Here is a 56,509-nt window from a genome sequence, read left to right as displayed (position 1 = left end):
TGCCCTGGACACCGTGCGGCAGGTCGCCGTCGAAATGCCAGGCCACGGTATCGCCGGGTTTGATGGTGATCTCGGCCGGGGAGAACGCGTCCTCCTCGACGAAAACGGTGACCGTCGCCTCCGGATCCTGCTGCGAATGTGTCCCCGGCGCATCGGTTCCGGACGTACCGGCATCGTCCGACCCGCAGCCGGACAGCAGGGCCGCGACGAGAGTGAATCCGGCGGCGGCGGCCGTTGCGGCGCGGCGAGGTCTGGGCATGGTGGCCAAGCGTAGTCTGCTGGCGTCGCCACCTGTCGACCGTGGAGGTGTGTTCGGTGACCGAGCTGTCCGGCTATTACACCGCCGACGAGGTGCGCGCGGCGGAGGCCGAGCTGTTCACCAGGGTTCCCGAGGGGGAACCGATGCGACGCGCGGCGTACGGGCTGGCCACGGTGGTGGCGGCCGAACTGCGCGCCCGCGGCGGCGGGGTCGCGGGCCGCGAGATCGGCCTGCTGGTGGGGTCCGGGGACAACGGCGGCGACGCACTGTGGGCGGGATCGATGTTGCGCCGCCGTGGTGTGGCGGTGACCGCGGTGCTGCTGAATCCGGCCCGGGCGCATGCGAAGGGGCTGGCCGCGCTGCGGAAGGCCGGGGGGCGGGTATGCGCCGATCCGGCCGCGGCAGTATCCGAATTGGCCGGCGCGGACCTGGTGGTGGACGGGATCGTGGGCATTTCCGGGCGTGGTTCGTTGCGCCCCGAAGCGGCGAGAATTGTTGCGGAACTGAATGTCCCGATAATCGCCGCGGACCTGCCGAGTGGGGTCGATCCGGATACCGGGGCGGTCGACGGGCCCGCGGTGCGGGCGGCGGTCACCGTCGCGTTCGGCGCCCGGAAGCCGGTGCACGCGCTGGCGGCCGCATGGTGTGGCCGAATCGAGTTGGTGCCCATCGGATTACGTCTGCCCGCTCCGCGCCTGGCCGCCCTGGATCCCGCCGCGGTGGGTGCGGGCTGGCCGGTTCCCGGGCCCGAAGACGATAAGTACACGCAAGGGGTCACCGGTGTTCATGCGGGTAGCGAGACCTACCCGGGCGCGGCCGTACTGTGCACCGGGGCCGCGGTGGCCGCGACATCCGGGATGGTCCGCTATGTCGGTTCCGCGGGGTCCGCTGTCCTCGCGCAGTATCCCGAAGTGGTCGCGGCACCCGATCTCGGCGCCGCCGGGCGGGTGCAGGCCTGGGTTTTCGGTCCCGGCTCCGGTACCGATCGCATCGCCCGCGACCGGCTTGCCGAGATCCTCGCCACGGAGCTTCCGGTGGTCGTCGATGCCGATGGGCTCACCCTGTTGGCGGAACAGCCCGACCTGGTCCGTGGCCGCCGAGCCGCCACCGTCCTCACTCCGCACGCCGGGGAATTCCACAGGTTGACCGGCCGCGATCCGGGTCCCGACCGGGCCGGGGCCGTCCGCGAACTCGCCGAAGACTGGCAGGTCACCGTTCTGCTGAAGGGGCGGGCGACCCTGATCGCCGAGCCGGGCGGTCCGCTACTGGTCAACGAGGCGGGCGGCTCCTGGGCGGCGACGGCAGGGGCCGGCGACATCCTGTCGGGCGTGATCGGTTCGCTGCTGGCCGCGGGCCGGGAACCCGGATGGGCCGCCGCGGCGGCGGCGCTGGTACATGCCGCGGCCGCCGATATCGCCGCGCACGCCGCGAGACCGGGTGCCGCCGGCGCCGCACCTATCTCGGCCGGTCCGTTGCTGCGTCACCTTCCCGCAGCCATCGCGACCCTTCGAGCCGGGCAGGCCTGAACCCTGGGCCGTGCCGGTGCGTACCCCGATTGTCCGGCTCGTTCGTGCCCACATGCGGGTAGGCATCGCACCGGACCGTTCGCGTAGATGGCAGTATCGGCAGATGTGAATGGGCAAGTGGAGACCGTCGTCGATCTGGACGCCATCGCGCACAACGTGGGCGTGCTGCGCGCACACGCCGGCGACGCCGCGGTGATGGTGGTGGTCAAGGCCGACGGCTACAACCACGGCGCGGTCGAGGTCGCGCGGGCGGCGCTCGGTGCGGGCGCGGCCGAGCTCGGGGTCACCACGATCGAGGAGGCGGTGGCGCTACGCACCGCGGGGATCGAGGCACCTATTCTGTGCTGGCTCAATGTGTGTGATGCGGATTACGCCGCCGCGATCGCCGCCGATATCGAGATCGGGATCTCCTCGCCGGAGCAGCTGGATGCGGTCGCCACCGCCGCGCGGCAATTGGGCCGCCGGGCCATTGTCACCCTCAAGGTCGATACCGGGCTCAACCGCAACGGTGTCGACCCGCACAACTATCCCGTGGTGCTCGCGGAATTGCGGAAACTGGTCGACGAGCAGGTCGTGCGGTTCCGGGCGATCTTCTCCCATCTCGCGCACGCCGACGAGCCCTATCACCCGGTGATCGATGTGCAGCGCGATCGTTTCCTGGAGGCCATCGCCACCGCGAAGGAATACGGCCTCGAACCGGAGCTGGTGCATCTGGCGAATTCCGCCGCGACCCTGACAAGGCCGGATCTGGCTTTCGATATGGTCCGCCCGGGGATCGCGGTATACGGCCTGACCCCGGTGCCGGATATCGGTGAATTCGATCTCCTGCCCGCGATGACCTTCCAGGCGGAGGTCGCCCTGGTCAAACGGGTCGCCAAGGGCGAGGGTGTTTCCTACGGCCATGAGTGGATCGCACCCGCCGACACCACGGTCGCGCTGATCCCGGCCGGATATGCCGACGGTGTCTTCCGTCCGCTCGGCGGGCGGATCGACGTATGGGTCGGCGGCCGGCGGCGGCCGAACCGGGGCCGGGTGTGCATGGATCAGCTGGTGGTCGACCTGGGCGACAACCAGGACGGAGTCGCGGAAGGTGATACCGCGATCCTGTTCGGCCCCGGCACCCGCGGTGAACCCCGCGCCCAGGACTGGGCGGACCTGCTCGGCACCATCCACTATGAAGTGGTGTGCGCGCCGCGCGGGCGGGTACACCGCCGCTATCGGGGAGGAGCTCGGTGAAACCACGCACGACACTGTTACGCGGCGGCCTGGCCACGGCCGGCGTCGTGGGCGCCATGGCCGGGGTGCACGCGCTGCGCCGCGCCGGTGCGAAAGTCCTGTGGCCGCCGGTGCGTGACGAATACCGGGACGAGAACTTCGCGCTGATCGATCTCGACCGCGCCGGTGAGGTAACCGCGGACGACGGGGTGAGCCTGGCCACTCGCGAATGGGGTACCGCCGACGCCGACGCGACCGTGATCTTCGTCCACGGTTTCTGTAACAGCATGGAGTCCTTCCACTTTCAACGCCGCCACCTGGCGCAACGCTGGGGTTCCCGGTTGCGGGTGGTGCTGTTCGATCTGCGCGGGCACGGCCGGTCGGGCACGCCGGAAACCGACAGCTGTACGGTCTCCCAGCTCGGCCGGGACCTGCTCACGGTGATCGACGCCCGGGCGCCGCGGGGACCGCTGATCCTGGTCGGGCATTCGCTCGGCGGGATGGCCGTGCTCGCCGCCGCCGCGCATGCGGGTGATCTGTTCGCCCAGCGGGTCCGTGCGGTGGCGCTGCTGTCCACCGCCGCCGCGGAGATCACCTCCGCCGGGATCGGCCAGTTGCTGCGCAACCCGGCGATCGACGGTTTCCGGCTGGCCGTGCACACCGCGCCGGCATTGGTGCAGGCCGGGCGGGTCACCGCACGTCAGATCATCACGCCGATACTGCATGTGAGTTCGTTCCACGGAACAGTGAGCGCGACGCTGTCGCGGTTCACCACCATGATGATCGACCGGACACCCGTCGAAACCGTGGTGAAGTTCCTGAAGGCCATCGAATTACACGACGAGGCCGCGGCTCTCCCGGTGCTGCGCGATATTCCGGTGCTGGTCCTCGGCGGTGGTCGTGATCTGGTGATCCCGTTCCGCAACTCCCGGGTCCTCGCCCGGGAATTGGCCGATTGCGAGCTCGTCCGCCTGCCGGAATGCGCGCATATGCCGCAGCTGCAATACCCGGAGGAAACGAACGCCGCCCTGGATCGGCTGCTGCTGCGCGCCGGTGTCGTCGATGCCGACGATGATCGTTACGAGGCCACCGGTGGCTGAGCGCGGCGAACGTGAACTGCCGGATGTCGCCGATACCGAGGCGCTCGGCCGCGAACTCGCCGCCGGGCTGCGAGCGGGGGATCTGGTGGTGCTCGACGGTCCGCTGGGCGCCGGTAAGACCGCGCTCACCCGCGGTATAGCCGCAGGTCTGGGGGTCGGAGGCCGGGTCAGTTCGCCGACCTTCGTGATCGCTCGCCGGCATCCCGCGGGCGAGCGCGTGGACGGTCCACCGGTACCGCTGGTACACGTCGACGCCTACCGGCTGGGCGGCAGCCTGGACGAACTCGACGCCCTCGACCTGGATACCGAACTAGACGACGCGGTCGTGGTGGTGGAATGGGGCAGCGGTGTGGTGGAGCGGCTGACGGGCCGGCATCTGCTGGTCCGGATGTCGCGGGAACCGGAATCCGAAGTGCGCACGGCATCTTGGGAGTGGGTGTCCACCGGCCCCGCCGAGTAGCCGTGCGCCACCACTGTGTGCGACCCGTCACCCGGTATCGTTGACCAGATCATGCTTGCACTTGCTGTCGACACCGCGACGCCTGCCGTCACGGCGGGACTGGTCGAACTGGAGCAGGCGGCCGGTGCGAACAGCCCGGACACCGCCGGCCCGCGGACCCTCGCCGTCCGGATACTCGTCGATGCCCGCGCCCACGCCGAGGCACTCACTCCGCAGATTCTGGAATGTATTTCCGAAGCGGGGGTGGCCCGGACGGATATCGCGGCGGTGGTCGCCGGAACAGGGCCGGGGCCGTTCACCGGTCTGCGCGTCGGGATGGCCACCGCGGCCGCGTTCGGTGACGCGCTGGGTATTCCGGTGCACGGCGTATGCAGTCTGGATGCCATAGCTTCCGACTGCGCCGGTGAACTCGGTCCCGATGACGAACTGCTGGTGGTCACCGATGCGCGCCGCCGCGAGGTGTATTCCGCGCGCTACCGCGATCGGGGGGCCCGCCGGATCGCCGGACCCGAGGTGACCAAACCCGCCGATCTGGATGTGACCGGCGCGACGTTCCTCGCCGGTTCCGCGGCCCATACCGCGCTGTTCGACCTGCCCGTACTGAATGTGCAGACACCGTCACCCGCCGGCCTGGTCGGGGTGGCGGCGTCCGCCTTGCTGTCGGATGCGGCACCCGAGCCGCTGGTTCCGCTGTACCTGCGGCGGCCGGACGCGGTCGAACGCAGTTACCGCACCCTCGACCGGATGGGAGCGTGACGATGGGTATCCGGATAGAACCCATGGAGCCGGGCGATATCGCGGGCTGTGTGGAATTGGAACAACTGCTGTTCCCCGAGGACGATCCGTGGCAGGCCGTATCCTTCCGTTCCGAACTCGCCGCCCGCTACAACCGCTACATCACCGCCCGCGACGAGGCCGGGAACATGGTGGGCTACGCGGGTATCGCGTTGCTCGGCGACGCCGAACATCCGGAAGCCGAAGTGCACACCATCGGTGTCGACCCGGTCTGCCATCGTGCCGGTATCGGAACCCTGCTGCTGGAGGCCCTGCTCGCCGAGGCCGGGCGCCGCGGCGGGCCGGTATTCCTGGAGGTGCGTACCGATAACGCGCCCGCGATCGCCATGTACGCCAAACACGGTTTCCACATCATCGGTTTGCGTAAGAACTACTACCACCCGAGCGGAGCGGACGCGTACACGATGCGGCGCCCCGCGCTGGAAGATGTTCCGGCGGGCGCTCTTCCGCGCACACCGGACGGGGTGCTGTCGTGATCGTCATGGGAATCGAGAGTTCCTGTGACGAGACCGGTGTCGGGATCGTCCGCCTTCGGCCGGACGGCAGCTGTGAACTGCTGGCCGACGAGGTCGCCTCCAGTGTGGCCGAGCACGCCCGATTCGGCGGAGTGGTCCCCGAGATCGCCTCACGCGCTCATCTCGAGGCGATCGTGCCGGCCATGCGCCGGGCCCTGTCCACTGCCGGGATCACCGCCCCCGACGCCCTTGCGGTGACCATCGGTCCCGGTCTGGCCGGTGCGCTGCTGGTGGGTGTGGCGGCCGCGAAAGCCTATGCGGCCGCCTGGGATATCCCGTTCTACGCACTGAACCATCTCGGTGGCCACGTCGCGGTGGACACCCTCGAACACGGTCCGATGCCGCCCTGTGTGGCCCTGCTGGTTTCCGGCGGACATACGCATCTACTGCAGGTGAAGGATCTGTCGGCGCCGCTGGTCGAGTTGGGCAGTACCGTCGACGACGCCGCGGGCGAAGCTTTCGACAAGGTGGCCCGCCTGCTGGGTCTCGGCTACCCGGGTGGCCCGGCGCTGGACGCGGCCGCGCTCACCGGCGACCCGTCGGCCATCGCCTTCCCACGAGGTATGACCGGCCCCCGCGACCCGCGCTACGACTTCTCTTTCTCCGGCCTGAAAACCGCGGTGGCACGGTATGTCGAGGGCCTCCACCGACAGGGCGTCGAACAGCTGCCGATCCCCGATATCGCGGCCTCCTTCCAAGAGGCGGTCGCCGACGTACTGACCATGAAAGCGATCCGGGCGGCCCAGGATGTCGGGGTGGACACCCTTGTGCTCGGCGGCGGCGCGACGGCGAACACCCGCATCCGTTCGCTGGCCGAGGAGCGTTGTGCCGCGGCGGGTTTGACGCTGCGCATTCCGAAACCGCGATTGTGCACCGATAACGGTGTGATGATCGCGGCGCTGGGCGCGCATGTGATCGGCGGCGGTGCCGCGCCGTCGCCGCTGTCGGTGGCGAGCGATCCGGGGCTGCCGGTTTCGGTCAGCCAGGTGGGCTGAGCGGAAGCGTTCCCTATCCCGATGAACCGGTACCCGGAAGCCGGGGCACGGGTGGCGGTGGCGTCACCTGGAGGGTGGTCTCGGTGCTCCGGGTGTCACTGTCGGACGGGGCGTCCGAGGTGGACGGCGTATTCGGCGCCGGTGGCTCCTCGGTGGGCGCCGGTGGTGCGAGAACGCCGGGGCCCAGTCCTTCTGGGAAGGGGATGCGCGGCAGATTGGGATCCGGGCGCAGTGTCGGCTGGGTCGGTTGCGGTGGGGCCGCGGCGGAGCCGGTGGTGGTCGTCGGTCCGGTGGACGTCGTGGGTTCACCGGATGTGCTCGTGGACGGTGCTTCGCCCGTGCTCGGGTCGGTGACGACCGGCGGTTCGTAGGTCGGTTCGTAGGTCGGCGTGTAGGGCTCCTCGACGGGCTGCTCCGGGACCTCCGCGGTCGTGGTCGGCACCACGGTGGTGGTCGTGGGGGCGACCGTGGTCGCGGGAGGCAGTTGCGCGCTGCTGGTCGTCCCGGCGGGGGAGACCTCGTCCTCGGAATCGGGGGTCCCGGTGTTCATCCCGTACCCGACGATCAGGCCGACCACCACGATCGCGCCGGCGATCGTACCGAACGCCTTGAGCAGGGTGTTGCCGGATTTATCGGGAGTGAGCGCGCCCGCCGGCGCGGCGGCGCGGGCCGTATCGGCCACCAGCGCGGCGCCTTTGGCGATCACGGCATCCGGGTCCGGCACCGTCAGCACCGGCAGGTCCAGTTCGTCGCGCAGCGTTTCCAGCACGGCCGGGATATTGGCCCCGCCGCCGATCACCACGACGGCTTCGGGGGTCCGGTCGGCCAGGCCGAAGGTCATCGTCGTGAACCGCGCCAGTTCCTCCAGCAGCCCGGCGGTGAGCGATTCGAAATCGGTACGGGTGAGTTTGAGTGGCCGGCCGGCGATATGGTCGATGGTGACGGCCTGGGTCACCGACAGGTGTTCCTTGGCGGTGCGCGCCCGGTTCACCAGCACGCTGCGGTTGGGCCGGGTGCCCCGGCGGGCGTAGTGCTGATCGACCAGGTGCCGGTAGAGGAGATCGTCGATCGTGCGCCCGCTGACCGTCGTGCTGCGCGCGGTGTGCAGGACCGCACCGTCGGCCGGGTCGGCCACCGTGACGGTGCAGCCGGAGGCACCCAGATCGATCACGGCGACCGTGCCGTAGCGGTCCAGCAGGCCGGTATCGCGCAGGAAGGTCAGCGCCGCGGTGGTTTCCTGGACCAGTTGCGGTTCCCGGTGTCTGCCGGTGGCCATCCGGATCGCCTGTGCCTGTTCCTTGCTGCGGTAGGCCACGGCGACACCGGTGGGCGGGCGGTCGGCGATGACATCCAGGCCGGAAGTCTGGGGGGCGGGAACGTGGGGGCCGAAAACCACTTCGGGCGGATGGCTCGCGGGGAGCTGGGTGGTCATCAGCTCGATCGAGGACGCGACGAGATCGCCGAGGTCGGAATGCGCGTCCGCCGAGACGACTCGGTAGTCGAATTTCCGCGCGCCGTTCGCCGCGGTGGTGACGAGCGCGGAGCACACCACTTCGTTCCCGGCGGAGATACCGAGCGACGTACGCATATTCTGTTCACCTCCTTTCGAGCGGAACCTCGTCGTTCGCGCCGGCTGGTCCGGACATGAGCCAAGGCTGTCCGCGAAACCACCGCCGTCTGCGGGGAGCGGTGGTTTCACGAACAACCATCAACATGGTGCCACGATCTGTTATCCGAACGTTACAGAGTCGGAGAATCATTGGGAAGCCCTGTTTCTTCGGGGCCGCCGGCCGTCTGCCGTCGCGGCCCGACGACCAGCGACCTCGGCTTTGTGGCGTCTTGGTGACAGCAAGATCGTTTTTTCGCCCGAAGTCGGAGCGTTGGCACCGCCCGCCCTTGAGCGCTGGCACTCTCATGTATAGAGTGCTAGCTGGCACCGATTGTTGCTCCGGTGCCAGCTTGACTACTGAGCAGGCGGTCCCGGCACCCGCGACGACGGGGCTTTGCGCAGGGTCAGCATCGTGACCGAATCGATGGTCCGGGACAACAGTTCCGGACGACCGTTATCCCCTGAAAGTGGAGGGCTCAACGTGGCGAGCGTGAACATCAAGCCGCTCGAGGACAAGATCCTCGTCCAGGCCAACGAGGCCGAGACGACGACCGCCTCCGGCCTGGTCATCCCCGATACGGCCAAGGAGAAGCCGCAGGAAGGCACCGTTGTCGCCGTCGGCCCCGGCCGGTGGGCCGACGAAGGTGAGAAGCGCATCCCGCTGGATGTCCAGGAGGGCGACACCGTCATCTACAGCAAGTACGGCGGTACCGAGATCAAGTACCAGGGTGAGGAATACCTGATCCTGTCCGCGCGCGACGTGCTGGCCGTCGTCGGCAAGTAACCGACTGCCGCGCATGCGTTCCGCCCCGGTGTCGCACGGTGACCCGGGGCGGAGTGCGTTGTGCCACACAACTCGAAGCGCACCAGATACAGGAGCGAACACTTATGGCAAAGCAGATCCAGTTCGACGAGCAGGCTCGCCGGGCGCTGGAGCGCGGTGTCGACAAACTCGCCGACGCGGTCAAGGTCACCCTCGGGCCGCGCGGCCGGCATGTGGTGCTGGCCAAATCGTTCGGCGGCCCGACCGTCACCAACGACGGCGTCACCATCGCGCGTGATATCGATCTCGACGACCCGTTCGAGAACCTCGGCGCTCAGCTGGTCAAGAGCGTCGCCACCAAGACCAACGATGTCGCCGGCGACGGCACCACCACCGCCACCGTGCTGGCCCAGGCGATGGTGCGCGGCGGTCTGAAGAACATCGCCGCGGGCGCCAACCCGATCGCCATCGGCTCCGGCCTGGGCAAGGCCGCCGAGGCGGTCTCCGAGGCCCTGCTGGCCGCGGCCACCCCGGTCAGTGGCGAACAGGCCATCGCCCAGGTCGCCACCGTCTCCTCGCGGGACGAGGTCATCGGCGAAATGGTCGGCAAGGCACTGACCACGGTCGGCAAGGACGGCGTGGTCACCGTCGAGGAGTCCTCGACCCTGCAGACCGAACTCGTCGTCACCGAGGGTGTGCAGTTCGACAAGGGCTACCTCTCGCCCTACTTCATCACCGACGCCGACAGCCAGGAAGCTGTGCTGGAGGACACGCTGATCCTGCTGCACCGCGAGAAGATCAGCTCGCTGCCGGATCTGCTGCCGCTGCTGGAGAAGATCGCCGAATCCGGTAAACCGGTGCTGATCATCGCCGAGGATGTCGACGGCGAGGCGCTGTCCACCCTGGTCGTGAACTCCATCCGCAAGACCATCAAGGCCGTGGCGGTCAAGGCTCCGTTCTTCGGCGATCGCCGCAAGGCGTTCCTCGACGATCTGGCCGTCGTGACCGCCGGTACCGTGGTCAACCCGGATCTCGGTATCAACCTGCGCGAGTCGGGCCTCGAGGTACTCGGTTCGGCCCGCCGTGTGGTGGTCACCAAGGACACCACCACGGTGATCGACGGTGCGGGCACCAAGGACGCCATCGACGCCCGCAGTACGCAGTTGCGCCGCGAGATCGAGGCCACCGACTCCGACTGGGACCGGGAGAAGCTCGAGGAGCGGCTGGCCAAACTGGCCGGCGGTGTCGCGGTCATCCGGGTCGGCGCTGCCACCGAAACCGCGCTCAAGGAGCGCAAGTACCGGGTCGAGGACGCGGTCAGCGCTGCCAAGGCGGCTGTCGAGGAGGGCATCGTCCCCGGCGGCGGTACGGCGCTGGTGCAGGCCGGCGTCAAGCTCGACGGACTGATCGCCGGACTGTCCGGTGACGAGGCCATCGGCGCCGAGGTGCTGCGGGGCGCGCTGCGGGCGCCGCTGTACTGGATCGCCGCCAACGCCGGTATCGACGGCGCCGTTGTGGTGACCAAGGTGGGCGAGGGCAAATCCGGATTCAACGCCGCGACCCTCTCCTACGGCGACCTGCTCGCCGAAGGTGTCGTGGACCCGGTCAAGGTGACCCGCTCGGCCGTGATCAACGCCGCCTCGGTGGCGCGGATGGTGCTCACCACCGAAAGCGCCGTGGTGGACAAGCCCGCCGAAGAGGAAGACGACCACGGGCACGCGCACGCGCACTGATAGAGCACCCCGGCCGCCGGTATTCGCCCGGCGGCCGGGAGTTCGGACAAAGAGAACGGGCCGTTCACATTCAACCCGGAATGTGAACGGCCCGTTCTCGTATCGGCCGTCGCTCGCTCGTCGGCGGTCCGGCCCCCATACTCTTCTTCAACCGCAGCAGCCCATCTCTGATACGGGATTTGACGGTCGGCAGGCCGATATCGAGCTGACGCGCCACCTCCGCGTAGGTCCGGCCGTCGTAGTAGGCCAGTGAGATCGCCTCCCGCTGGGTATCGGTCAGGGTGCGCAACCCGACCACCACGGCCTGGTGATCCAGCTTGCGCTCGACCTCCTCGATGACTTCGTCGTAGTCGTGCCCGAGTACCCGGGCACCGTAGGCGATTTCACGCTGGGTATGCGCCTGCTCGGCGCGCACCCGGTCGACCGCGCGGCGATGGGCCAGCGTCAGCAGCCAGGTGACTGCCGAACCGCGTGCCGGGTCGAAACTCGCCGCAGTACGCCAAGCCTGCAGGTAGACCTCCTGCGTGGTCTCCTCGGCGAACCCCGAATCCTGTAGGACGCGCAACACCAGACCGAAGACCCGGGTGCGGGTTCGATCGTAGAGCTCGGCAAAAGCCTCGGCGTCCGAATGGCCACAGCGCTGCAACAGCGCTGAGAGCTCGATACTCTCTTGTGTCATCGGTCATAACAATAACTCCCCGCTATGACCGAGACCGTATGCGGCCCCGGGGAAGAGGCGGTGTCGCGACCGCGAAGGGGCGATGTCCACACCACCGCGAGGGCCGTGCGTGGCCCGCGTGACCGGTGGTGGGTCAGACCGCCATCCGTCGGCGGTTACGGCGCGCGTGCATCTCACGTTCGGTTTCCGACATACCGCCCCAGATGCCGTAGGGCTCACTGACCTTCAGCGCATGTGAACGGCACTGCATCAGAACAGGGCAGGTACGGCAGATTTCCTTGGCGCGCATCTCGCGCGCGGCCCGGGCTCTGCCACGCTCGCCGTCCGGATGGAAGAACACCGCCGAGTCCACACCCCGGCAGGAACCGCGCATCTGCCAGTCCCAGATATCGGCGTTCGGCCCGGGAAGGTGGGTGGGCATGGGCATGGGTTGAACTCCTCGTAGACGCGAGCTCGTCGGCATTGTCGAGCGAGTGATGGGTCAACTTCTCGTTGGTGCCCGGCGTTCGTGTGAACGCCCGGACCGTCGGCATCCGCTGCGATTTCGCCCGGCGCCGTTCGTAGCGATGAGTTACGTTAGGGGTAACGGGGAAATTCCGTCAACAGTTTGGTTCGCTGATTTATCGGATATTTTGCGGCCTGAATTTAACCCATGTGGCTGTTTACTTCCGCTAATATCCCGGCGATACTGTGTGGTTGCCCTGGTGCTGGGGCCTCGGCGTCCTCGGTGGTGGAAGCTGTTTTCGCAGGTAGCGGCGAATAGCTGGGCAGTTGCAAACGGTCCGGACCGAAATGTGTGCGCTGTGCGGGTCCGGGGGTCCGGCGGTTTCCCCGATCTCGATACGATTACAGATGGCCGCTGGACGGCCTCCAGGTTAATTAAGCGAAACGCCGCCTAATTCGATGCGTATCTGCTCATGGATTGATCGGCCGAGATTAACCTGATCGAAACACGAGTGATTCTTATAATGCTGGAAGATTGCTGAACAGCTGATTTTCTCCGCCTGGGTGCGGCTTCCGCGCCGGGAGTCCGGCCGGGCGCCGGTACAGTGCACCGGTGTCCGCCCCGGTTCTCACGTCCGAAACTTCCTCCGCCCAGCTCGCCGGTTCAGCGTTCGGTGCGCTGGCCGGCCTATCCGCTGCCGAGTTGCCGGAGCCGCGGACCGGCCTCGAAATATGGTGGCAAGCCGTGGCCCTGGGGGGCGCGGGGCACTACGCGGCCGCCCGGGCGGCGTTGCGCCGGCTCCGCATATCCACAACTGATCCGGTTCTGCTATCGCTCGGCGCGTCCACCGAAGGTTCACTGTTGCGACAGCTCGGCCGGCATGCCCGCGCCGCCCACGACGACGGTCGCGCCGCCGTCCTGGTACTGCCCCGACTGTCCGCGCGGCACAGTGTCGCGCCGGACGAAGCACAGTCCCGCACAGCCGACCGGTCCGGCATCGGGACCTCGGCCGATGACGGGTCTCGGAGTTACGACGGCGCGCCCGACCTCCTCGACGCGGCGGCCGACGCCCTGATCGGCTTGGCGGCCGACGCGCTGGGCGCCGGTCGGCTCACGCTGGCCACCCGGCTGCTGGACCGCTGTGCGGCGCTGCTGGAGGCCGCGGGCGCCCGTCCGGAGACGGACGCGCGGATGCCCGGCCGGTCCGCCCCGGCCGGGCCGGACCGTTCCCGCGCTCTGATCCGGCTGTACTGGGTGCGCGCCGAGACGGCGCTCGCCGGCGGCCGAGGCGATGACGCCCTGGCCGACGCCGAAACCGCGCTCGCCATGGCCGAGCGCGGTCCCTCGATCCGCCATCAGGTGAAATCGCGGCTCCTCGTCGCGGCGTCCACAGGTGTGACAGGTGATATAGCCCGGGCGGTGCGACTCGCCGACCTCGTCGACGAACAGTGCCGTGTGTCCGGGCTCCTGCCGCTGCGCTGGGCCGGTGCCATGTTGCGGGCCGGTCTCACCGCCCCCGGCGCCGCCCACGACGCGGCGACCGCCGATGCCGAGGCGTGTCGCGTGCTGATCACCCGGCGTGGCGGTCGTTTTCACGACACTGAGTGGTAGCCGAGGTTCTACCGTCTCGACCCTCGCCGGCGGCAGTGTCCTATTGTTGATCCCGTTCCGCTGGACCGGCGGAAGCACCGGTCGTACCCGGCCGTGCCACTTTGTAACGCCAGGAAATCCGCTGACGATGACGCACACGGGCGAAGAGATGGACCGCGCCGTTGCCGCCGCTGCGCAGGGCGACAGGTCCGCTCTAGCTCAGGTACTGGAGATGGTCCGTCCGCTGGTGATGCGATATTGCCGCGCTCGGATCGGTGCCGCGGAGCGTGGACAACTCTCTGCGGACGACGTCGCGCAGGAGGTTTGTCTAGCGGTCATGACCGCCCTGCCCAGGTATCAGGACCAGGGCAGGCCGTTCATGGCCTTCGTATACGGAATCGCTTCGCACAAGGTCGCCGACGCCCATCGCAACGCCTCCCGTAACAAGGCGGAGGCGATGGCCGAAGTACCAGATGTCATATCCACCGACCACGGGCCGGAGCAGCGAGCTCTCGAATCCGAAACGAGCCGGCAGATGAACACTCTGCTGGCCACGTTGCCGGAGAAACATCGGGAGATCCTGATCCTGCGATTGGTGATGGGTCTGTCAGCGGAGGAAACCGCGACCGCCGTGGGCAGTACGGCGGGAGCGATACGGGTCGCCCAGCACAGGGCGCTCGCAAAATTGAAGGCACAAGTGGCGAGGGCAGGTGAAATATATGGCTAGGGATGGCGGGCGCGGTCGGGGCGAAAAGCGGGCGCGGCGTGTATCGCGGAACACCGATCCCTACGCCGAGGGCTCCGGTGGCGGGTCCGAACCGGTCGATATCAGCGCGGTCCGTCGTGATGACGAACTGATCGACGCTATCGCCCGTGGCGGACCCATCCCTACCGAGAGCGCCGAGGAACTCCAGCTGGCGACATTGCTGGCGGATTGGCGGGCCGAGATCGTGGCGCCGCCGCTACCGGGGGCGCCCGATCTCGATACCGTGGTAGCGGCGGTCAATCAGGAGATAGGCGCACGGCAGGCGCGGATCGGCGCCCAGTCCGGTGGACGATTACGGCTGCTGCGTCCCATCGCCACCACGGCGGCCGCATTGGCCCTGGTGTTCGGCGGGCTGTCGGTCTTCTCCTATCAGGCCGAGCCCGGTGACGCGCTGTGGCGCGTCAAAGAGGTGGTCTTCAGCGAACAGGCGCAGAGCACGGTCGTGCAGTACGCCGACGACAACTTGGCCGCCGCGGAGGCCCTCCTCGAGGAGGGTAAGCCGGATCAAGCCAAGGCCCGGCTGGAACAGGCTTCGGCCAATGCGACCCAGGTCGATGATCCGGCCAAACGCAACGAGCTCGCCGACCGCTGGCGTCAACTGGTCGACCAGGTCGGCAAGGTCGCCCCGGAGATCGCGGCACAGCTCGAGGAGTCGGCTCCCGCCCCTCTTCCAGGAGCCCCGGTGAAGCCGGTATCGCCAGGCGGCACTTCGGAGCGCCCCGGTAGCACGGTGACCACCACACCCGGAGCGGACAATCCGCTACCGATGGAGGTGGTGCCGGGGCCGGGTGAGGACAAGCCCGGCGCACCGGATACCAGCGCACCCGATCGTCCGGCACCCGATCGTCCCGCTCCGGATACGGACGCACCGGATATAACAACCGCCCCGGACCTCGCACCGGACGACACCACCGCCCCCAACCCTCCGGCGCCGACCACATCGGACGGTCCCGGGATCGACCAGGTGGAGCCGTCCAGCCCGGCCCCGTCGACGATCAGCTCCCCCGGTCCGGCGGAACCCTCCATTCCGGAGGTTCCGCCGACCGGGGCTCCGTCCGTTCCGCAGCAGGCCCCGTCGGCACCGCAGCAGGCGCCGACCACAATCGCGCCGGGCGGCTCGACGAACTGAGGGTGGTGTATCTCTCGGTTCGGTAAACAGGATTCTTCGAAACGAGTGGCCGTCCACCTGAGGTGGACGGCCACTCGTTCTCGTAAGTAAGTCTGTTGTGTGCGCTGCGCCCCGAACCGCGGCCACGAAAAACCGATCGGCCGTCGCGGTGGCGGCCGATCGTGCCGGACCGGCCGGCTGTTCCGGCTCAGCTGTCGAAAGCGTCGAACCCGTCGCCGTGGAACGCCTCGTTCATCGAGGCATCGGCGTAGCCGCGGCAATAATCCCAGGTGACGTAGGCTTCCGGAGTCGGATCGTAGGCGGGCTCATGCGGGCGGACGGTGCCGTCGACCAGGAGTTGTAACAGATTGGCGCGGAGCATATCCCAGTCGTGATAGTGATCCTGCCGACAGTCCTCGCAGCTCACCACCAACCCGCGGATACCGCGGTGGGCCAGTAGCGCCTCGTAGACTGCGAGATCGGCGAGATCCTCTTCGACCGCAAGGCGCTCATGAGGATCCAGCGGCTCCCCCGGCTCGATGGCATCGAGCGCGGCGGACGGGTCGGCGGGGTCTCCGGCGAACGGATCCGGCGGCAAGCCAGGTGGTAGATGGTCACGCACATCCCCACGGTACGCAGAACAGGGCGGTCTGCGCCAGCCGTCCGCGCCGCCAGTTTCGTCGCCGCCCGTCGATTCGATCGGCACAGCCCTCAGTTGAACCGCGGTCCAGCGGGACCGATACCATGGTGCCAAGCGCTGACGAGCACCCGTTCACCCGGCCCCCACTGCCGGAATGAACGAGCCGGCGCCGGAAGTTTGTTCCCAGTAACAGTTCGCTATCGGATCGTCGTACCGATAGCTTCGCCGACGTCCAGGAGGGGTCGATCCCAATGAGTAATCCCGTATCGGGCGAGCGCACCGTTGTCCGCCCTCCTACGGGTGGTGACGATCCGAACAAGATCGCCATGCTCGGCCTCACCTTCGACGATGTCCTGCTGCTCCCCGCGGCCTCGGATCTGATTCCGAGCTCGGTCGAGACATCGAGTCAGCTGACGCGGGAGATCAAGCTGCGGACGCCGCTGGTGAGTTCCGCGATGGATACGGTCACCGAGGCCCGGATGGCGATCGCCATGGCCCGGGCCGGGGGTATGGGTGTCCTGCATCGCAATCTCTCGGTCGCGGACCAGGCCGGCCAGGTGGAGACGGTCAAGCGGTCCGAGGCCGGAATGGTCACCGACCCGGTGACCTGCCGCCCCACCGACACGCTGGCCGAAGTCGACGCCATGTGCGCCCGGTTCCGGATCTCGGGTCTGCCGGTGGTAGACGAAAAGGGCGCGCTGGTCGGCATCATCACCAATCGCGATATGCGGTTCGAAGTAGATCAGAACCGGCGCGTCGCCGATGTGATGACCAAGGCGCCGCTGATCACCGCGCAGGAGGGCGTCACCGCGGAGGCCGCGCTCGGTCTGCTGCGTCGCCACAAGGTGGAGAAACTCCCCATCGTCGACGGTGAGGGCAGGCTCCTCGGCCTGATCACCGTCAAAGACTTCGTGAAAACCGATCAGTTCCCCGACGCCACCAAGGACCGGGACGGCCGGCTGTTGGTCGGCGCGGCGGTCGGCGTCGGCGACGATGCCTGGTCGCGTGCCATGACGCTGGCCGACGCCGGGGCCGATGTGCTCGTCGTGGACACCGCGCACGGACACCAGCGCCAGGTGCTCAGCATGGTCAGCAAGGTCAAAGCCGAGGTCGGTGACCGGATCCAGGTCGTCGGCGGCAATATCGCGACCCGGGCCGGAGCCGCCGCACTGGTCGAAGCCGGTGCCGACGCGGTGAAGGTCGGTGTCGGCCCCGGCTCCATCTGCACCACTCGCGTGGTCGCCGGTGTCGGCGCCCCGCAGATCACCGCGATCCTGGAAGCGGTCGCGGTATGCGCGCCCGCGGGGGTTCCGGTTATCGCGGACGGCGGTATCCAATTCTCCGGCGATATCGCCAAAGCCATTGCCGCCGGCGCCTCCACCGTGATGCTCGGCTCGGTGCTCGCCGGTACGGCCGAATCGCCCGGCGAACTGATCCTGGTCGGCGGTAAACAGTTCAAGAGCTACCGCGGAATGGGTTCTCTCGGCGCGATGCAGGGCCGGGGGCAGCAGAAGTCCTTCTCCAAGGACCGGTACTTCCAGGACGATGTACTGGCCGAGGACAAGCTCGTCCCGGAAGGTATCGAAGGCCGGGTGCCGTTCCGCGGTCCGGTGAGCCTGGTGATCCACCAGCTGGTCGGCGGACTCCGTGCTGCTATGGGCTACACGGGCGCCCAGACGATCCCGGGCCTGCAGGATGCCCAGTTCGTCCAGATCACCGCGGCGGGTCTCAAGGAAAGCCACCCCCACGACATCACGATGACGGTCGAAGCTCCGAACTACACCGGGAGATGAGTAGGGGCGGGTTGTGTCTTCGGCGTCGCCTCTGAGGTCGTGGGTCATGCGGTAACCGCGTCCCCGGCGTGGACCACCGTGGAAGCTCTCGGTGTGGGCTATGCGGGGACCGTGCCTGGGGTGTGGTTCATGCGGCAATCGCGCCTGGGGTGTGGATCATGCGGGAACCGTGCCCCCGGCGTGGACCATCCGTGAAGGGGCGGGCTGTATTTTTGGAGCCGCTCCGCGGCTCGAGGGCGGGGCCCTGTTAACCCGGTTCTTCACTTCCGGCGCTCAGTCGCTGCGCTCCTTCGCTCTGGTCGCTCCAGAACCGGGCGGGCCCCGCCCCCGGAATGTGGCTCGGCCCTGCTTGGTATCTTCCCGGACCGGCAGCCGTCCGAGCCGGGCTATGACCGGGTGTGTAAGGTTTAGTCGCAATATGCGAGTTCACCAGGTGAAACGCAGGAACATCGGTGCCGAGTTCTACGAGGCCCACTAGAGGGTTGCGGCCGTGTGTCCCACCAGCTCTCGAAGCGTATAGGCGCCCCGAAGGCGTGAGCTTCGTGGGACGGAAGTGGACGCCAAAGGGGTCGCGACCCCGCGCTGCCCGCGGCGGCGCCAAAAACACAGGAGTTTTTCGTGCGCGATATGGTCGAGATCGGTATGGGTAGGACGGCTCGCCGGACCTACGAGTTGGACGATGTCGATATCGTTCCCTCGCGCCGGACCCGTTCCGCGAGCCAGGTCTCGCTGGCTTGGCAGTTGGACGCCTACCGGTTCGATATCCCGTTCCTGACCCACCCGACCGATGCCCTGGTCTCCCCGGAATTCGCCATCGAGATCGGCCGGCGCGGTGGGTTGGGCGTTATCAACGGTGAAGGGCTGTGGGCCCGGCACTCCGACGTGGCGGCCAAGATCGATCAGTTACTCGAACTCGCCGATAAGGGTAGTTATCAGCGGGCGGTGGCCTTTCTTCAGGAATTGCACGCGGCACCCATGCAGCCGGACCTGCTCGCCGCGGCGGTGGCGCAGGTGCGGGCCGGCGGAGTCACGGTCGCGGTGCGGGTGAGTCCGCAGAACGCACAGGCACTGACTCCCGGACTGCTACAGGCCGGAATCGATCTTCTGGTGGTACAGGGCACCATCATCTCGGCGGAGCACGTGAGTGCGGGCGAACCGTTGAACCTCAAGACTTTCATCGCCGAACTCGACGTCCCGGTCGTCGCGGGCGGGGTCAGCGATCATCGCACCGCGCTGCATCTGATGCGGACCGGAGCGGCGGGGGTGATCGTGGGTTACGGGTCGCAGCCGGGTGCCACCACCACCGGCGAGGTGCTCGGTATCGGGGTGCCGATGGCCACCGCCATCGCCGACGCGGCCGCGGCCCGCCGCGATTATCTCGACGAAACCGGCGGCCGGTACGTGCACGTGATCGCCGACGGCGATATCAACACCTCGGGACATCTGGCGAAAGCTATCGCCTGCGGCGCCGACGCGGCGATGCTCGGGGCGCCCCTCGCGCTTGCCGCTGAGGCGCCCGGACGGGGCTGGTACTGGCCGTCGGCAGCCGCCCACCCCTCGGTGCCGCGGGGTTCGCTGCTGTCGCTGGACGAGCCGTGGGATCTGGCCGACGAACTCCTGCTCGGCCAGTCGCGTCCGGCGCCTGTCCGCCCCAGCCTGGAACAGTTGCTGACCGGTCCGTCGGATGACCCGTTCGGATCGTTGAATCTGGTCGGCGGACTCCGCCGATCGATGGCCAAGGCGGGGTACTCCGACCTCAAGGAGTTCCAGAAGGTGGGCTTGAGTGTCCGGGCCTGAGTGGTCTGGCTCCGGCGTCAACCCCGCGGGGCTCGGGGCGGCACAAGAGCAATAGACTCTTGCAGGTGACACGTTCCCAGAGACCCGTTCTTGTTGTCGACTTCGGTGCGCAGTACGCGCAGCTGATAGCCCGCCGGGTCCGGGAGGCGAGTGTCTACTCGGAGGTGGTCCCGCATACCGCGACCGTGGCGGAGATCGCCGAGAAGCAGCCGCTGGCGGTGATCCTTTCCGGCGGCCCGGCGAGTGTGTACGCGGAGGGGGCACCCTCCCTGGACCCCCGGCTCTTCGATCTGGACGTGCCGGTTTTCGGTATCTGCTACGGATTCCAGGCGATGGCGCAGGCACTGGGCGGCACCGTCACCAATACGGGCACGCGCGAGTACGGCCGTACCGAACTGGATATCGACGGTGGCCTGCTGCATGCCGGACTGCCCGGGGTGCAACCGGTGTGGATGAGTCATGGGGACGCCGTGACCGACGCGCCGGCCGGTTTCGAGGTCACCGGGACCACGGTGGGGGCTCCGGTCGCGGCGTTCGAGAACCGCGCTCGCCGGTTGGCGGGTGTCCAATACCATCCCGAGGTGCTGCATTCGCCGCACGGGCAACAGGTGCTGAGCCGGTTCCTGCACGAGATGGCGGGTATCGCGCCGGAGTGGACGCCGGCGAATATCGCCGAGGCGATGATCGAGCGGGTCCGGGAGCAGATCGGGGAATCGCACGCGATCTGCGGTCTGTCCGGCGGCGTGGACAGCGCGGTGGCGGGCGCCCTCGTGCAACGTGCCATCGGTGACAAGCTGACCTGCGTTTTCGTCGATCACGGGCTCTTGCGGGAGGGCGAACGGGAACAGGTGCAGCGCGATTTCGTCGCCGCCACCGGGGCCCGGCTGGTCACTGTGGACGCGGTGGACAAATTCCTGGGCGAGCTGAAGGGGGTCACCGACCCCGAGGAGAAACGCAAGATCATCGGCCGCGAGTTCATCCGGTCCTTCGAGGACGCGGTGGGCGAGGTAGTCGGCGAGCAGTCGGCAGGGCAGGATGCGCCGGCGGTCGAATATCTGGTGCAGGGCACCCTGTACCCGGATGTGGTGGAGTCGGGCGGGGGCAGCGGTACCGCGAACATCAAATCCCACCACAATGTGGGCGGGCTGCCCGACGATCTGGAATTCGAGCTGGTCGAACCGCTGCGGTTGCTGTTCAAGGACGAGGTCCGGGCGGTCGGCCGTGAACTGGGCCTGCCGGAGGAGATCGTGGCCCGCCAGCCCTTCCCCGGGCCCGGTCTGGCGATCCGGATCATCGGCGAGGTCACCGAGGACCGGTTGCGGACCCTGCGGCAGGCCGACGCCATCGCGCGAGAAGAACTCACCGCGGCCGGCCTGGACGGCCAGATCTGGCAGTGCCCGGTGGTGCTGCTCGCCGATGTGCGCAGCGTCGGCGTGCAGGGCGACGGCCGCACCTACGGGCATCCGATCGTCTTGCGGCCGGTATCCAGTGAGGACGCGATGACCGCGGACTGGACCCGGTTGCCCTATGAGGTGCTGGAGCGGATCTCGACCCGGATCACCAACGAGGTGAGCGAGGTCAACCGGGTGGTGCTCGATGTGACGAGCAAACCGCCGGGCACCATCGAATGGGAGTGAGCCGATAACGGACCGCCCGGACCTTCAACTGAAGGTCCGGGCGGTCCGGTGTTCGACGAGAACTGGGCGGGAGCCGGGTTATCGGCGCTTTCTGGGTGAGATCACCAGTACGAGGCCCGCTACGATCGCCGCCGCGACGACGATCCAGCCGATCGGGATCATGGCCGCGAACTCCCACTGCGCCGGGCCTGTCAGCGCCCAGATACTCACCAGGAGTGCCAGCAGGCCGATCACGAACAATCCGGGGGAGAAGCGGCCCGGCCGATGCGCACGGCCGGACGGTCCGCATCCGCCGGGGGCCTCCGTATGCGGGTTCGTTTGCTGCTCAGCCACGACGCACCTCCGCCTCGCCCATCCGTACCTGCACGTTCAAGTTCAGTACCGGCGCATCCCCACCGGGGCCGGTCAGCCCGTCGGGACAGTTCGCCTCGCCCATCCGGACGGTGCATTCGGTGCGCACGTTCATGTTCTCGGGCACCAGCACCACCGCCTGACCCATCTGGACCGAGAGATCGACCGTCTTGTCCGCGGTCAGGTCGATACCGCGCAGATCCAGCGTCCCGGATCCCATGGTGACCGCGTAATCCGGTCGTACATCGGTGGCCGAGGCGGGGGCCCAGGTGCGGTCTCCCATGGTCGAACTCTGGAAATCGACCGGGCCGATCGCCGCCGCCAGAATGACGAACGCCGCCAGCGGAGCAGTCACGAGCAACAGGCCGTGGCCCCGTCGCCGGAAGGCGCCGAGCATCAGCCCCAGGCCGATCACCGCGAGCGCGATCGCGGCGATCCGTCCCGGAGTCATCCAGTCGACCCCGGCCACCGCGGCCGCGCCGGCGCCCGCGGCCGCGAGTACGGCCAGGCCGAGAACGACGGCGGTGAAGCGGGAACGCGGCCGTTTTTCGGTGGTTACCGCGACGCCGCGTTCCGGGGCGGGTTCGGGCAGGTCCCAGGCCAGCGGTGCGACACCCAGCGGATCCCACGAGGGCGGCGTGCGGTCGGCGAGGCCGGGGCCCGTTGTCTTGCTCATGCTGACGGTGTTGCCTGCCGGCCGTGGACGGTCGGGGGCGCGGCCGGGATCGGTATCCGAGGTCGTGTCCTGTCCGGGATTCTTCTCCGGGGTCGCCGAATCCTGCCGCGACTCCGGCGAACCGGTGGCGGCCCCCTGGACCTGGTCACCGGTAGCGCTCGACCGGCCGGCGGACACGTCGGTCGAGGGTTCGGCGAGGGCACTGGCGGCAGCCGTGGAATCCGCTGCCGGGCCGGCCGGAGGTTCCGAGGTCGTGCCGGGACGCTTGGTGAGCTGCGGGCCACCTGCCCCGCCGCCCGACTCCTCGGGGGAGACCTGACCCGGGTCGGTTCCGGTCGGCCGCGCAGCGGTCTCGGGCGGGCTGTCCGGAATGTACCGGTCCGGCAGCTTGGTGTAGGGCGTGTAGATACCGGTGTTGTGCGCGGTGTAGGGATCCGTTCCGCCCTGGGGGAACGCGGTGCCCGGATACCCGGTCGTTCCCGGCCCTGTGACCGACTCCGGCGCGGCAGCGCCCGGCGGCAGCGGCGGCGGCTGCGGGGAACGCAAATACAGCATCCACCAGCCCGCCAGCATGAGTGCCAGGCCGACCACCCCGGACCCGCCGAGGCCGACTCCCACCGGGCCCATGGTGCTCACCGCGATCGCCAGCGCCACGATCAGCACGATCGTCTTGGTCTGACTCTGCGAATCCTGGCGTTTCCGGGTGAGCGATTCCGCCATCGACGCACCCTCCCCGGGTTCGGGGAACAGCAGCCACCCGGCCAGATACAGCACGATCCCGGCCCCGCCGAAAATGGTGGACACCACGAACGCCACCCGTACGAGTACCGGGTCGATGCCGTAGCGGTGCCCGAACCCGGCCGCGACTCCGGCGATCGGCCCCTGCCGGGGCAGGCGGGCCGGCCGGGTCTGCCACAACTGCTGGAGTTGATCACCGAAGCTGGTTCTCGTCATGAATTCAATGGTCCGCTCGCCGTGGCCTGCCACACATCCGGGTGAACCCTGAAGTTGCTCCGGAAAAACTCCCCGACCACCGTCGATCTGGATATCTCAGGGTGTTTCCCCATGGCTGCCCGGGGCGCGGACGTGCCAGTATCGAGGGTATGTGCCCGTTCGGACCTGCCTTCTATGCGCGGGGCGCCACCCGCCCCGTGGCCGAACCGGGGACGGATGGCGAACGGTTGGTGCGCCGCTCCGGTGGCCGGATCGTCGGCGGTGTGGCCGGTGGGGTCGCCGACCATCTCGGGATCGACGTGCTCAAGGTCCGGATGGTCTTCGTGCTGCTGTCGGCTCTCGCCGGCGCGGGGATAGTCGCCTACGGCCTGCTGTGGATCTTCACGCCGGGTGGTGCGGACGATGCCCGCCCGTCCGGGACCGAGCGGCGGCAGGCGATCGGTCTGGCGATGCTCGGTCTCGGGCTGTCGGTGGCGGTGTCGTGGGCGTTCAGCGGTACGGCGGCCCGGGTGATCGCGCCGCTGCTGGTGATCGCGGTGGGCGCGGCGCTGGTGTGGCGGGAGTACGACGCCGACGGCCCGCGTTCGCTGGTCGGCATACCGGCGAAACCGTCGGTGGTCACCTGGTCGCGGATCATCGCCGGGGTGACCCTGGTGATCGCCGGGCTGGCGGTGGTGGTGTTGTCACAGGTCGACTGGGGTTCGCTCGGGTCGGCGCTGCTGGCGGTCGCGGCCACCCTGATCGGCGTGGGTCTGCTGACTGTTCCGCTCGGCCTGCGGATGATGCATACGCTGAATGCCGAACGCGCCGCCCGCATCCGCAACGAAGAGCGCGAGGAAATCGCCTCCCATCTGCACGATTCGGTGCTGCAGACCTTGGCGTTGATCCAGCGCCAGGCCGGCGACCAGCAGGAGGTACTGCGCCTGGCCCGGAGTCAGGAACGGGAATTGCGGCGCTGGCTTTTCGCCGATTCCGGCCCCGCCGAATCCAGTTTGTCCGCAGCCCTGCGCACCATCGCCGGTGAGGTGGAGGATCAGCACGGTGTGAAGGTCACCCCGGTCACCGTCGGCGATGTGGCGATGGACGGTGAAGACCGCGGATCCGGTTTGCCGAGGGAACATTTCACCGCTGTCCTGGGCGCGACGCGTGAGGCGCTGGTGAACGCGGCCAAACACGCCGGCGTCACCGATATCGACCTGTTCGCCGAGGCAGAACCCCACCAGGTCAGTGTGTTCGTCCGCGACCGCGGCGCCGGTTTCGATCCCGATTCGGTCCCGGAGGACCGACACGGTCTCACCCGCTCCATCCGTGCCCGGGTGGAGCGCCGGGGCGGGACCGTCGAGATCGTTTCGGCGCCGGGCCGCGGCACCGAGGTCCGCGTCATCATGCCGCGCAACGACGCCGGCGCGGATCCCGAAACGGGGCCGGGCGGTGGCGACGAAACGCATACCGCGGACCCCGCCCACATACCGGAGCCGCCGCGGCGGCCGCACCCGATACCTCGATGACGCCCACGGCGGGCTTGTTCCAGCTGCGGGCATCCCTCGACCCGGCTGCGACTATTCGCGGTTTCGCCGCCGTGGGTAGGCTTTGGCACGACGCCTGAGGGGGCCGAAACCCGCGGCGCCGCAGGCGCCGCAAAGGAGATACAGTGCGGGTTTTTCTCGTGGATGATCATGCGGTGTTCCGGTCCGGGGTGCGGGCCGAGTTGAGCCGGGAAACCGATATGGAAGTGGTCGGGGAGGCCGGGGGCGTGGCCGAAGCGGTGGCCGGGATCAATGCCGCGAAACCCGATGTGGTGCTGCTCGATGTGCATATGCCGGACGGGGGTGGGGTCGCGGTGCTGCACGGTATCCACAGTGGGCCGGTGTGTTTGGCGTTGAGTGTTTCCGATGCCGCCGAGGATGTGATCGCGGTGATCCGGGCGGGCGCCCGTGGGTACGTCACGAAGACGATTTCCGGTGCCGAACTGGCCGACGGGATCCGGCGGGTGGCCGGCGGTGACGCGGTGTTCAGTCCGCGGCTGGCCGGGTTCGTGCTGGATTCGTTCACCGGGAAATCCCCGGTGCCCGAACCGCCGCTGGATCCGGAACTCGATTCGCTGACACCCCGCGAACTGGAGGTGCTGCGCCTGCTGGCCCGCGGCTACACCTACCGGGAGATCGCCGAGAACCTGTTCATCTCGGTGAAAACGGTGGAAACCCACGCCTCGAACGTCTTGCGCAAAACCCAGCAGTCCAACCGCAACGCACTCACGCGCTGGGCCCACCGCCGGCGCATCGACTGACTCGCACCGCCGCGCGCTGAGCCGGCCAGGATTCCTGGCCGGGTCCGCAGAGCCCTGCCCCGGTAACGCCGACGACGTCTCCCGACCGGTGGCCTGTCTCGGCTGAGGCGCGACCGCCTGCGCTGATGCCGGGTAGCCGCCTTCCTTCGACGGCAGTCGCCGGCGACCCGTGCGCCTGCTCACTGTCCACTGTCCACAACGCGATATCGCTCGCGCTCGGTGACCTGGTCGAGTTTCTGCGTGGCCGGCGGTCCAACCTTTGCGGTCGGGGCCCGCCCCGTGTCTGCAGCGACGGAGCGAAGGAGCGCAGCGACTGAGCGGAGGAGTGAAGACACGGGGTTAATAGGGCCCCGACCCCGCGACGCCGGAGGCGGCGCCAAAAACACCGTGCAGGCCCCGGACCGAGCGCGTGACCGTGAACTTCCGGTTGCGTCCCACCACCTCGGTGCGGCCGACCATGCGCTCCACCACGTTGCGATGGTTCAGATGGTTGTTGTAGACCGTCCACAGTTCGCCGCCCGGCCGTAGGACGCGGCCGGTCTGGGAGAACATCTTGATGGCCGAACCGGTGTGTACTGCGGCGCCCACGTGGAACGGCGGATTACACACCACGAGATCGGCGCTGTTGTCGGCGGCGGCCGACATCGCATCGTCGCGGACCACCGTGACCTGGTCGGCGACTTGGTTGGCCGCGGCGGTGGCGGTCGCCGAGGCCACCGCGGCGGCGGATTGGTCGGTGCCCACCACCGCGATACCCGGGCGGGATCTGGCGAGCGCGACCGCCAGAATTCCGGTTCCGCACCCCAGGTCGATGGCATCGCGGGCATCGGGTTTCATCGCGCGCAGATGCTCGAGCAGGAACCGGGTGCCGATATCCAGGCGCGCCCCGGAGAAGGCGGCACCGTGGGCGACCACATCGATATCGAATTCGCCGATATGGTCACGCAGCGGAAACCGTGAATCGCCAACCGGTTTCGGTCCGCTGACCAGCAGGGCTCGCGATTTCTGCCGGCCGCGGCTGGCCCGTACCTCGGCAAAGGATTCGGCGAGCACATCGTTCATCGCCTTGGTCAGGTATTTGTCCCGGCCGCCGGCGAACACCTGGACGCCGGGGGCGGCGTAGCGCGCGATGGTATCGGCGATTTCGGCGAGCCCGGCCAGTACCCGTGGTAGTCGCAGCAGGACCACGGTGGCGTCGCGCAGCAGGCTTTCGTCGAGTGCGTGCGCGGTGTAGCGGTCGGTGAGGCCGTGCGCGCGGGCGTTGGCGGCCAGGGCGAGTTCACCGGTCAGCAGGTCCTGATGGACCCGGATCCGGTGCAGGTCGTGGGCCGCGACGGCGCCGAGAGTGAGTGCGCCGTAATTGTCGCCGATCACCACAACGGTTCCGGGCTCGGCGGTGGCGAGCGCGTCCGCGGCCACGTCGAGAAGGAGGCGGTCGGCGGCATCGACGGCGTACAGGTTCGCGGCCTCCACATCCGGGTGGCGGCGCAACCTTCCCAATAGGTCCTCCACATCTCGCACGAGACAAGTGTGCTAGATCGTTGCCGGGCGCTGCCGCCCACCCCGCGGATACGCTTCGCCGGGGTGGGATTCCGGGTGCCGCGCAGTACCGGTGCCACGATCGGTGGCACACCGTGCGAGTGCGCGTTCCCGCAGTACAGTGCCTGCTCCGGTTAGCATCGGGCGCATGCGTACCGGGCGTGTTCTGGTGGTGGCGGCAATGCTGGCGTGTCTCGCGGGGTGCGCCGACTCGGGGTCGACACCGCCGGTTAGCTCCCCGGAGAGTCCGGGGCTGCCCAGATCGCAGGCCGATATCCCCGGATTGCCGCTTCCGCCGCTGCCGATACCCGGAGAGCCGGCGCCGGCGCCGGACGATACGGTGCCGAAGCAGGCGGAGGCTTCGCCGGACGCCATGCTCACCGTGACCGATATCCGGATGAGCCGCCATGCCGGTTTCGACCGGGTCGAGTACTACCTGGGCGGACCCGGCACCCCCGGGTGGAGTGCGTGGTACACGGGCCGGGCGGTTCAGGACGGCAGTGGCCGGGAACTGGATGTGGCGGGCCGGTCCGTGCTCGAGGTCCGGATCACCGGTTCGGCATACCCGTTCGACAGTGGAGTGGCGCCCTACGCCGGTCCGGATCCGGCCACCGACCCGGCTGTTCCCGGGATCGCCGGGGTGTATCGCACGACGGTGTTCGAAGGGATCACCCAGTCGTTCATCGGTGTCGGCGCCGACGAACCGGGATTCACCGTCGCCACGGCCACTATGCCGAATCGCCTGGTCATCGATATCGCCAACGGATAAGAGCGCCCGGCGAGCAGTATCGGTTGATCGACAATGCCAACCTGGGCAGTCGAAAACAGACACGACACAGTACGGTTGACAGCACCGGTGGCTCAGATGTCCGGCGCGCCGGGGCGAAATACGGGGTCGTGGGCATCCGAGGGGAGTTTCGATACCGATGCGACGACTCGAACGAGCCAGTCTCGCCGCCGCGGCGACCGCCCTGGTCGCGGGCGGATTCATCGCCGCCTGCTCCAACACGGTGACCGGTACCGCCGAGGTGAACCAGAGCGAGTTGCAGCTGTACACATCGGAGGTCAAGTCCTCGTCGGTCGCGGCATCGTCCTCCCGCGCCGCCGCCGCCGCGGACGCGGCGACCGAGGTATGCGACGCACTGCGCGACCGCAACAATCCCGCGGTCGACGCGTTCAACGCCTATATCGATGCCAGTGACCACAAAGCGCCGGACCTCGAGCCCAAGAAGGGTGCCGCGATCACCGCACTGCGCGGTGCCGCCGACGGTATCGACGACGCACTCAACCCCGATGTTCCCAATGACGTCTCGGTCCCGCTGCGCACCTACCGCGACAATCTGCGATCCCTGGCCGATCTCCTGGAACGCAATGCCTCGATAGATGAGGTCAACGGGCAGATCGATACGTTCAACGCGGATAAGGACGCTGCCTTCGATGCCTGCGAATCGTACTGAGCCGGCCCGGCATTCGCGTTATTCGTAGAGACCCTCGACGCACCATTGATCGTCACGAGCGAGCAGTAGCAGGCTGTGCGGCCCCGGTAGTTCCACTTGGGCCCGGGCCGTCGGCGCCGCGCCGGGCGCCCACCAGAGTTCGTCGAGCAACCAGGGGCCGGCCCACGCGGTGAGCCGCCAGCTGGACCGTCCCCAGCGCAACCGCACGGGTGGGCTGCTGAACCGTCCGCGTGGGGTGATCCGGACCGGCGTGCCGTCGGCTGATTCCAGGGCCACCCGCGGACGGTTGATCATGATCACCGCGGGTGCGGGTTCCGGGATCCGGCCCGGCCAGGGCGGTGCCGGATCGGTATCGGGTGCCGCCTCGTCGCCGAATGTCACCATGGTGACCCGTTCGGCGGGCCCGCGGCCGCCACCGAGAACACCTACCCGCACCGCGTCCCCGCCGAGCAGCCCCTGGACGCGGACCAGGGCGCGGAGCGCGCGTTCGTCCCCGGACCCCGTATCGCCCCACAGTCCGAGTTGCAGGGCTCCAGCCGCGACCACTTCCACCGGGATCAGGTGCAGTTGAGTGATCGGGGCGGTGGGCCGGTCGGTGGCCGGTCGGGTGAGCCAGCCGTCCAGTTGCCAGCGCACCCGATCGGCGACGTTATCGGCGGTCAGTGGTTCGGCGCAGCGCCAGACCCTGGACAGGTGCTCGCCGGCCGCGGTTTCCGCGCGGATCTCCAGCCGGGTGCAGGCCAGGGAGGCGGCCGACAGCGCCGCGGTCAGCCGGGTGGCGAGCAGCCGCCCGGTGAAGGCCGCGGTGTCGACCCGGTCGATCGGTGGGTCGCAGGGCAGCCGGATCTCCACCTCCGGTGGGCGGCCCCGGGGTGCGGGAGGCCGTTCGGGTAGTGCGCGGGCGAGGCGGTGTGCCAGGACCGCGTCGGCACCGAAACGTGAGGTGACCTGTGCGGGGGTCAGCGCGGCGAAATCGCCGATCCGGCGCAGGCCCAGCCGGTGCAGCAGATCCAGCAGCGCGGCGCGTTCCCGCTCCGCGGGGCCGGGTTCGGCGGCCAGTTCGGTGATCGGCAGCGGGGCCAGGAACCGCGCGTCCTCGCCGGGCGTCACGAGGGTGCTGTGCCGGGCGGCGATTATCGCGGTCGGGAGTTCGTCGGCGATACCGATCCGTGCTTCCACCCCGGCCGCCGCCAGGGCGGCGAGCAGTTGCCGGACGGCTGCCTCGGCCGACCCGAAATACCTGATCACCCCGCGTGCGGACAGCGCGAGCAGTCCGGGGCGCAGTACCTCCACTCCGGGGGCGAGGCTGTCGACGGCCGCGGCGACCGGTTCGAAAAGCCGGGCGTCGCGGTCCGGGTCCGGTTGTGCGACACAGAGTTCCGGGCATCGGCTCTGCGCCTCGCGTTTACGCATGCCACGTCGTACCCCGGCCTCGCGGGCGGTAGCCGAACAGGTGACGACCCGGTTCGCGTGCAATACCGCCATCGGTTGATCCGCGGGTAGCCCGGCCCCGGCCGCCGCCGCGACCGCCGGCCAGTCGGGGCACCAGACGGCCAGCACCCGTGGCGCCGAACGCGGGCGGTCAGGAAGCAACTGGACTCTCCTGACCCGCATTTTCCGGCTGATCCGATACATGCGCCGGGGCGATGTCATCGAGGGCGATCCATTCCACCCGGCCGCCGAGCGGGCGCGCGGCCAGCCGGCCCCGGTGCGGGGCCCCGGCTCGGGTGCGGACTTCGATATCGAGGCTTATGGAGCGGATCCGCCCGCTGCCAGTACCGAGACCGGTGTACCCGGCCACCCGGCTTTCCAGACTCAGGTCCGGGGCGGGCCAAGGGCCGCCGGTGACGAGCAGCGTGGACCCCTTTCCGCGGGCTTTTGCGGCGAGCACCCGGGCACGGGCAGGGGTGACCGCGGTATCGCCGAGGCCGAGTACGACCAATTCCATCCCGTCGAGCAACACCGCCGCCACCTCCACCGGATCGTGGCCGGCGTCGGCGATCACGGCCAGTCTGTCCAGCCGGGCACCCATCTCCGCGGCGGCGAGCAGGCCGAGCCCGGGCAGGCCGACCGCGGCCGCGTGCCCACCCGGTCCGGTGACCGCGGCGAGTAACCCGGCCAGCAGCGATCCGGCACCGGTGTAGGAGACCACCGACCCCTTGACGAGGCCGCGGTCGGGTAGCAGCGGGGCGAGTGCGGGTGGCACCGGAAGTATCTCGCGCCGGACCGTTGATGCGGGTGCGACCGGCACTCGGGTTCCGGTCGCACCGCGGGGCGCGGTGCCCGTTCGCTGCGTACATCCAGCACCCGCCGCCCGCGCCCGCCGCAGCTCGGCCAGTTCCCGCAGGCGCGCGCCGCTCGTCTTGGTTATTTGCGCCGCCTCCGGCGTCGCGGGTTCGGGGCCCCCTTGGTCTCGGTTCTTCACTCCGCCGCTCCTGTGTTTCGGCGCGCTGGCGCGCGCGGGTTCGGGGCCCCCTTGGTCTCGAATCTTCACTCCTCCGCTCAGTTGCTGCGCTCCCTCGCTCCGTCGCTGCAGATCCGAGACGGGCCCGAACCGCTGGGGTGGACAACTACCGGAGTGGACTTATTGTTCGAACATACATTCGATATGTTAGCCACGAAAGTCCGGACCGGGAAGCATGCCCGGAGTAACTACGACGGGGTGTCGTGAATGCGATCACGTGTTGTCCGGCGCCGATTCCGAAACCGGCCAGCTACCACCGAATTCGACTAGTCTCACAGCATGATCGATCGCCCCCGTTCCATCGTCGGCCCCGATTATCTGGTAGCGGGCCGGTACCGCCTGCAGTCGAAACTGGGTGGTGGCGGTATGGGGGCGGTATGGCTGGCTCACGATCGGCTGCTGGACCGTGACGTCGCTATCAAACAGGTGTTGTCCACCGCCGGCCTGGACGAAGCGGAGGCCCGGCAGATCCGGGACCGGATCGTGCACGAGGGCCGGGTCGCGGCGAAGCTTTCCCATGAGCACGCCATCGCCGTCTACGACGTCGTACTCGAGGCCGGCGAGCCCTGGCTGGTGATGGAGCATCTGCCCTCACGCAGTATCGCCCGGGCGCTCGGGCTGGTGAGCACCCTCCCGGTGATCGAGGTGGCGCAGATCGGCGCGCAGGTCGCCGACGCGCTGGCCGCCGCGCACACCGTCGGGATCGTGCACCGCGATATCAAACCGGGCAATATCCTCGTCGCCGACCGGGGCCCGGGGGTCGGGATGGCGAAGCTGAGCGATTTCGGTATCTCCCGCAATATCACCGAGGCATCCGACGAACCCGACGGCATGATCACCGGCACCCCCGCCTACCTGCCGCCGGAGGTGGCCCGCGGCGCCCAGCCCACCGCGGCCAGCGATGTTTTCTCCCTCGGCGCCAGCCTCTACACCGCCATCGAAGGCCGGCCGCCGTTCGGTATGGACGACGACAGCGACGCCATCGTGGAACGCGCCGCCATGGCGCAGATCAACCCGCCGACTCGCAGCGGGGTGCTCACCCGCGCCCTGCTGCACATGATGGAACCGGCCCCGCAGCGTCGCCCCAGTATGGCGCAGGCGCGGGACGAGATCCTGGCCGCCGCTTTCGGTCCCGGCGCCGCCGGCAATATCCTCGGCGCGCCGGTACGCACCGAGGACGGCACCATCCCCGCGTGGGCGGCCCGTAATTCCGCTGCCGGTCTGCGCAGCCCCCGTTCGGGCCCGCTGCCGCGCCGTGCCCAAACGCAGCCGGTGAACCCGGTCGCGGCCCCGGCGGCCCCGGCTCCGGCCGGTTCCGCCCAGCTCAGCCCGACCGTGGCCGTCACCATCGGCTTGCTGATCGGGCTGGTCATCATCATCGTGATCCTCATGATGGTGATGTAGTCGGCCACGGTCACAGTTATAGGCGAGAGTCCCTCCGTATCGAGTTCGCCACGGTGTGAACCGGTGTGTATCCGGATCGGCCGAGGTCGGGTGTGGATAACCGGACAGCGTCGATCGGCCGTCCACGGCCCATGACCGCCTGCCCGGCGGTAAGGTCCGGTTTGTCTGGCTTGTCGTGCCGCCGGGAACTCCGCCGGGGGTGGCGCACGTTGGACAAAGCAGTTGGATATCGAGTGACAGCTCGAGACCGACGGTCGTGCCCAGGTATGGCCAACGAACTTTCGAGAAAGGGATTTGCGGTGCGCGCCACAAGCAATCCGGTATTCAGAAACCTGCCCCGGCAGGAAGCCGGTTACGCCGGCTTCGCCTCGGGTGCGGCCGGTGCGGGGCAACTGGGTTACCAGTACGGCAACCAGCAGTACCCGCAGCAGTATCAACAGCAGCCCTATCCGCAGGCGCCGACCCGGTCGCTGACCATCGACGATGTGGTCACCAAAACCGGGATCACGCTGGGTGTCCTCGCGCTCTCCGCGCTGGTCACCTACCTGCTGACCAGCGCCAACAACGCACTCGCCCCGATGTTCGTCATCGGCGGCGGCATCATCGGCCTGGTTCTCGTCCTGGTCGCTACCTTCGGTCGCAAGATGGACAACCCCGCGATCGTGCTCTCCTACGCGCTGGCCGAGGGCGTTTTCGTCGGCGCCCTGTCGTTCATGTTCACCGATGTCAGCTTCGGTGGTGCGGGTGGCGCCGGCATGATCGGCCAGGCGATCCTGGGCACCTTCGGTGTGTTCGCCGGCATGCTCGTCGTGTACAAAACCGGTGCCATCCGGGTCACCCCGCGATTCACCCGCATGCTCATCGGCGCCATGATCGGCATCCTGGTCCTGGTCGTCGGTAACCTGATCGCGAGTTTCTTCACCGACGGCGGCTTCGGCCTGCGCGACGGCGGCCCGATCGCGATCATCTTCAGCCTGGTGGTCATCGCCATCGCCGCGTTCAGCTTCCTGCTCGACTTCGACGCCGCCGACCAGCTCATCCGCGCCCAGGCCCCGCCCAAGGCCGCCTGGGGTGTCGCCCTCGGCCTCACGGTCACCCTGGTCTGGCTCTACGTCGAGATCCTGCGCCTGCTCAGCTACTTCCAGAGCGACTAGTGAACCCGGCCGTTCCGGCGCGGTAAACGCAACACAGAAGGTGGCTCCCAAACGGGAGCCACCTTCTTTTGTTCCTGTTCTCACCATTCCGTGGCATGCGCTGGGTGAGCTGTGCGCAGCTCGAAAGCAGCGCGTACTGGATGCTGCTTTGGGTGCCAGATTGCTATCATTGATCAGCTGATCATTGCATCACTTTTGGAGGTATCGAGATGCGCACCACGATCGACCTAGATGACAACTGGGAAGAAGTCGCACACGTTCTCGGTACTCACGGCAAAACCGAGACGGTCAACCGCGCCCTCGCGCATGTGCTCGCCGAGCGACGCCGATCCCAAGCCGTCGAAACGTTCCGGGCCCTGCAACTCGACCTCGATCCAGAGACGATGCGCGGAGCTTGGGAGTGAGCGCAGCGGTCTACCTTGCCGATAAATCCGCCCACGCCCAGCGGTATACCTCCGAAGAGGCTGCTCGTCGGTTGGACCGCGAAATAGCGGCCGGTCGTCTCGCCGTCTGCGAAATGATCGCCCTCGAACTGCTCTACTCGGCCCGCAACAGCAGTGACTATCTACGCCTCAGCACGGCCCTGGAAGCTTTGCCCTGGGCAGCAACTGATGGCGCGGCGATGAAAAGAGCTCTCGACGTCCAGCGGCAATTCGCCCGGCGTGGGCAACACCGCCGCCCGCTCCCGGACCTGATAATCGCCGCCACGGCCGAACTCGCAGAACTCACCGTCCTGCACTACGACCACGACTTCGACCTCATCGGCGATCTCACGGGCCAGCCGATGGAATGGATTGTGCCCCGCGAAACGGCCGGTTGAGCGGGTTCACACGGGTGCTGAATCTGTCCGGCGCAGGCCCGGGGCAGGGTGCCGATGCCGTGACGACCGATTCCGGCGTAAGGGCTCGGTAAGCGTTCGACAAGAGGCTCGCGATTTCCTTTCGATCATCGGGTGCTGCCAGAGGGGCGCACGATGCGTCGGAAGGAAGACCATGTTCGATTGGTACGTCGGAATGCTCGCGCTCAGTGGCACCGTCATGATCGTGATGGCTGTCGTCAAGGGCGGGCAGAGCGAGGCGTCCCGGTGGCTCAACGCCATCCTCGGTGCCGTGTTCCTCGGCTACGCGGGATATTTGGCGTTCGTCTTCGAGGGCGGCAGCTACCTGATCCTGTTCCAGGCGTTCATCCTGCCGGTTCTGATGGTGGTGAACTTCGTCCGCTCGGCCGACTGGGCGGCCCTCACCACGAAACCGACCCCGACACAGCAGGCGTGGCGTGCATACCAGAAGGAACAGGACCGCCTCGCGAAGCTCTGACGCCACCCGATACGGGTGCCCGCGCGGGGCGGTGAAGCGCTCTGCTAGGTCCCGGGTTGCCGGAGAGCGTTCACGGGATGGTGGCGGAAAAACGATTGCCGATGTCGCACGGGGCCGACAGGGTCTACGCCATGGATGTGGACTGGAATGCCGAAATACGGGCCCAGCTCGAAACACACTGGTCGAGGCAGCTGCGCCCCCGGCTCGACGGGCTCACCGACGAGGAGTACTTCTGGGAACCGGTATCCGGTATGTGGACGGTGCGCCCCGCCGACGGTGGATTCGTCTGTGACTTCGCGATACCCGCCCCCGAGCCGGCTCCGGTGACCACCATCGGGTGGCGGCTGGGGCATGTGATCGTCTTGCTGGCGTCCGGTTCGGAGCGCTTCGGCGGTCCGCCTGTCGATTTCGCTTCGTTCCGCTACGCCGGGACGGCCGAGGCGGCGCTCCGGCAGCTCGACGCCGCCTACGGGGCGTGGATCGACGGTGTCGCCGGACTGGGTGTCGCCGGGCTGGCCGAGCCGGCGGGGCCGCCCGGCAGCATGCTTGCCGACTGGTCGACCGCGGGAATAGTGCTGCATACGCAGCGGGAGCTACTGCACCACGGTGCGGAGATCGCGCTACTGCGCGACCTCTACCGGGCCGGCCTCCGCTGATCTCTCGGTCGCGATGCCGGCTCGGCGGGGAATGCAGAGGTAGGCCCCTGTACGGATCACGATTCCGTACAGGGGCCTACCTGTGGGCTGCATACCGTGCGTCAACCGATCCCGAACCCTTGGTTCCAGGTCTCCTGACCGGACGGTTCACCTTCGAGGCCGGGGCCCGCCCCGGTCTGGAGCGACCAGAGGAAGGGAGCGCAGCGACCGACCGGCGGGAGTGAAGACCGGGGTTAATAGGGCCCCGGCCCCGCGCCGCCGGAGGCGGCGCCGAAGGATCAGCTCAGGCGCTCGATGATCATCGCCATGCCCTGGCCGCCGCCGACGCACATGGTCTCGAGACCGAACTGCTTATCGTGGGTCTGCAGGTTGTTGAGGAGGGTGGCGGTGATGCGGGCACCCGTCATACCGAACGGGTGGCCGAGGGCGATCGCGCCGCCCGAGACATTCAGTTTGTCCAGGTCCATGCCCAGTTCCCGGGCCGAACCGAGGACCTGCACGGCGAAGGCCTCGTTGATCTCGTAGAGGTCGATATCGCCGATGGTCTTACCGGCCAGCTTCAGGGCCTTGCGCACCGCTTCGATCGGGCCCAGGCCCATGATCTCGGGGGAGAGACCCGAGACGCCGGTGGAGACGATGCGGGCCAGCGGGGTCAGGCCCAGTTCCTTGGCCTTGGTATCGCTCATGACCACCAGTGCGGCGGCGCCGTCGTTGAGCGGGCAGGCGTTACCGGCGGTTACCGTGCCGTCGGGGCGGAACACCGGCTTGAGCTGGGAGATCTTCTCGTAGGTGGTGCCGGCGCGGGGGCCGTCGTCGGTGGAGACGACGGTGCCGTCGGGCAGGGTCACCGGGGTGATCTCGCGTTCGAAGAAACCGGATTTGATGGCTTCCTCGGCGCGGTTCTGCGACCGCACGCCCCAGTGGTCCTGGTCCTCGCGGGAGATTCCGGTGAAGGACGCGACGTTCTCGGCGGTCTGGCCCATCGCGATGTAGATATCCGGCAGGTCACCGTTCTCGCGCGGATCGTGCCAGCCGGTGCCGCCCTGCGCCCGGGTGGTGGTGCGCTCCTCGGCGGTGGAGAACAGCGGGTTGTGGGTATCGGGCCAGCCGTCGGCGGTGCCCTTCGGGAACCGGGAGACGGTTTCCACACCGGCGGAGATGAACGCGTCACCCTCACCGGCTTTGATTGCGTGGAACGCCATCCGGGTCGTCTGTAGCGACGAGGAACAGTAGCGGTTCACCGTGGTGCCGGGCATATAGTCGTGGCCCAGCTGGGTGGCGACGACCTTGGCCAGGTTGAATCCGGCCTCACCGGCCGGCTGGCCGCAACCGAGCATCAGATCGTCGATATCGGCGGGCGACAGGGCGGGGACCTTGTCCAGCGCGGCGCGCACCATCTGCGCGGCGAGGTCGTCGGGCCGCATGCTCACCAGCGACCCCTTGTTGGCGCGTCCGATGGGGGAGCGAGCAACGGAAACGATGACGGCCTCTGGCATGAGGACTCCTTTGTCGAGGAGTATGCGCGGTCCGGACCTGCCGGATCGACACTACTCGCGGGTACATTCCCTTCGAATCTACGTCCCGGCGGCCTGCGGGGAAATATCCGCCGTGGCCATATCCCGGTCACCGAGCGCTGCCAGGAGTTCCGGCAGCAGGTGTGTCGCGGCCAGCGCGTAGCCGGCGGCCGAGGGATGGAAGCCGTCGGCCGAGAACAACTGTTCGGGTGCGGCCCGGAAATCCCTGCTCAGCAGATTGCCCATCAGTACGGTGTGTCCGCCGGCCGCCCGCGTCGCCGCTGCCTGTGCACGGGCCAGCTGGATGCTCCAGCGGTGCACCACGGTGCGCAACGGTTCCGGGATGGCGGTGACGCTGCCCAGATCCGGGCAGGTGCCGACCACCACGACGCTGCCCGCGCCGTGCAACCGGCTCACCGCGGCGCCCAGTCGTTGCGCGGAGCGGCCGATCGAGTGTTTCTTGGTGACATCGTTGGCGCCGACCAGGATGACCGCCGCGTCCGGCGGCGGGCCGGCCACGAACATCGCGTCCACCTGTCCGGCCAGGCCTTTGGACGTGGCGCCGGAAATCGCCTTGGTGCTCAGCCGGATCCGTTGCCCGGTGGCGTCGGCCAATCCGTGGGCGATCCGCACCCCGGGCACTTCGGCGGCGGTCCGGCAGCCCAGTCCCGCCGCGGTCGAGTCGCCGAAGATCATCAGGTGCAGATCGGCGTACTTCCCGTTCCGCCAGGGCTCGTATCCGGCCGGCGAGTAGATGCCGTCGGCTTCCGGTGGTTTGGAGGTATCGCGGCCTATCATGCCGCGTGCGGCACCGGCCTGGGTGGTGAGCAGCCGGTAGGCCGCCCATGACGCGGTTCCCGCCCCGGAACCGAATGCGACCGTGGCGGCGCCGGCCACCGCGGCCGTCCGCCATCCGATCCGAGTTTCGCCCATGTGCAGCGATTTTACGAGGGCTCCGGGGCTCATGCGAGTGGGCGCGGATGCCGGCGGCGCCGCAGTTCGCAACGAGCCGGAACGTGGGATGTGACCTCGGCGAACCGGCCTCGGGAACCGGCCCGGATCACCCCGGGACGACGAAACTGCCGTGCGCCGGGACACTCGCGTGGTTGGTGGTCACGGTGACGTCCACCCGGCCGGGCCCGGTGTCCTGGAACAGCGAGTACTGAATGCTGCCGTAGATACCGGTGACCACGTTGTTGGTGTAGACGCCGGTGGCCCCCGTATCGAGGTTGCGCCAGGACACCGTGGTCAGCACCTCGCACAGCGGCGCGAACGGATGGGATCCGGAGCCGACGCCGGCCACCGGGTTCGCGCGGACATTGAGGACCGCTCGTCCCGGCCAGTCCGGGCTGGTGTCCGCCCAGGTCTGGATGCTGGTACCGCACAGACCGCCGTAGGCCAGGGACGGGACGTCGGGGAAGGATTGGGTCGTGGCGCCGGCCTGTGCCCCCGGCGCGGCGACCAGCGCGAACGCTGATCCGGCCAGAATCACGGTGGCGCGCGCGAACTTCGGCAGCCTCATAGCTCGAGATCCTAGATGGTCGGGCACGGTGCCGCCGGATTTGCGGATGGTGGCGGTTGTGCCACGCCGGACCACGCCGAGGCCACCGGCAACGCCTCTGCAACGATGGGGGTATGCGCATCGCGGATCATGTCGTGGACCTCATCGGCAACACCCCGCTGGTCCGGTTGAACTCGGTGGTTCCCTCGGGTTCCGGGCTGGTGGCCGCCAAGATCGAGTACCTGAACCCGGGCGGTAGCTCGAAGGACCGGATCGCGGTGAAGATGATCGAGGCGGCCGAGAAGTCGGGGGAGCTGGGGCCGGGCGGGACCATCGTCGAACCCACCTCGGGTAATACCGGCGTCGGTCTGGCCCTGGTGGCGCAGCAGCGCGGCTATCACTGTGTATTCGTCTGCCCGGACAAGGTCAGCGAAGACAAGCGCAATGTGCTGCGGGCCTACGGCGCGGAAGTTGTGGTGTGCCCGACCGCCGTACCCCCGGAGCACCCGGACAGCTACTACAGCGTCTCCGACCGGCTGGTGCAGGAGATCGACGGCGCCTGGAAACCCGATCAGTACTCCAACCCGAACGGGCCGGACAGTCACTACGAGACCACCGGCCCGGAGATCTGGCGCGATACCGAGGGCACGGTGACCCATTTCGTCGCCGGTGTGGGCACCGGCGGCACCATCACCGGTGCCGGCCGCTATCTCAAAGAGGTGTCCGGCGGCAAGGTGAAGGTCATCGGCGCCGACCCGGAGGGCTCGGTGTACTCCGGCGGCACCGGGCGGCCGTACCTGGTGGAGGGCGTCGGTGAGGATTTCTGGCCGTCGGCCTACGATCCGGCGATCCCGGACGAGATCATCGGCGTCACCGACGCGGACTCCTTCGATATGACCCGCCGCCTGGCCCGCGAGGACGGTCTGCTGGTCGGCGGTTCGTGCGGGATGGCCGTCGTGGCGGCGATCGAGGTCGCGCGGCGGGACCCGGATGCCGTGGTGGTCGTTCTGCTGCCCGACGGCGGGCGCGGCTATATGTCGAAGATCTTCAACGACCAGTGGATGAGCTCCTACGGGTTCCTGCGGACGCCGCTCGACGGGTCCACGGTCGAAACCCTGGTTGGCGATGTATTGCGCGGTAAATCCGGGGAACTGCCCGATCTGGTGCACACCCACCCCTCGGAGACCCTGCGCGACGCCATCGAGATCCTGCGCGAGTACGGGGTGTCACAGATGCCCGTCGTCGGCGCCGAACCGCCGGTTATGGCCGGTGAGGTGGCCGGCAGTGTTTCCGAGCGGGATCTGCTGTCCGCGGTGTTCTCCGGTCGCGCGCATCTCACCGATTCGGTGGCTCAGCATATGAGCGAATCGTTCCCGTTGATCGGATCCGGCGAGCCGATCTCCGCCGCGACCAAGGCGCTGTCGGATACCGATGCGCTCATGGTCGTCGAGGACGGTAAACCGGTCGGCGTGATCACCCGGCACGATCTGCTGGGCTTCCTCAGCACCGGACGCGCGGTCCACTAGCAATTATTTGGCAATCGCAGGTTCAACCAGCTCTCACGGGGTATAACGAGTCGTACACCGTTCGTGGCAAATGCCATGTTCGTTCGGAGAGCGAAGGGAAGGGCTTGTGCGAACCTCGAGTTTGGCAATCGATTTCCAGCAGGGTTTCTCTGACGCGTGGAGTTCGGTCGCGACATTCGTACCCAAGCTCGCCGGCTTCCTGGTCATCCTGCTGATCGGCTGGATCATCGCCAAAGTGGTCGCGACGATCGTCGACAAGGTACTGGAGCGGGTTGGTTTCGATCGGCTGGTCGAGCGTGGCGGTATCGAACGGATGCTCTCGCGCAGTAAGTACGACGCGTCGGATCTGCTGGCGAAACTCGCCTACTACGCGATTCTGCTGATCGCGCTGCAACTCGGCTTCGGAGTTTTCGGGCCGAACCCGGTGAGCGATGTGATCGACGGAATCGTCGGCTGGCTGCCCAGGCTGGCGGTCGCGATCCTGATCGTCTGCATCGCGGGTGCGATCGCGCACGCGGTGAGCGATCTGGTGACCAATGCGCTCGGTGGCCTGAGCTACGGGCCGATGATCGGCCGGATCGCCTCCGTTTTCATCTGGGGTATCGGCATCATCGCCGCGCTGAACCAGATCGGCGTCGCCACCGCGGTCACCACGCCGATCCTGATCGCGGTACTGGCCACGCTGGGCGGAATCCTGGTGGTCGGCGTCGGCGGTGGTCTGGTGCGGCCGATGCAGCAGCGCTGGGAGTCCTGGCTCGGCGGGCTGGAGGAGGAGCTGCCCACGATGCGTGGGCACGCCGAGGCCTATCAGCGGGGCCGGGAGGACGCATCGCGGCAGCGGACGGCCGGTCAGCAGCAGGTTCGTGGTCAGGCGCCCGGGCCGCGGAACCCGGAGGAGTGGGATCATCCCCAGCCCGCGCAGGGCGGTTACCGCGGCGATCCCGGTGAATTCGGGCAGCCGATGCCGGGTAACGACTTCCGGCAGCAGTACGGCAACCCGTACCGGGGGCAGGGGCCCTACGGCGGGGGTGGTGAACCGCGCCACCTGCGATAAACGCCTCGCGGCGAAGTGACTTCCGCCGTGCGCCGGTCCTACGGCGCACGGCGGAAGGCCGTTATCGGGCCGGTGACTCCGCCTGGAGGCAGGCGCCGGCCAGCCGTAGATGCAGCCATTCGGCGGTGGCCCAATCCGCGGGTTCGGTGATCGGCGTGGTGAGCTCATCCAGCAGTCCGCGGATATATCCGGCCAGCAGGACGGCGGCAGGAACCCGGTCGGCAGATTCGATGCCGAGGTCGAGGATGTCGCGCACGGCGGCGCAGTGCTGATCGAGCACCGCCGACAGGCCCGGAAGCGCCGCGGCCGCGGCGAGCGCCGGGGCCCCGTGAGTCCGGTGAATGCCCTCCAGGAAACGGCGGGCGGAGATTTCGAACAAACGGGGACCCAGGGCGAACATAACCCAATGGTAACAACGCGCCGGCGTTTGCAGGATTGTGATCTGCAGCGCATTTCCGCTGGTAGTGGCAGGTGAACGGGTCAGATTCCGCGCCGCATCGGCTCCGCGCCGGTCACCAGATCGGTCCATTCGTCGGCCAGCAGGGCCAGCCGGTACCACGCCGCGTGCACCCGATCATCGGAAACGCGTTCACAATGATGCAGCAGATGACTCGCGTGCACATGCGCGGCGGCCATCCGGTCGATCGTCATCCCCAGCGAATCGGAGCGCGGCCGGCCGGTTCGCGCCTCGTTGACCTGAGTGCCGGCCCAGCGGTCGATCAACTCGACGACCTCGGCGCGGCGGCAATCGATACCGGCCGTCGACAGCGGGTCGCCGTGCCGGCGGCGATGCAGGTGGGCCAGGGTGTTCGCCCAGGTCAGCAACGGCTGGCCGGTAGGTGGATGCTCGGCCGCGGTGAACGCGGCGACGAGTTCACGCTGATCGGGTAATCGTAGGGCGAGGGCGCGGTCGCGCGAATTCCGCACGACCTTGGAACTGGGGACGGTCTTTACCGTGGTGGCAGGCCGCCGATTGCCCGGTCCGGGTGACTGCGAGTTCATAACGCACCTCCGTGTACTTCACCCGGGACATTTCCCGATCCGCTCCGGGTGCGGTATCAGAGTGCGCTGTCCGTCCGGCGAATGGGTGACACGAAGATGGCTCGAGGATGACGGTTCGTAACAATATCCTCCGCGGGCGCGGGACACGTTGTGAGGCAGCGTATTCGCCGATAACTCCCCGAGGGTCCCGAGGTGAAATGACAAGTGGCTCCGGGAGCCTCAGCGAAATGCGGCCGACCCGGTGAGCGCCTTGCCCAAAACCAGTTGATGAACTTCGGCCGTGCCCTCATAGGTGAGCACCGATTCGAGGTTGTTCGCGTGCCGCAGCACCGGATAGTCGAGGGTTATTCCGTTGGCGCCCAATATTGTGCGGCATTCCCGGGCGATGGCGATCGCTTCCCGGGTGCTGTTCAGTTTCCCGGCACTCACCTGCTCGGGGGTGAGTTCGTCGCGATCTTTCAACCGCCCCAGATGCAGTGCCAGTAGCTGCCCCTTGCCCAATTCCAGGGCCATATCCGCCAATTTCGCCTGCGTCAGCTGATACGCGGCCAAGGGTTTGTCGAAAACCGCTCGGGTGCGCGAATATTCGATCGTCGTCGTCAGGCAGTCGCGCGCCGCGCCCAGCGCCCCGAAAATGATTCCGAATCGGGCTTCGCTCAGGCAGGACAGCGGGCCGGAGAGCCCTTCGGCTCCAGGCAGGACCGCGGAAGCGGGCAGCCGCACCTCGTCCAACGTCAGTTCGGCCGTGATCGACGCACGTAGCGATAATTTTCGCGTCATCTCCCGGGCGGTGAATCCCGGCGTCCCGGCGGGGACCAGGAAGCCGCGTACGAGATCCTTGCCGTTCACATCGACCTTTGCCCACACCACCGCGATATCGGCGACCGAACCGTTGGTGATCCACATTTTGGAACCGTTGAGCACCCAATCCTCGCCGTCGCGCCGCGCCCGGGTGCGCATCCCGCCCGGATCGGACCCGAAATCGGGTTCGGTGAGTCCGAAACATCCCAGCGTCCGGCCCGTCGCCATATCCGGCAACCAGTTGTTCTTCTGGTCCTCCGAGCCGTATTTGTGGATGGCGGTCATCGCGAGGGAGCCCTGGACCGATACCAGCGAGCGCAGCCCGGAATCCGCCGCCTCCAATTCCTGGCAGGCCAATCCATAGGCGGTCGCGGGGAGCCCGGCGCAGCCGTAACCGTCCAGATGCATCCCCAGGACACCCAGTTTCCCGAGTTCGGGTGCGATCTCGCGGACCGGAAAGCTACCGGATTCGAACCATTCCGCGATATGCGGCCGGATATGCCGCTCGGTGAACGCCGCGACGGTATCGCGGATCTCACGTTCCTCGTCGGTCAGCAGGGTGTCTGTCGCGAACAGTTCGGCCACGGTCAGCATGGGCCCAGCGTAAACCGAGCCGGACGAACCGACGGCTGCCCGCGGACCGGGGTCCCGGTAGAAGTGCCGACCGGAGTGCGATCCCCCGGAGCCTGCCGTTTATGGTGGGGTCATGACCGAACTGGGATTCACCACCAGGGCTGTACACGCCGGTTACGATCCCGATCCGCGGACCGGCGCGGTGAACGTTCCGATCTATGCCAGTTCCACCTTCGCCCAGGACGGCGTGGGCGGGCTGCGCGACGGGTACGAGTACGCGCGGACCGGTAACCCGACCCGTACGGTGCTGGAGGCCAATCTGGCCGCCCTCGAATCCGGCCGGTACGGCCGCGCGTTCGCCTCCGGTATGGCCGCTACCGACTGCGCGCTGCGCGCGATGCTGCGGCCCGGAGACCATATCGTCATCCCGGACGACGCCTACGGCGGTACTTTCCGGTTGATCGACAAGGTCTTCACCGAATGGGGTATCAGCCATTCACCGGCCGCTGTCGCCGATATCGACGCGATGCGCGCCGCCATCCGGCCCGAAACGAAGCTGATCTGGGTGGAGACGCCCACCAATCCGCTCCTCAATATCGGTGATATCCCGGCTTTGGCCGATATCGCGCACACCTCCGGCGCCAAACTTGTCGTCGACAACACCTTCGCCACCCCGTACCTGCAGCAGCCCCTGCTGCTCGGTGCCGATGTGGTGGTGCATTCGACCACGAAATACCTGGGTGGTCACTCCGATGTCATCGGCGGCGCGCTGATCACCGACGACGCCGAACTCGACGCCGCCTTCGCGTTCCTGCAGAACGGTGCCGGCGCGGTACCGGGCCCGTTCGACGCCTTCCTCACCCTGCGCGGCACCAAAACGCTGGCACTGCGGATGGATCGCCACTGCGACAACGCCGAAACCCTGGCCGAGTTCCTCTCCAGGAATCCGGCCGTCAGCCATGTCATCTACCCCGGCCTGCCCGAGCACCCCGGGCACGCCGTCGCCGATAAGCAGATGCGGCGGTTCGGCGGAATGATCTCGATCCGGCTGGCGGGCGGTCCCGACGCGGCCCGCGATCTGTGCTCGCGGACGAAGGTGTTCACCCTCGCCGAATCGCTCGGCGGCGTGGAATCGCTGATCGAACACCCCGCGGCGATGACCCACGCCTCCACCGAAGGGTCGGAACTCGAGGTGCCGGCCGATCTGGTGCGGCTCTCGGTGGGTATCGAGGACATCAGCGATCTGCTGTCCGACCTCGAACAAGCACTCGACTGAACGGTCCACAGACAGCACCGACGGGATCCGGGAGAACACACCGAACATGAACGAGCGGCCGCATCCGGGAAGTCGGATGCGGCCGCTCGTCTCGTTCACCTGGCCGGCCGCGGCGGTATCCGCCGCGGCCGTGCCGTCAGCTGTGGTAGGGCTCGGCGCTGACCAGCGTCACCTTCATGGTGTTGCCGTTGGGCAGCGTGTACTCGCGGGTCTCGCCGACCTTCGCGTCGATCAACGCCCCGCCGAGCGGCGAGCTCGGGGAATAGGTCTCCAGATCAGGGTTACCCAAACCCTCCTCGCGGGTCGCGATGAGGAAGGTCTCGGTATCGTCCTCGTCGCCGTCGTAGTAGACCTTCACGACCGACCCGGGCAGGGCGACCCCGGCCTTGGTGGGCGCCACGCCGACCTTGGCGTTGTTCAGCAGTTCCTGCAGCTGCCGAATACGGGCCTCCTGCTGACCCTGCTCCTCGCGCGCCGCGTGGTAGCCGCCGTTCTCCTTGAGATCGCCTTCTTCGCGGCGCTCGTTGATCTCGGCGGCGATGACCGGACGATTGGCAATGAGCGCGTCGAGTTCGCTCTTGAGCCTGTCGTGCGACTCCGGGGTCAGCCAGGTCACTTGGGTCTCAGTCATCTCGATCACTCCCTAGTAGTTGTCCCCGGCAGGCCGGGATTCCCTGATCACTGCGGCACACCCCACCCGCAGGCAGGTAGGCATGCATCAGCAGACGGCTATCGCGATCTGCGGGAAGTTCGAATACCCCGACAGTCTGATGCCGGACCCTTTCGACTACCCGGCATCGACCGCGTCGGCCGCCAATGCAGCAAACACGGCTCCGTGCCCCGGAACCGTGTGTGAAGCCATTTTAGCATGAATCACAAAAATGCAGGTCGGAGGTGTTTCTATGGAGGTGCCTCCGGTGCCGCGTGGTCGGGGCGCTATTAACCCCCGCTCTGGCGTAGACGATATGTGAAGGTAACCGCGCTCTCGGCGTGGACCATCCGTGAAGGGGCGGGCTGTAATTTTGGAGCCGCTCCGCGGCTCGAGGGCGGGGCCCTGTTAACCCGGTTCTTCACTCCCGCCGGTCGGTCGCTGCGCTCCCTTCCTCTGGTCGCTCCAGAACCGGGCGGGCCCCGCCCGCAAAGGTGAACCTTCGAAGGTTCGTACGCACCGGGACGCCGCCCCAACGTCGCCCCGGGCCCGTTTGATCGAGCTACCGGCAGTCGGTCTGCATCCGACCCCACCCCGTTTCCCCACATGCGGTCGGTCGGCGTTGGTGGTGCGGGGCCCGTCTCGTTCTGGAGCGACAGAGCGGGGGAGCGAAGCGGAGGAGCGGCGGAGTGAAGAACGAGACCAAGGGGGCCCCGAACCCGCGGCGCCGGAGGCGACGCCAAAAACACAGAACCTTGGCGAACGGCCCTACTTGTCACCTCGCGAACGGCCCGCCTTTCACCCCCACAGGCTGCCCTGCTTGTCACCCCCACAGGCTGCCCTGCTTGTCACCCCCACAGGCTGCCCTGCTTGTCATCCCCACAGGTCAGCGGTACCGAAACCACAAACTACTCCGTGCGCAAGTACCCTGGAACACTGTCCGTACACGTGTAGATCGCGGCCGAAGCCGGCGGTTCACTGGCTTTGATCACAGTGTTCACCCGAACCGTCTTTTCGCCCTCGGAAGGCTGCACCAGAACCTCGCGTCGCCCCACTTCGGTGAGGTCGCGGGACATAGCCCGAACCACGCAGACCACCGGCACCGTCGGGTCCGAGCGGGTCAGCAGGATCCGGAGCTCGACCGAGGATTCGTCGAGGACCGTGTAGCCGAGTTGTTCGGATTCGATGTCCTTCGGCCCGAAATTCTTCCAGCCCACGTAGGCGACCCCGATACCCGCCAGGACCGCCACACCCGTGAGCAGTGCCCCGAGCCGCCGCCACCGTTTCGGGCCCGGGGTGCGGCCGTAGCGGTCGGCGTTTCGGTCGTGCCCGGAGCTCACCCCGTCGGCCCCGGAAGAGGCGTCGGCGGTACCCGCCGCGGCCGTGCGCGCGGGTTCCGGCGTGGGCTCGGTCATGATTTGGTGCTCCCGGGGGGTAGGTCGGAACAGAATCGGTCCAGATGGAACTATAGGTAATGAAGTCCGAACACCCGCGACCGAGAGCGACGGTGAACGAGAAGTGAGTGGCCTTCGCCTCATGGCGGTGCATGCCCACCCCGACGACGAATCCAGCAAGGGCGGTGCCACCACCGCCCGGTATGCCGATGAGGGTAACGATGTCCTCGTCGTCACGCTGACCGGCGGGGAACGTGGCAGCATCCTGAACCCTGCCATGGACACCCCCGGGGTGCTGGAGCGGATGGACGAGGTCCGGCGCGAGGAGATGGCCGCCGCGGCGGCCGCCCTCGGGGTCCGGCAGACCTGGCTGGGTTTCGTCGACTCCGGGTTGCCCGAGGGCGACCCGTTGCCGCCGCTGCCCGAGGGCTCGTTCGCGGTGATCCCGCTGGAGGAGGCCACCGAGGCGCTGGTCCGGGTGGTGCGCGAGTTCAAACCGCACGTTATGACGACCTATGACGAGATGGGTGGCTACCCGCATCCGGACCATATCCGGTGCCATGAGGTCTCGGTGGCGGCGTTCGAGGCCGCGGGTGATCCCGAGAAGTTCCCGGATGCGGGTGAACCGTGGACCCCGCTGAAGCTGTATTACGACCACGGGTTCACGATCCGGCGGATGGAAGTCTTCGCCGAGGAATTCGCCAAAATGGGTGAACCGTTCCCGTTGCAGGAATGGCTGGACCGCTCCCGTAAATACGCGGTCGAACGCGGCGACATCATGGCCCGGGTGACCACCCAGGTCGAATGCGGTAAGTACTTCCCGCGCCGCGACGACGCGCTGCGCGCGCACGCCACCCAGGTGGATCCCAACGGCGCGTTCTTCGCCATCCCGCTGGAAATGCAGCAGCGGCTGTGGCCGACCGAGGAGTTCGAACTGGCCCGTACCCGGGTGCGCACCGATATCCCGGAAACCGATCTGTTCGCCGGCATCACCGATGAGCACCGCTGATGACCGTGACGCACCTTTCCGTTCTCGCCTCCGGGCTGCTGGCGCAGACCCCGGGCACACCGACCGGGCCGGAGTTCGGTAAGGCCTCTCCGATCGGCCTGGTTGTTGTTTTGATCCTGCTCGCCGGGACTTTCCTGCTGGTGCGATCGATGAACAAACATCTGAAGAACCTGCCGGAGACATTCGAACCCGAGCATCCGGAGCCGGACCAGGAGGCCGACGAGGGCACCGAACCCGGGATGGTCCGCCGGGCGGAAGAGTCCCCGGACCGCGTCACGGACGATTCGGAACGGACTCCCTAGCACTCTCGGTCAGCAGCCGCCACGACCCCGGTCGCGGCGGCTGCTCTCGTATCGGTGAGGGGCCGCGGGTCACCAGTCGATGAGTCCGAGCTCGTGCAGGTGCTGGAAGACCATCAGCGATCCCGGCGCGACTTCCGGCATCGCGGCATATTCGGCCCCGGTGAAATAGCGGAACTCGGCGATTTCGCCCGCCGGTGTGGGTTCGTCGGTGACTTCGGCCAGGAAACACGTCATATGCAGCTGGGTACCGGCCGCGTGCCCGTACGCTTCGGCCCGGAAAACCCCGATCTCACTGACCTCGGTGACCCCGACCCCGAGTTCCTCCCGGATCTCCCGGTGCAATGCGTCCACGGCGCTTTCCCCGGCGTCGATCTTCCCGCCGGCCATATAGAAAACGGTTTTACCGGTCGAACGTGTCTGGATCAGGCGTCGGTCGCGGATATGAGCCAGGGCAGCGGTTCTGATCACGGTTACACGGTAGGAGGCCGCGGTGGCATCGGTAGAGTCCGCCCCGCGAGCACCCGCTCAGCCTGTGGTGGGGATCCACGGATGGCGAGCGCGAGTTCCAAGGGCGGGCCGAGATCTACGGATGCCCGGAGTCCCGGACGGCGGGTGACGAGAACCCGGAGCAGTTCTATCCGCCGGCAGCCGTGGAGCTACAGAAGCGCAGGACGAGTTCGAAACCTGCCCGAAGTAGCGTCGTCTGCTGACGGAGCGATGAGCGGGAGCCACGGGCTAGCGGGGGCCGGCGGACGGAAATCGTCGAGAAGGGGGCATCCGGGCTGAGGACTATGGTCGGAACGTGCGTATTTTCCAACATTGTCGCTCAATGCCCTCAATGTGAGAATTCTTTGACACTGTGAGCCCATAGCCATAATGTTGGAATATGGCAACATCGATGGATGGTCGATCGACTCCCGTTCGGTCTCCGGAGGCTCTGGGGCGTGTGGTTCGTGCCGTTCGTCTGGAGGCCGGGATGACGCAAGCCGAGCTGGCCGAGCGCACGAGGGCCAACCGATACGCCATCCACACTCTGGAGGCCGGGAACGAAACTCGGGCTGTAGAGCTGATTTTCGATGCGCTGGCGGCTCTGGGACTCGAGTTGGCGATTCGGCCACGCGGGCAGGCCTGACGTATGGAACTGGACCTGTGGCTCGGTGGCCGGCTGGTTGCGCGGACGATCAGCCGCGATCGTGGCGCCAAGGTCCGGATCGTGTACGACGACCGGGTCGCGGCCGAAGTCGGCGGTGAAGTTCCGTTGTTGTCCTGCTCCCTGCCCACCCCGGGGCCGAGTGCGCCGGCAGCGGCTCGCGCTTTCTTGGAAGGACTGCTTCCGGAAGGGCGCGCATTGGAGACCGCGGCGGCGCAGGTGCGTGGTGTCCGGCTGCGCAACGGCGCACCCGATGCCGTGAGTGACACTGTCTTGCTGCTGGCCGCCTACGGGCGCGAATGCGCCGGAGCCGTTGTGGCGATGCCCGCCGGGTCGGCGGCACCGTCGCCGGGCCGGTATGCGGAGGTCGACGAGGACGGCTTGGCGGAGCTGGTGGCGGCTATCCCGGAGCATCCGCTGGGTGCCGACCTCAGCCGTGACATTCGTATGTCATTGGCCGGGGCGCAACCCAAGCTGCTGCTGGCCCGGATCGGCGATCGCTGGTGCGAACCCGTGGACGGAGCGCCGTCGACCCATATCCTCAAACCCACCGGCGCCTGGCCACACAGCGCGCGGAACGAGGCGCTTGTCATGACGTTGGCTCGCGAGATCGGGCTGACCGACCGTCCGGTGTGGGTCGAGGACGTACGTGGTGTCGGGGTGCTGGTAGCCGAACGCTACGACCGTATGACGCGGACCGACGGCACCGTCGGTCGACTCCATCAGGAGGATATGTGTCAGGCCGTGGGGTTGCGGCCGGTGGACAAATACCACATCAGCCGGCCGAGTAAGCGAATGGCCAAGCTGCTCAGGCAGTTCACCGATTCACCCGGTATCGAGCTCGAGGGGCTTTTCCGTCAGCTGGCCTTCCGTGTGATCGTCGGTGACGAGGACGGTCACGGGAAGAACTACTCGCTGCTGTTGAATACCGGAAGTGTCACGCTCGCACCACTGTACGACTGCCTGTGCACCTTGATCTATCCCGAACTCAGCGGTCATATGGCGACCCCGATCGGCACACAGGTGACCTTGGCGAAGGTTGATCGCGCGGCTCTCCTCGACGAGGCCAAGGCCATGGGGCTGCCCGAGGCCGCTGCGCGCGAGTGTCTCGACGAGCTCGGCAGCTCGCTGGGCACCGCGATCGACACATTGGATTCCGGCCTGACGGAGGGGTGGCCCAGCGACCAGGTCATCGGTCTCATCCGGACCAGACTCGATCGGCTGGAAAGCGGCCGGCCGCTCGGCGCACCCCGGGAGGACAGTCCGCGCTTTCGCCGGACACTCGACCAAGCGACTTGGCGTCGAAGCCCGTGACCGAGGCCTGTGGCGCTTCGCTCGGCCCAGCTGCGCATTCATATCGTTGTGAGAGGCTGGTGGAGTGAATCGGTTGGGGAAAGCGACGTCACCGTACCTGCGCCAGCACGCGGACAATCCCGTGCACTGGCGGGAATGGGATGCCGACGCGCTCGCCGAAGCCGCCGCCCGGGACGTGCCGATCCTGCTGTCGGTCGGGTACGCGAGCTGCCACTGGTGTCATGTGATGGCGCACGAATCCTTCGAGGACGAGCGCACCGCGGCGCAGATGAACGACGAATTCGTCTGTATCAAGGTCGACCGGGAGGAACGCCCGGACCTCGACGCCGTGTACATGAACGCCACAGTCGCCATGACCGGTCAGGGCGGCTGGCCGATGACCTGTTTCCTGACTCCGGCGGGGGAGCCGTTCTACTGCGGTACGTACTACCCGAAGGTGCCGCGCGGCGGGATGCCGTCGTTCACTCAGCTGCTCACCGCGATCACCGATACCTGGCGTAACCGCCGCGCGGATGTCGACACCGCCGCCGACCAGGTGGCCGATGCCCTGCGTGCCCAGGCGAGCGGACTTCCTCAGTCCGAACTCGAGATCAATACGCAACTGCTGGACCACGCCGTCGCGGCGGTGCTGCGCGATTTCGACGAGACGCACGGCGGTTTCGGCGGCGCTCCGAAGTTCCCGCCGGCCGCGCTGCTGGAGGGGTTGCTGCGCAGCTGGGAACGCACCGGTGATCCGGAGGTGCGGAGGGTGGTGGACCGCACCGCCGAGGCGATGGCCCGCGGCGGTATCTACGACCAGTTGCGCGGCGGTTTCGCCCGCTATTCGGTGGACGCCGCGTGGGTGGTTCCGCATTTCGAGAAGATGCTCTACGACAACGCCCAGTTGCTGCGGTTCTACGCCCATCTGGCCCGGCGGACCCCCGGTGATCCACTGCCCCGGCGGATCACCGAGGAACTGGTCGAGTTCCTGCTCGACGATCTGGCCACGCCCCACGGTTTCGCCTCCGCTCTGGACGCCGATACTCACGTGGAACCCGGTTCCCCCGGGGTGGAGGGCGCGACCTACGTGTGGAATCCCGCCGAACTGGCTGGCGATCTCGGCCCGATCGACGGCGTCTGGGCGGGCGAGATCTTCGGCGTCACCACCGCCGGCAACTTCGAGCAGGGCAGTTCCGTCCTCACCCGCCTGCGGGACCCGGAGGACACCGAGCGTTTCGCGCGTATCCGCACCGCGTTGCGCACCGCCCGCGACCGGCGCCCGCAACCCGAGCGGGACGACAAAATGGTCACCGCCTGGAACTGTATGGCCGTCACCGCCCTCTGTGAAGCGGCCCGCGCGCTCGACCGGCGCGACTGGTTCGACGCGGCCTACGAACTGTCCCGGGTGATCCTCGACGTTCACGTGGTCGGCGATCGCGTGCTGCGCGCCTCGCTCGGCGGGTCAGCCGGGACCGCGCCCGGCGTACTCGAGGACTATGCGTGGCTGGCCACCGCGCTGCTGGCATTGCACCAGTACTCCGGATCGGCCGGATGGCTGCCGGATATTCATCGAATCCTGGACTCGGCGATCACGCATTTCGCCGATCCGGACGAGCCCGGCAGCTGGTTCGACACCGCAGACGACGCGGAAACCCTCATCGCGCGCCCCCGCGACCCCATCGACGGTGCCACCCCGGCCGGTGCGTCCGTGCTCGCCGAGGCCCTGCTGACCGCATCCGCGGTGGTAGCGCCCGACCGCGCCGCGCACTACCGCGAGCTGGCCGAGCAGACGCTGGCCCGGGGTGCGGTCGTTCTGGCCAAGGCGCCGCGTTCGGCGGGGCAGTGGCTGACGGTCGCCGAGGCCGCGCTGCAGGGTCCCCTGCAGATCGCGATATCCACCACCGGATATCAGCCGGTCGGGGATGTGGAACTGCTGGAGGTCGCCCGGGATCATGCCCCCGGCGGATCGATCGTCGTCCGGGCGAATGTGGACACCGTCCCGCTGCTCGCCGATCGGCCCGCGATCGACGGCACCGCGGCGGCCTATGTGTGCCGCGGTTCGGTCTGCGATCTCCCGGTCACCGCACCGGCTGACCTGCGGGCGGCGCTGACCCGGGGCTCCACCGGGAACGCGCCGGGGTAGCTACGGTGTCGTTTCGGGTTCGCGGTCGGTCCACGAGGTAGCGGGTTCGCTGATCCCCCGTAGTGCGACGGTCCCGTATTTCACCCAGTTCGCTCGTTCGTCCGCCTCGGCGGCTTCGACAATGCTCTGCGAGACCAGGATGCGCCGCGGGACCTCCTTCGCGCGCGTGGTGAGCCGGGCGGCGGCGTTCACCGCATCGCCGATCACGGTGTACTCGCGTCGGGTATCGGTACCGATATCCCCGGCGAACACCCGGCCCCGGGCCACGCCGATCCCGATATCGAACTCGCCGGCCGCGGCGATCTCGTCCCGGATCCGCCGGGCCGCCCGTAGCGCGGGAGTCGCATTGTCCGCCAGGGCGATCGGCGCACCGAAAATACACAGCGCCGCATCCCCCTCGAACTTGTTCACCAGGCCGTCGTTGTCCTCCGTAGCCGCGACAACGGTCGCCATCAGCCGGTTGAGCTTGGCGACGAACTCCTGCGGCGGTAGTCCGGTGGAAATCGCCACCGACCCCGTGACATCGACGAACAATGCCGTGACCTCCCGGACGTCGCCGGTGAGATCGATCCCGCCCGCCAGCGCCCGCTCGGCGACCTCCTCGCCGACGTGGCGGCCGAACACATCGCGCATCCGCAGCCGTTCTCGCAGGTTCGCCGACATCTCGTTGACCGAATGCTCGAGCCGCCCGATCTCGCTGGCACTGCGGACCGAGACCCGGACATCCAGATCGCCCTGGGTTATCCGATCGACCGCTATCCGCAGTGTGCGCAACGGGGCGGCCACCGCCCGCGACAGCGCCCACGTGGCCAGGACTCCCACCGCGAGACTGATCGCGGCGAGATAGATGCCGGTGCGGATGCGGTGTTCATAGCTCGTCGCCGGGTCGGCGAGCACCACGATCAGCGCGCTCAGCGGCATCGCGCCCGAGACCGCCCAGGCGAGTGCGACCCGGATCGACACCGAGGAACTCCAGTGCATGGTCGCGCCCAGTACACCCGCCACGATCGGCACCACCGGGCGGATCAACCGGTCGACGATCAAATAGGTCAGTCCGGCCGATTCGAGCCCGCCGATGGTGAACATGACCAGCAGGACGGTGAAATCGTCCTCGGTGGTGAGGCGGGCCAGCAATATCGCCGACAGCAGGACGCCGGGAGCCCACATCGCCAGCGAACGGAAGGTGACCGCGATGGGAAGGTGCAGAATGCGGCGGGCCTCTTCCGGCGTCGGTTTACCGGCGCGGTCCAGCCAGGCGAAGTAGCCGTCTCGATCGCGTATCGCCAGCCCGATACCGATCAGGAATGCGATCGCCGGGTAGATCGCGACAGTGAGCAGTCCGCGTAGCTGGTCGGCGTCCAACCGCCCGGGGAACCCGATCAACAGCAGTTCGGTGACGATCACGGCGAGCCCGCTCAGATGCGCGGCGATCACGACCGTTGCCAGCCCCCACCGGGCGCGGACACTCCACAGCATCAGCCGGGTGATCGCCCCCGGCCGAGACCGGGCCGCACTCGCATGGCTCATCCCGAGCTACCCGCGGTGGCCGGGGTGGTGCCGCCGGCCGGTATCGAAGGACACGAGTCAGCAGCCTAATCGACACACCTGGGCGGATGCCCGCCATCGGCTCGCCGGGCCGGGCTCAGCCCAGCAGCACCAGCCACACCGCTACGTAATGGCAGAGCGCGGCGAGCACGGTGGCGGCGTGGAAGAACTCGTGGTGGCCGAAGGTGGTGGGCCAGGGGTTCGGCCACTTCGTCGCGTAGAGAATCGCACCCGCGCTGTAGGCGAGCCCGCCGGCTACCAGCAGTAGTACGGCCGGTAGCCCCACCGATCGGTACAGCTCCCCGCCTACCGGCACCACCGCCCAGCCGAGCAACAGGTAGAGCGGGACCCCGACCCAGCGCGGGGCATGCGGCCACAGCACCTTCAGTGCGACACCGGCCAGTGCTCCCGCCCAGACCACCGCGAGCAATACCGGGCCGGTCGGATCGGGAAGCCCGAGCAGCGCGAAGGGGGTGTAGGTACCGGCGATGAACAGAAAGATCATCGAATGGTCGGCGCGTTTCATCCGGACCCGGGCGCGCACGGTGGTCCAGGTGATCCGGTGATAGGTCGCGCTGATCCCGAACAGCGCGCAGATGGTGAGTCCGTAGACCGAGGTCGCGACGACAGCTGTGGCCGACACGGTGGCGGCCGTCGCGACCAGTGCGATCACCGCCACGGCGGCGACCGCGGCCGCCCAGGTATGGATCCAGCCGCGCATCCGGGGCTTGACCAGCGCGACCAGGGATTCGGCGGGATTGGGGACCGGATCGCCGTTATCGTCGCCGGTTCGCGCGCGGTGCTCCATAACGGTGCCGGGCGCCTCGTCGTCGTCGGATATCGGATTGTTGCGGGCCGAGTCGGACACGGATCCTCCTGGGTCGGCTGGGCACAGCGACGCCGCACCGGCACCGGCTGTCGTTCTCATGGCTCTTATGGGATGGTCCGCTGCCCCGGATCGCGGAGCAATCCTTTGACCAGCCAGTAACCTACGGCACCGTAGGTTACGTCGGTTGTCACTGTACCGGTTCTGCCGCGAATGCGGGAAGCTGTGTCCGCCCACACGTTCGGCGGCAAATGCGGATGAATGCCGGAAAAGGCGTACTGTTGGTCGTCGTGGAATTTCCGAGTCGGCTGCGGGGCTTTCCCTATCGCATCTACGAGGGCCGTCTGACCAAGCGGCTTGCGGGTAAACAGCATCCACGTCATGTCGCGGTGATGTGTGACGGCAACCGCCGCTGGGCCCGGGAGAACGGGTTCACCGATATCACCCACGGGCACCGGGTCGGCGCCCTGAAGGTCGCCGAACTGGTCAGCTGGTGTGAGGCCGAGGGTATCGAACTGGTCACCGTGTACCTGCTCTCTACCGAGAATCTGCACCGCGGCAGGGACGAACTGGACACCTTGTTCGAGGTCATCACCGATGTTGTGGAGGAACTGGCCGCACCCGAGCAGAACTGGCGTGTGCGCATAGTCGGCTCGCTCGACGGGCTACCGGATCTGGTCGCCAAACGGATGCGCACGGCCACCGACCGCACCCGCGAACGCACCGGCACGCACGTGAACGTCGCGATCGGATACGGCGGCCGCCAAGAAATCGCGGACGCGGTCCGCCAACTGGTCCGCCAGGAGATGGCGGCGGGCGAAACGGGCGAAGACCTGATTCAGTCGATCACGGTCAACGCGATCGGGCAGCACCTCTACACGTCGGGCCAACCCGACCCGGACCTGGTGATCCGAACCTCGGGCGAACAACGCATGTCGGGCTTTCTGCTCTGGCAGAGCGCCTACTCGGAAATCTGGTTCACCGAGGTGTACTGGCCGGAATTCCGGCGGGTGGATTTCCTCCGGGCGCTCCGCGACTACGCGGCCCGGCATCGGCGGTACGGCACCTGATATCGCGGGGACGGGTTGAGGGCTTCGATCTTGCGGTGGGGTGGACCGGGAAGTATGGGGTGAGCAGGACAGTGAAGGTGACAAGCGGGTCGGTTTCGTGAAGGTTGCTGTGTTTTTTGGCGCCGCCTGCGGCGTCGCGGGTTCGGGGCCCCCTTGGTCTCGTTCTTCACTCCCGGCGCTCAGTCGCTGCGCTCCTTC

55 protein-coding genes (1 of these 55 cut by a window edge) are annotated in these 56,509 nt (G+C 67.8%); 34 read left to right on the top strand and 21 right to left on the bottom strand.

Annotated elements, in window-relative coordinates:
- Positions 1-259: the 5' portion of a plastocyanin/azurin family copper-binding protein gene (locus ABZ827_RS20645; protein WP_357238810.1), read on the bottom strand. 143 nt of this gene lie to the left of the window's left edge; the window shows 259 of its 402 coding nt (coding positions 1-259); it begins with the start codon at positions 257-259; its stop codon lies off the left edge, out of view.
- Between the two features lie 65 nt (positions 260-324).
- Between ABZ827_RS20645 and ABZ827_RS20640 the strand changes: the two genes are divergently transcribed.
- The 7 genes from ABZ827_RS20640 (at position 325) to tsaD (ending at position 6,865) form a co-directional block, all read left to right on the top strand.
- Positions 325-1,785 (top strand): NAD(P)H-hydrate dehydratase, encoded by a 1,461-nt coding sequence (locus tag ABZ827_RS20640; RefSeq protein ID WP_357238989.1) that lies wholly within the window; start codon positions 325-327, stop codon positions 1,783-1,785.
- An 87-nt stretch (positions 1,786-1,872) separates the two neighbouring features.
- Positions 1,873-3,021: an alanine racemase gene (gene alr, locus ABZ827_RS20635; RefSeq protein ID WP_357238808.1), complete on the top strand. Its 1,149-nt coding sequence runs from the start codon at positions 1,873-1,875 to the stop codon at positions 3,019-3,021.
- Positions 3,022-3,077: 56 nt separating this feature from the next.
- The gene (locus tag ABZ827_RS20630; RefSeq protein WP_357238987.1) at positions 3,078-4,100 is read left to right on the top strand and encodes an alpha/beta hydrolase; all 1,023 of its coding nucleotides are present in this window, start codon (positions 3,078-3,080) and stop codon (positions 4,098-4,100) included.
- Positions 4,093-4,560 (top strand): tRNA (adenosine(37)-N6)-threonylcarbamoyltransferase complex ATPase subunit type 1 TsaE, encoded by a 468-nt coding sequence (tsaE, locus tag ABZ827_RS20625; RefSeq protein WP_357238806.1) that lies wholly within the window; start codon positions 4,093-4,095, stop codon positions 4,558-4,560. Before ABZ827_RS20630 ends, tsaE begins: the two co-directional genes overlap by 8 nt.
- A 51-nt stretch (positions 4,561-4,611) precedes the next feature.
- Positions 4,612-5,316, top strand: coding sequence for a tRNA (adenosine(37)-N6)-threonylcarbamoyltransferase complex dimerization subunit type 1 TsaB (gene tsaB, locus ABZ827_RS20620; RefSeq protein ID WP_357238804.1), 705 nt, complete (start codon positions 4,612-4,614; stop codon positions 5,314-5,316).
- A 2-nt stretch (positions 5,317-5,318) separates the two neighbouring features.
- Positions 5,319-5,831, top strand: a complete 513-nt coding sequence (gene rimI, locus ABZ827_RS20615; RefSeq protein WP_357238802.1) for a ribosomal protein S18-alanine N-acetyltransferase — start codon at positions 5,319-5,321, stop codon at positions 5,829-5,831.
- Positions 5,828-6,865 carry a tRNA (adenosine(37)-N6)-threonylcarbamoyltransferase complex transferase subunit TsaD gene (gene tsaD / locus ABZ827_RS20610; RefSeq protein ID WP_357238800.1) on the top strand — a complete coding sequence of 346 codons (1,038 nt, stop codon included), beginning with the start codon at positions 5,828-5,830 and terminating at the stop codon, positions 6,863-6,865. Before rimI ends, tsaD begins: the two co-directional genes overlap by 4 nt.
- A 13-nt stretch (positions 6,866-6,878) precedes the next feature.
- On the opposite strand, the gene ABZ827_RS20605 is transcribed toward tsaD, so the two are convergent.
- Positions 6,879-8,453: an Hsp70 family protein gene (locus tag ABZ827_RS20605; protein WP_357238797.1), complete on the bottom strand. Its 1,575-nt coding sequence runs from the start codon at positions 8,451-8,453 to the stop codon at positions 6,879-6,881.
- A gap of 502 nt (positions 8,454-8,955) precedes the next feature.
- Here ABZ827_RS20605 and groES point away from each other — a divergent pair.
- Positions 8,956-9,258 (top strand): co-chaperone GroES, encoded by a 303-nt coding sequence (gene groES, locus ABZ827_RS20600; RefSeq protein ID WP_327152586.1) that lies wholly within the window; start codon positions 8,956-8,958, stop codon positions 9,256-9,258.
- Positions 9,259-9,362: 104 nt separating this feature from the next.
- Positions 9,363-10,970: a chaperonin GroEL gene (gene groL / locus ABZ827_RS20595; protein WP_357238796.1), complete on the top strand. Its 1,608-nt coding sequence runs from the start codon at positions 9,363-9,365 to the stop codon at positions 10,968-10,970.
- 70 nt (positions 10,971-11,040) lie between these two features.
- Here groL and sigK read toward each other — a convergent pair whose 3' ends face one another.
- Positions 11,041-11,649 (bottom strand): ECF RNA polymerase sigma factor SigK, encoded by a 609-nt coding sequence (sigK, locus tag ABZ827_RS20590; RefSeq protein ID WP_357238795.1) that lies wholly within the window; start codon positions 11,647-11,649, stop codon positions 11,041-11,043.
- A 133-nt stretch (positions 11,650-11,782) separates the two neighbouring features.
- Positions 11,783-12,076 (bottom strand): WhiB family transcriptional regulator, encoded by a 294-nt coding sequence (locus tag ABZ827_RS20585; RefSeq protein WP_357238794.1) that lies wholly within the window; start codon positions 12,074-12,076, stop codon positions 11,783-11,785.
- Positions 12,077-12,706: 630 nt separating this feature from the next.
- Here ABZ827_RS20585 and ABZ827_RS20580 point away from each other — a divergent pair.
- From ABZ827_RS20580 to ABZ827_RS20570, 3 genes are all read left to right on the top strand, one after another.
- On the top strand, positions 12,707-13,705 hold the full coding sequence (locus ABZ827_RS20580) for a hypothetical protein (RefSeq protein WP_357238793.1): 999 nt from the start codon (positions 12,707-12,709) through the stop codon (positions 13,703-13,705).
- A gap of 127 nt (positions 13,706-13,832) precedes the next feature.
- Positions 13,833-14,411 carry a sigma-70 family RNA polymerase sigma factor gene (locus ABZ827_RS20575; protein WP_357238792.1) on the top strand — a complete coding sequence of 193 codons (579 nt, stop codon included), beginning with the start codon at positions 13,833-13,835 and terminating at the stop codon, positions 14,409-14,411.
- On the top strand, positions 14,404-15,579 hold the full coding sequence (locus tag ABZ827_RS20570; protein ID WP_357238790.1) for an anti-sigma-D factor RsdA: 1,176 nt from the start codon (positions 14,404-14,406) through the stop codon (positions 15,577-15,579). Before ABZ827_RS20575 ends, ABZ827_RS20570 begins: the two co-directional genes overlap by 8 nt.
- A 187-nt stretch (positions 15,580-15,766) precedes the next feature.
- Here the strand turns inward: ABZ827_RS20570 and ABZ827_RS20565 are convergent, their stop codons facing one another.
- A complete protein-coding gene (locus tag ABZ827_RS20565) occupies positions 15,767-16,180 on the bottom strand; it encodes a DUF5319 domain-containing protein (RefSeq protein WP_030522220.1) in 414 nt (137 codons plus the stop codon).
- A gap of 269 nt (positions 16,181-16,449) precedes the next feature.
- Between ABZ827_RS20565 and guaB the strand changes: the two genes are divergently transcribed.
- The 3 genes from guaB to guaA all read left to right on the top strand — a co-directional run bounded on the left by guaB (position 16,450) and on the right by guaA (position 21,425).
- Positions 16,450-17,991, top strand: coding sequence for an IMP dehydrogenase (gene guaB / locus ABZ827_RS20560; protein ID WP_357238788.1), 1,542 nt, complete (start codon positions 16,450-16,452; stop codon positions 17,989-17,991).
- A gap of 618 nt (positions 17,992-18,609) precedes the next feature.
- Entirely contained in the window at positions 18,610-19,788 is a 1,179-nt protein-coding gene (locus tag ABZ827_RS20555) for a GuaB3 family IMP dehydrogenase-related protein (RefSeq protein WP_357238786.1), read from the top strand.
- A gap of 59 nt (positions 19,789-19,847) precedes the next feature.
- Complete coding sequence (gene guaA, locus ABZ827_RS20550; protein ID WP_357238785.1) at positions 19,848-21,425, top strand: glutamine-hydrolyzing GMP synthase; 1,578 nt, start codon at positions 19,848-19,850, stop codon at positions 21,423-21,425.
- Between the two features lie 78 nt (positions 21,426-21,503).
- Here the strand turns inward: guaA and ABZ827_RS20545 are convergent, their stop codons facing one another.
- Complete coding sequence (locus tag ABZ827_RS20545) at positions 21,504-21,758, bottom strand: hypothetical protein (protein WP_357238783.1); 255 nt, start codon at positions 21,756-21,758, stop codon at positions 21,504-21,506.
- Positions 21,751-23,406, bottom strand: a complete 1,656-nt coding sequence (locus ABZ827_RS20540; protein WP_357238781.1) for a PspC domain-containing protein — start codon at positions 23,404-23,406, stop codon at positions 21,751-21,753. Before ABZ827_RS20540 ends, ABZ827_RS20545 begins: the two co-directional genes overlap by 8 nt.
- 149 nt (positions 23,407-23,555) lie before the next feature.
- Between ABZ827_RS20540 and ABZ827_RS20535 the strand changes: the two genes are divergently transcribed.
- Together ABZ827_RS20535 and ABZ827_RS20530 are read left to right on the top strand one after the other, a co-directional pair.
- Entirely contained in the window at positions 23,556-24,914 is a 1,359-nt protein-coding gene (locus ABZ827_RS20535) for a PspC domain-containing protein (RefSeq protein ID WP_357238779.1), read from the top strand.
- A gap of 143 nt (positions 24,915-25,057) precedes the next feature.
- Positions 25,058-25,693 carry a response regulator transcription factor gene (locus ABZ827_RS20530; RefSeq protein ID WP_357238777.1) on the top strand — a complete coding sequence of 212 codons (636 nt, stop codon included), beginning with the start codon at positions 25,058-25,060 and terminating at the stop codon, positions 25,691-25,693.
- 339 nt (positions 25,694-26,032) lie between these two features.
- Here the strand turns inward: ABZ827_RS20530 and ABZ827_RS20525 are convergent, their stop codons facing one another.
- Positions 26,033-27,214, bottom strand: coding sequence for a methyltransferase (locus ABZ827_RS20525; RefSeq protein WP_357238776.1), 1,182 nt, complete (start codon positions 27,212-27,214; stop codon positions 26,033-26,035).
- 358 nt (positions 27,215-27,572) lie between these two features.
- Here ABZ827_RS20525 and ABZ827_RS20520 point away from each other — a divergent pair, with 358 nt between their 5' ends.
- Together ABZ827_RS20520 and ABZ827_RS20515 are read left to right on the top strand one after the other, a co-directional pair.
- Complete coding sequence (locus ABZ827_RS20520; RefSeq protein ID WP_357238774.1) at positions 27,573-28,001, top strand: hypothetical protein; 429 nt, start codon at positions 27,573-27,575, stop codon at positions 27,999-28,001.
- Between the two features lie 157 nt (positions 28,002-28,158).
- Positions 28,159-28,689, top strand: a complete 531-nt coding sequence (locus tag ABZ827_RS20515) for a hypothetical protein (protein ID WP_357238772.1) — start codon at positions 28,159-28,161, stop codon at positions 28,687-28,689.
- Positions 28,690-28,707: 18 nt separating this feature from the next.
- Here ABZ827_RS20515 and ABZ827_RS20510 read toward each other — a convergent pair whose 3' ends face one another.
- Together ABZ827_RS20510 and ABZ827_RS20505 are read right to left on the bottom strand one after the other, a co-directional pair.
- Positions 28,708-30,282, bottom strand: a complete 1,575-nt coding sequence (locus ABZ827_RS20510) for a DNA polymerase Y family protein (protein WP_357238770.1) — start codon at positions 30,280-30,282, stop codon at positions 28,708-28,710.
- Positions 30,272-31,114, bottom strand: coding sequence for a hypothetical protein (locus ABZ827_RS20505; protein ID WP_357238768.1), 843 nt, complete (start codon positions 31,112-31,114; stop codon positions 30,272-30,274). The genes ABZ827_RS20510 and ABZ827_RS20505 overlap by 11 nt, the downstream gene beginning before the upstream one ends.
- Positions 31,115-31,432: 318 nt before the next feature.
- Here ABZ827_RS20505 and ABZ827_RS20500 point away from each other — a divergent pair, with 318 nt between their 5' ends.
- The 6 genes from ABZ827_RS20500 to ABZ827_RS20475 all read left to right on the top strand — a co-directional run bounded on the left by ABZ827_RS20500 (position 31,433) and on the right by ABZ827_RS20475 (position 35,683).
- Positions 31,433-32,557 carry a serine/threonine-protein kinase gene (locus tag ABZ827_RS20500; protein ID WP_357238766.1) on the top strand — a complete coding sequence of 375 codons (1,125 nt, stop codon included), beginning with the start codon at positions 31,433-31,435 and terminating at the stop codon, positions 32,555-32,557.
- Between the two features lie 299 nt (positions 32,558-32,856).
- Positions 32,857-33,711, top strand: a complete 855-nt coding sequence (locus ABZ827_RS20495; protein ID WP_357238764.1) for a Bax inhibitor-1/YccA family protein — start codon at positions 32,857-32,859, stop codon at positions 33,709-33,711.
- A gap of 209 nt (positions 33,712-33,920) precedes the next feature.
- Positions 33,921-34,115 carry a type II toxin-antitoxin system VapB family antitoxin gene (locus ABZ827_RS20490; protein WP_357238762.1) on the top strand — a complete coding sequence of 65 codons (195 nt, stop codon included), beginning with the start codon at positions 33,921-33,923 and terminating at the stop codon, positions 34,113-34,115.
- Positions 34,112-34,531: a PIN domain nuclease gene (locus ABZ827_RS20485; protein ID WP_357238760.1), complete on the top strand. Its 420-nt coding sequence runs from the start codon at positions 34,112-34,114 to the stop codon at positions 34,529-34,531. The genes ABZ827_RS20490 and ABZ827_RS20485 overlap by 4 nt, the downstream gene beginning before the upstream one ends.
- A 172-nt stretch (positions 34,532-34,703) precedes the next feature.
- Complete coding sequence (locus ABZ827_RS20480) at positions 34,704-35,027, top strand: hypothetical protein (protein ID WP_357238758.1); 324 nt, start codon at positions 34,704-34,706, stop codon at positions 35,025-35,027.
- A 101-nt stretch (positions 35,028-35,128) separates the two neighbouring features.
- On the top strand, positions 35,129-35,683 hold the full coding sequence (locus ABZ827_RS20475) for a DinB family protein (protein WP_357238756.1): 555 nt from the start codon (positions 35,129-35,131) through the stop codon (positions 35,681-35,683).
- Positions 35,684-35,961: 278 nt separating this feature from the next.
- Here ABZ827_RS20475 and ABZ827_RS20470 read toward each other — a convergent pair whose 3' ends face one another.
- The 3 genes from ABZ827_RS20470 to ABZ827_RS20460 all read right to left on the bottom strand — a co-directional run bounded on the left by ABZ827_RS20470 (position 35,962) and on the right by ABZ827_RS20460 (position 38,719).
- A complete protein-coding gene (locus tag ABZ827_RS20470; RefSeq protein ID WP_357238754.1) occupies positions 35,962-37,179 on the bottom strand; it encodes an acetyl-CoA C-acetyltransferase in 1,218 nt (405 codons plus the stop codon).
- A 78-nt stretch (positions 37,180-37,257) separates the two neighbouring features.
- Positions 37,258-38,130, bottom strand: a complete 873-nt coding sequence (locus tag ABZ827_RS20465) for an SGNH/GDSL hydrolase family protein (RefSeq protein ID WP_357238752.1) — start codon at positions 38,128-38,130, stop codon at positions 37,258-37,260.
- Between the two features lie 127 nt (positions 38,131-38,257).
- Positions 38,258-38,719 carry a hypothetical protein gene (locus ABZ827_RS20460; protein WP_357238750.1) on the bottom strand — a complete coding sequence of 154 codons (462 nt, stop codon included), beginning with the start codon at positions 38,717-38,719 and terminating at the stop codon, positions 38,258-38,260.
- A 113-nt stretch (positions 38,720-38,832) separates the two neighbouring features.
- Between ABZ827_RS20460 and ABZ827_RS20455 the strand changes: the two genes are divergently transcribed.
- Positions 38,833-40,224 (top strand): cystathionine beta-synthase, encoded by a 1,392-nt coding sequence (locus tag ABZ827_RS20455; RefSeq protein WP_357238748.1) that lies wholly within the window; start codon positions 38,833-38,835, stop codon positions 40,222-40,224.
- A gap of 106 nt (positions 40,225-40,330) precedes the next feature.
- Complete coding sequence (locus tag ABZ827_RS20450) at positions 40,331-41,278, top strand: hypothetical protein (protein WP_357238746.1); 948 nt, start codon at positions 40,331-40,333, stop codon at positions 41,276-41,278.
- Positions 41,279-41,339: 61 nt separating this feature from the next.
- Here the strand turns inward: ABZ827_RS20450 and ABZ827_RS20445 are convergent, their stop codons facing one another.
- The 3 genes from ABZ827_RS20445 to ABZ827_RS20435 all read right to left on the bottom strand — a co-directional run bounded on the left by ABZ827_RS20445 (position 41,340) and on the right by ABZ827_RS20435 (position 43,675).
- Positions 41,340-41,678: a DUF6401 family natural product biosynthesis protein gene (locus tag ABZ827_RS20445; RefSeq protein ID WP_357238744.1), complete on the bottom strand. Its 339-nt coding sequence runs from the start codon at positions 41,676-41,678 to the stop codon at positions 41,340-41,342.
- Between the two features lie 80 nt (positions 41,679-41,758).
- A complete protein-coding gene (locus ABZ827_RS20440; RefSeq protein ID WP_357238742.1) occupies positions 41,759-42,280 on the bottom strand; it encodes a DUF4254 domain-containing protein in 522 nt (173 codons plus the stop codon).
- Between the two features lie 219 nt (positions 42,281-42,499).
- Positions 42,500-43,675, bottom strand: a complete 1,176-nt coding sequence (locus ABZ827_RS20435; protein ID WP_357238741.1) for an acyl-CoA dehydrogenase family protein — start codon at positions 43,673-43,675, stop codon at positions 42,500-42,502.
- A gap of 112 nt (positions 43,676-43,787) precedes the next feature.
- On the opposite strand from ABZ827_RS20435, the gene ABZ827_RS20430 reads away from it, so the two are divergent.
- Entirely contained in the window at positions 43,788-44,930 is a 1,143-nt protein-coding gene (locus ABZ827_RS20430; protein WP_357238739.1) for a cystathionine gamma-synthase, read from the top strand.
- 136 nt (positions 44,931-45,066) lie between these two features.
- On the opposite strand, the gene greA is transcribed toward ABZ827_RS20430, so the two are convergent.
- On the bottom strand, positions 45,067-45,561 hold the full coding sequence (gene greA, locus ABZ827_RS20425; RefSeq protein WP_357238738.1) for a transcription elongation factor GreA: 495 nt from the start codon (positions 45,559-45,561) through the stop codon (positions 45,067-45,069).
- A gap of 926 nt (positions 45,562-46,487) precedes the next feature.
- Positions 46,488-46,994 carry a DUF4307 domain-containing protein gene (locus tag ABZ827_RS20420; RefSeq protein WP_357238736.1) on the bottom strand — a complete coding sequence of 169 codons (507 nt, stop codon included), beginning with the start codon at positions 46,992-46,994 and terminating at the stop codon, positions 46,488-46,490.
- Between the two features lie 121 nt (positions 46,995-47,115).
- Between ABZ827_RS20420 and mca the strand changes: the two genes are divergently transcribed.
- Both mca and ABZ827_RS20410 read left to right on the top strand, forming a co-directional pair.
- Entirely contained in the window at positions 47,116-47,982 is an 867-nt protein-coding gene (gene mca / locus ABZ827_RS20415; RefSeq protein WP_357238985.1) for a mycothiol conjugate amidase Mca, read from the top strand.
- Positions 47,982-48,284: a hypothetical protein gene (locus ABZ827_RS20410; protein ID WP_357238734.1), complete on the top strand. Its 303-nt coding sequence runs from the start codon at positions 47,982-47,984 to the stop codon at positions 48,282-48,284. Before mca ends, ABZ827_RS20410 begins: the two co-directional genes overlap by 1 nt.
- Positions 48,285-48,353: 69 nt before the next feature.
- Here ABZ827_RS20410 and ABZ827_RS20405 read toward each other — a convergent pair whose 3' ends face one another.
- Positions 48,354-48,752, bottom strand: a complete 399-nt coding sequence (locus ABZ827_RS20405; RefSeq protein WP_357238732.1) for an NUDIX domain-containing protein — start codon at positions 48,750-48,752, stop codon at positions 48,354-48,356.
- Positions 48,753-49,170: 418 nt separating this feature from the next.
- Between ABZ827_RS20405 and ABZ827_RS20400 the strand changes: the two genes are divergently transcribed.
- The 3 genes from ABZ827_RS20400 (at position 49,171) to ABZ827_RS20390 (ending at position 52,870) form a co-directional block, all read left to right on the top strand.
- Positions 49,171-49,416, top strand: a complete 246-nt coding sequence (locus tag ABZ827_RS20400; protein ID WP_357238731.1) for a helix-turn-helix domain-containing protein — start codon at positions 49,171-49,173, stop codon at positions 49,414-49,416.
- 3 nt (positions 49,417-49,419) lie between these two features.
- Positions 49,420-50,748, top strand: a complete 1,329-nt coding sequence (locus ABZ827_RS20395; RefSeq protein WP_357238729.1) for a HipA domain-containing protein — start codon at positions 49,420-49,422, stop codon at positions 50,746-50,748.
- 64 nt (positions 50,749-50,812) lie between these two features.
- Positions 50,813-52,870: a thioredoxin domain-containing protein gene (locus tag ABZ827_RS20390; RefSeq protein ID WP_357238727.1), complete on the top strand. Its 2,058-nt coding sequence runs from the start codon at positions 50,813-50,815 to the stop codon at positions 52,868-52,870.
- Here ABZ827_RS20390 and ABZ827_RS20385 read toward each other — a convergent pair whose 3' ends face one another.
- Positions 52,871-54,397, bottom strand: coding sequence for an adenylate/guanylate cyclase domain-containing protein (locus tag ABZ827_RS20385; protein ID WP_357238725.1), 1,527 nt, complete (start codon positions 54,395-54,397; stop codon positions 52,871-52,873).
- Positions 54,398-54,512: 115 nt separating this feature from the next.
- Positions 54,513-55,223, bottom strand: coding sequence for a hemolysin III family protein (locus ABZ827_RS20380; RefSeq protein WP_357238983.1), 711 nt, complete (start codon positions 55,221-55,223; stop codon positions 54,513-54,515).
- Between the two features lie 275 nt (positions 55,224-55,498).
- On the opposite strand from ABZ827_RS20380, the gene ABZ827_RS20375 reads away from it, so the two are divergent.
- Entirely contained in the window at positions 55,499-56,311 is an 813-nt protein-coding gene (locus ABZ827_RS20375) for an isoprenyl transferase (protein WP_357238723.1), read from the top strand.
- Positions 56,312-56,509 lie beyond the last annotated feature (198 nt).

The organism is Nocardia sp. NPDC019395 (assembly GCF_040632335.1).
Classification (GTDB): Bacteria; Actinomycetota; Actinomycetes; order Mycobacteriales; family Mycobacteriaceae; genus Nocardia.
The sequence above is the reverse complement of the archived record's forward strand: the minus strand, read 5'-3'. Positions and strand labels throughout refer to the sequence as shown.

Coding starts and splice junctions, on each gene's coding strand:
- ABZ827_RS20385 (WP_357238725.1), bottom strand. CDS start 54,397: ATGAGCCATGCGAGTGCGGCCCGGTCTCGGCCGGGGGCGATCACCCGG.
- ABZ827_RS20465 (WP_357238752.1), bottom strand. CDS start 38,130: ATGGGCGAAACTCGGATCGGATGGCGGACGGCCGCGGTGGCCGGCGCC.
- ABZ827_RS20575 (WP_357238792.1), top strand. CDS start 13,833: ATGACGCACACGGGCGAAGAGATGGACCGCGCCGTTGCCGCCGCTGCG.
- ABZ827_RS20380 (WP_357238983.1), bottom strand. CDS start 55,223: ATGGAGCACCGCGCGCGAACCGGCGACGATAACGGCGATCCGGTCCCC.
- ABZ827_RS20480 (WP_357238758.1), top strand. CDS start 34,704: ATGTTCGATTGGTACGTCGGAATGCTCGCGCTCAGTGGCACCGTCATG.
- sigK (WP_357238795.1), bottom strand. CDS start 11,649: ATGACACAAGAGAGTATCGAGCTCTCAGCGCTGTTGCAGCGCTGTGGC.
- mca (WP_357238985.1), top strand. CDS start 47,116: ATGGCGGTGCATGCCCACCCCGACGACGAATCCAGCAAGGGCGGTGCC.
- ABZ827_RS20410 (WP_357238734.1), top strand. CDS start 47,982: ATGACCGTGACGCACCTTTCCGTTCTCGCCTCCGGGCTGCTGGCGCAG.
- rimI (WP_357238802.1), top strand. CDS start 5,319: ATGGGTATCCGGATAGAACCCATGGAGCCGGGCGATATCGCGGGCTGT.
- ABZ827_RS20475 (WP_357238756.1), top strand. CDS start 35,129: ATGTCGCACGGGGCCGACAGGGTCTACGCCATGGATGTGGACTGGAAT.
- ABZ827_RS20460 (WP_357238750.1), bottom strand. CDS start 38,719: ATGAGGCTGCCGAAGTTCGCGCGCGCCACCGTGATTCTGGCCGGATCA.
- ABZ827_RS20440 (WP_357238742.1), bottom strand. CDS start 42,280: ATGAACTCGCAGTCACCCGGACCGGGCAATCGGCGGCCTGCCACCACG.
- ABZ827_RS20470 (WP_357238754.1), bottom strand. CDS start 37,179: ATGCCAGAGGCCGTCATCGTTTCCGTTGCTCGCTCCCCCATCGGACGC.
- ABZ827_RS20435 (WP_357238741.1), bottom strand. CDS start 43,675: ATGCTGACCGTGGCCGAACTGTTCGCGACAGACACCCTGCTGACCGAC.
- ABZ827_RS20515 (WP_357238772.1), top strand. CDS start 28,159: ATGCGACGACTCGAACGAGCCAGTCTCGCCGCCGCGGCGACCGCCCTG.
- ABZ827_RS20490 (WP_357238762.1), top strand. CDS start 33,921: ATGCGCACCACGATCGACCTAGATGACAACTGGGAAGAAGTCGCACAC.
- groL (WP_357238796.1), top strand. CDS start 9,363: ATGGCAAAGCAGATCCAGTTCGACGAGCAGGCTCGCCGGGCGCTGGAG.
- ABZ827_RS20585 (WP_357238794.1), bottom strand. CDS start 12,076: ATGCCCATGCCCACCCACCTTCCCGGGCCGAACGCCGATATCTGGGAC.
- guaB (WP_357238788.1), top strand. CDS start 16,450: ATGAGTAATCCCGTATCGGGCGAGCGCACCGTTGTCCGCCCTCCTACG.
- ABZ827_RS20400 (WP_357238731.1), top strand. CDS start 49,171: ATGGCAACATCGATGGATGGTCGATCGACTCCCGTTCGGTCTCCGGAG.
- ABZ827_RS20630 (WP_357238987.1), top strand. CDS start 3,078: ATGGCCGGGGTGCACGCGCTGCGCCGCGCCGGTGCGAAAGTCCTGTGG.
- ABZ827_RS20570 (WP_357238790.1), top strand. CDS start 14,404: ATGGCTAGGGATGGCGGGCGCGGTCGGGGCGAAAAGCGGGCGCGGCGT.
- ABZ827_RS20535 (WP_357238779.1), top strand. CDS start 23,556: ATGTGCCCGTTCGGACCTGCCTTCTATGCGCGGGGCGCCACCCGCCCC.
- ABZ827_RS20540 (WP_357238781.1), bottom strand. CDS start 23,406: ATGACGAGAACCAGCTTCGGTGATCAACTCCAGCAGTTGTGGCAGACC.
- ABZ827_RS20375 (WP_357238723.1), top strand. CDS start 55,499: ATGAATGCCGGAAAAGGCGTACTGTTGGTCGTCGTGGAATTTCCGAGT.
- ABZ827_RS20420 (WP_357238736.1), bottom strand. CDS start 46,994: ATGACCGAGCCCACGCCGGAACCCGCGCGCACGGCCGCGGCGGGTACC.
- ABZ827_RS20500 (WP_357238766.1), top strand. CDS start 31,433: ATGATCGATCGCCCCCGTTCCATCGTCGGCCCCGATTATCTGGTAGCG.
- ABZ827_RS20395 (WP_357238729.1), top strand. CDS start 49,420: ATGGAACTGGACCTGTGGCTCGGTGGCCGGCTGGTTGCGCGGACGATC.
- ABZ827_RS20445 (WP_357238744.1), bottom strand. CDS start 41,678: ATGTTCGCCCTGGGTCCCCGTTTGTTCGAAATCTCCGCCCGCCGTTTC.
- ABZ827_RS20455 (WP_357238748.1), top strand. CDS start 38,833: ATGCGCATCGCGGATCATGTCGTGGACCTCATCGGCAACACCCCGCTG.
- ABZ827_RS20430 (WP_357238739.1), top strand. CDS start 43,788: ATGACCGAACTGGGATTCACCACCAGGGCTGTACACGCCGGTTACGAT.
- tsaB (WP_357238804.1), top strand. CDS start 4,612: ATGCTTGCACTTGCTGTCGACACCGCGACGCCTGCCGTCACGGCGGGA.
- ABZ827_RS20605 (WP_357238797.1), bottom strand. CDS start 8,453: ATGCGTACGTCGCTCGGTATCTCCGCCGGGAACGAAGTGGTGTGCTCC.
- alr (WP_357238808.1), top strand. CDS start 1,873: ATGGCAGTATCGGCAGATGTGAATGGGCAAGTGGAGACCGTCGTCGAT.
- greA (WP_357238738.1), bottom strand. CDS start 45,561: ATGACTGAGACCCAAGTGACCTGGCTGACCCCGGAGTCGCACGACAGG.